We start from the raw sequence: 57,671 nt of genomic DNA on the forward strand, positions 1-57,671 counted from the left end.
ATCGAGAGGAAGTAGAACAGGCGATCGCATTTTATCAACAATCACTCGAACTTGAGGAAAAAATTGGCGATGTTCAAGGGAAAGCTGCTACTTTCGCAATGCTTGGACAGTTGTTAGCAGATGAGAAGGGAGATTTTGACCAAGCTTTGAATTATTTACAGCAATCTTTGGAGATTTTACAGCATTTGCGATCTCCTGACGCGCAGACAGTGAAACGCATTATTTCTAGGATTCAGCAGATGACTGGGGATTGATGGATGCACTCTGACTTAAGAAACCGGGTTTTTCGCAGTTTTTCGGTGGTGTATCGATGTTTTTGGAAAAAACCCGGTTTCTGGTCACACCCAAAATCGCTAAAATAAAAAAAAGACCAAACCTGAAAGGCGATTATTGTGAGCGATTCCACCATAGAACAGATATTGAAATTGGCATCTGGGCGCGCCGATGCTGCTGAAGTATACTACCTGTCGAGTCAAGACACGCCGATCGAATTTGAAAACAATCGCCTCAAATCCCTGCAAACCAAAGCCCTGCAAGGCGTAGCACTCCGACTGATTCACTCTGGCAAAATCGGTTTTGCCAGTTCCACAGATTTAACGCGGATAGACGATTTAGTAGATGCAGCGATTCAAACAGCCGAAATCGGCGACCCTGCAGAATTTGAACTCGCCTCCAACTTCCACCTCAAAGGCCCGGAAACCACCTACACTCCGCCCACAACTCAAGAATTAGTCGAAAACGGCAAAAACCTGATCGAGCAAGTTCACGCCTACAATCCCGATATTATGGTAGATGTGGGCTTTCACGTCCGCAGCGGCATCGTCAAAATTGCCACCACGCAAGACGTGTATGCCGAAAGAAGCAGCCAAATAGTCAGCGGCTCGATCGCGGGAAATTTGGTACAGGGAGAAGACTTTATGCAAGCATACAGTTACGACGTAGCGCGCGATCGGCCCCTGGACACCAACAGCATCCTCCAATCACTCCTCGAAAAATACCGCCTCGCCGAACATTCAGCCACCATCACCAGCGGTTCCTACCCAGTATTATTTACCCCCAGAGCCGCCGCTAGCACCCTCGGCAGCCTGTTTGATACCATCCTTTCAGGTCAAACAGTAGTTCAAAAAGCCTCTCCCCTAGCCGACAAAATCGGCGAGACCTTATTTGACGAACGCTTTACCTTTTTTGAAGACCCCACTTTAGGCCCTTCTGCTTGTCCCTTTGACGACGAAGGTACGCCCACCACCCGCAAAGTCTTGATAGACAAAGGTACTGTCACCGGATTTTATTGGGATCGCAGGTGGGCCGCTCGCGCCGGTGTACAATCAACCGGCAACGGTTTTCGTGGCGGATTGTCTCGCCCGGGCCCTGATTTGACTAACTTTTGCATTTCCCCAGGAAATACCGCCACTCAAGACTTGATTGCTAGCATGGACGAAGGTCTAATAGTAGAGCAAGTTTTAGGTGCGGGTCAGTCCAATCAGTTAGCTGGCGAATTTTCTGTCAATTTGGACTTAGGCTATAAAGTAGAAAAAGGCAAAATTGTCGGCCGCGTCAAGAATACAATGGTGGCAGGCAGCATTTTTGAAGCGTTTAAAAATTTGGCAGATTTGAGCAGCGAAGCCGAATGGGTAGGCGGTGCAGCCTATTTGCCGAGTATCCTGTTTCAACACTTGGGTGTAGCTTCGAGGCAATAAGTTCAGTGCGGTTTTACTCGTTACCAGGCTCTGCCTGGTAATACATATCGTGAGGCTCTGCCTCGAATTTGGATGAAAGCTTGCGAGGCAAAGCCTCTGGATATGGGTTCCCAGGCAGAGCCTAGGAACCAGTTAAACAAACATAGAAACAGTGTCGGCAATTCAACGCTTTGCTAATTCATGCAAATAGGAAAAAACAGGGAAAAAGGTACAATGAAAGAGCAAAATGTCAAGGATGGAACTCGGAAGAAGAAAAAGCACTTTTTCTTTCTTTTACCTTTTGTTTTTTGCCTTTTAACTCTAGTGACTGGATGCGTGCAGTACGATGTCGGGGTTAACTTTGAAAGTCAAACTCGCGGCGAAATCGTGCAGCACATTAAACTGGGGGAAAGGTTGACGAGCTTCAGCAGCCAAACAGTTGCAGAATGGTTGAAAAGCGTAGAACGCCGGGTGAGGTTGCTGGACGGAAAAACTAAACGGCTTTCCGATACAGAAGTTCTAGTGACGATTCCTTTCAATAATGGAGCCGAGTTGCAAGACAAGTTCAACCAATTTTACAATCCGATCGCACCAACCACAAAATCTCGGGTCGCAAGTCCGCTAGAAACCGATTTGCCGAAGTTTGAATCTCACCTGAGTGTCAAGCAGAATAATTTGTTATTGGTGCTGCGAAATCGGTTGAGTTTGGAATTGGATTTGCGCTCTCTTTCTCTGATTTCCTCTAACGGCAGTCTGCTGCTGAGTCCGGGGGGACTTTTGGAGCTAGATTTTAGCTTGAACACGCCTTGGGGTGCCAAAAGTATTGAAACTGTCGCCGGTGCGCTGGTTCCCGAAAGCTATCAGCAGGGAAAACAGTTAGTTTGGAAGCTCAAACCCGGGGAAGTTAACTATTTGGAGGCGATATTCTGGATTCCCAGTCCCGTAGGAATTGGGGCGCTGATTATTGCCTTATTTGTGGCGGCGGGCATTGCTTTGAAATATCAAATATTGCCAGCACTGGGAATCGGCAAGAAACCGCAAAAAATCGGTCAAACCTAAAGAGAATATGTCCTGCAGGGGCGGGTTAACCAATCTCTTCAATCAACTCTCCGAGCTACAATAAACCCGCCCCTCCCTGGATATTATGTTTAATTGAGAAGATTTGATATTATCAAAAAAACTGGGGACATCTGCCAAAAAACAGTTGACAAATGCCCAATAATTTGCTTAACCTGAATTGAGAATTAGGGACAGAGAAAATGCGATCGCTAAATTTCTTCTTTATCTTTCTGATTTGCTTGGCTCTAGTATTGTTCAGCATCGAAAATACACAGCCCGTCGCGATTCAAGTTATCAAAGGCGTCGAAGTTAAAGCTCCGCTGTGCGTAGAACTAATTGTAGCGACCGGATTAGGGGCAACATTAGCGTGGCTGTTCAGTCTGTGGTCGAGAATGCAGCGAACCCTCGCCTCGCGCCAAGAGATCCGCCAAGTTCGGGAAAAACAGCAGCGGATTCAGGAATTAGAACAAGATATAGAACGCTATAAAGCAGAAGTAGAATCCAAACAACCTTTGTTAGAAAGTGCAGAACCCATAAGTTTAGAAACAGCAGCTATTGAGGCCAAAGCTGCTGAAATGACCGCCAATTAACTTGATATGCTCTCTCGTTTTCGGAGAGGGAAAATCTAAAATCTAAAATCTAAAATCTAAAATCGAATGGCCGTTTCCCGAGACCAAGATGGCTTAGAAACGATTTCCGAGGGGATCGCAATTTTAATTGACTTAGCCGAACGGGGAGAAATCGATCCTTGGGACGTTAAGGTCATTGAAGTGTTCGATCGATGTTTGAGCAAGCTTACGAACGCCTGCGATGCCGATCAGACTACGGATTTCTCTGATTTGTCCCACTCCGGCCAAGCATTTTTGTACGCTTCAATGCTGGTGTTGCTCAAAGCAGAAAGTATCGTCCTTTCAGAATCCCCCGCGGATTCCGACTCGGCCGACGAGGCGACACTCGAAGACGCAGAGCACTCAGGAGGGCGAAACTTGCCCCAGCATTTGGAGCGGCAATTGCGCCGTCGCGGTGTAGCTCAACTACCGCAAAAACGCCCGGTGACACTCCCAGAACTGATCGAGCAGTTGCAGCTAATGAAAGCAGCAATGGAGCAGACAGTTACCCCCCGGCGGCGCCCTACCTCAAAAATGCGATCGCAAGCAGCCCAGGCTATCTTTGAGCTAGCTCACCAAGAAAATTTGGTGGAAACTGCTAGTGAACTCGATCGGTTTCTGGCAGAACGGGGCTCGGAAATTGACGAGGGTTGGCTCGACTTGGAACAACTGCTGGAACTTTGGCATCATAAGGATTTGCACTCCTCTGTTGACCCAGAAGTCCCGGTATCAAGTGGGGAATTTCACTTGCCAAATCATGACCGCGTGGGTATTTTTTGGGCGTTGTTGCTGCTGTCGGCTCAGTCTAAAGTAGAGTTGCTTCAAGAGGAGTTTTACCAAGACCTCAAAATCCGCGCGCTTTGAGCTTGGAGGAGCATCAGATCCGGTTTTGGGGCGGGTTTACCAGTCTCTAGAACTCTTGACAGCTATCCAGGCGAACCCGCTCCTAGGGCAATTGTACGTGCATTCACCCGGACTTGATATTATTTCTGATTTCTGGTTCGTTAAATCTAGGTAGATTAGCAATAAATGATTGATAGCCTGCTACGATGTCGCCTATAAACAGGTCAGGATTTTGCTGCGATCGATTCGAGCGCAATCGCTAGCATCTAATTGTTGAGTTTATATCAATTAACAGAGGGTTGAGGAAGTTAAGAATGAAAGCGATGATTCTGGCGGCCGGTAAAGGCACTCGCGTCCGTCCCATTACTCAGACAATACCCAAACCGATGATTCCCATCCTGCAAAAGCCAGTGATGGAGTTTTTGGTTGAATTACTCCGCCAGCACGGATTTGACCAGATTATGGTCAATGTTTCCCATTTGGCAGACGTGATTGAAAACTACTTCCGTGACGGTCAAAAGTTTGGGGTACAAATTGCTTATTCTTTTGAAGGGCGAATTGAGGAGGGAGAAATGATTGGAGAGGCTCTCGGTTCGGCTGGCGGCATGAAACGAATTCAGGACTTCTCGCCGTTTTTTGACGATACTTTTGTGGTGCTCTGCGGCGACGCTTTGATTGACTTGGACTTGACTGCTGCTGTGAAGTGGCACCGGGAAAAAGGGGCGATCGCTACTATTGTTATGAAATCGGTTCCCCGCGAGGAGGTTCCCAGTTACGGAGTGGTGGTAACAGACGATTCTGGCAAAATTAAAGCTTTCCAAGAAAAACCTTCTGTAGAGGAAGCTCTGAGTACCGACATTAACACTGGTATTTATATTTTTGAACCGGAAATATTCAATTATATCCCTTCGGGTAAGGAATACGATATCGGTTCGCAGTTATTCCCCGCGCTAGTAGCAGCAGGCGCGCCTTTTTACGGGATTAGCATGGACTTTGAGTGGGTGGATATCGGCAAAGTTCCTGACTATTGGCGGGCAATTCAGAGCGTCCTGCTCGGACAAGTTAAAAATGTTTCGATTCCGGGAATTGAAGTGCGCCCCGGCATTTACGCTGGTTTGAATGTAGCTGTCAACTGGGATAAGGTTGATATTACTGGGCCTGTGTACATTGGGGGGATGACGATCATTGAGGATGGAGCAAAAATTGTCGGCCCGACAATGATCGGCCCAAATTGTTGGCTTTGCAGTGGCGCCACTGTGGAAAACAGCGTGATTTTTGAGTATTCCCGTTTGGGCCCGGAGGTGCGGTTGGTTGATAAACTGGTGTTCGGGCGCTACTGCGTTGATAAAACTGGGGCTGCGATCGATTTGCAAGCGGCGGCTCTCGATTGGCTGATTACGGACGCTCGCCAAGTTTTACCGACTCAACACGGAGAAGAGCGGCGGGCGATCGCAGAAATTCTCGGTAGTCATCCTGAATAATTGGTAATTGGTAATTGCTAATTGGTAATTGCTCAAGGTAAGGTGCGCACTGCGCACCCTACTTTTACGGTTATTATCTCAGCTTTCAATTCTGGCAAGGTGCTTAGGTTGCACCCTACATTTTAAGACTGAAGATAAGTATATTGGCTGAGACTCCGCTCGTAATTTTGCAGCAAAAGTTGGGCCTCGGAAAGAGTAATTTTATTTTGCTGCAAAGCTGCTTCTGTCTGACGGCGGATGCTTTCAACCAAACTTTCTGAATCGTACTGTACGTAGCTGAGGACTTCTTTCATAGTGTCTCCTTTCACAACGTGTTCGATATGATAGCCAGAAGGTGTTAGCTGAATGTGAACTGCATTTGCATCGCCGAATAAGTTGTGAAGGTTGCCCATAATTTCTTGATAAGCACCTCCCAAAAATAGCGCCAAATAGTAAGGTTCTCCAGGTTTGAGAGTATGCAGTTCCAAAACCGATTTCACATCTCGCAAATCAATAAATTGGTCGATTTTGCCGTCGCTGTCGCAGGTAAGATCGGCTAAAATACCGCGCTGAGTAGGTTCTTCATCGAGTCGGTTAATTGGCATAATTGGGAACAATTGGTTAATTGCCCAACTGTCTGGTACGGACTGGAAAACAGATAAGTTGATGTAATAAATGGACGCCATCACCTTTTCTAAGTCTTCCAAATCGTCCGATACATATTCTTTTTGCCGCGCGATCGCCTGTATCTTATCGCAACAAGCCCAGTACAACTGTTCGGTTTTCGCCCGTTCCGCAATTCCCAAATAGCCTAAGTTAAATAAACTGACTGCTTCTTCCTTGAATTGGATAGCATCGTGATAAACTTCTTGGTAATTCTCGGGACTGATAGATTGGTAAATTTCGTAGAGATTGCGCGGAATTTGGTGCGCGTTTTCATCTACTGGTTCTGGTACTTCTCTGGGGACATCGCTAGTACCGAGTACGTCAAAAACTAACACTGATTGGTGAGAAGCGATCGCCCGCCCGCTTTCGCTAATGATAATTGGAACCGGGATTTTGCGCTCGTCGCAGGCATCTTTCACTCCCGCTACTACGTCGTTAGCGTAGTTTTGCATATTGTAGTTTTTGGAAGCGTGGAAGTTTGTTTTAGAACCGTCGTAGTCAACGCCGAGTCCACCGCCTACGTCCAAGTAGTTCATATTAGCTCCCAACTTAGCTAATTCTACATAAATGTGGCTGGCTTCTCTAATGGCGTCTTTGATGACACTAATTGAGGAAATTTGAGAGCCGATGTGGAAGTGCAGTAACTGCAAACAGTGGAGCATTCCAGCTTTTTCTAGTTCGGCGACTGCACGGATAATTTCAGGAATTGTCAAGCCAAATTTTGCCCGATCGCCCGTGGAACCTCCCCAGCGGCCAACGCCTTTGGTAGTGAGTTTTGCTCGCACTCCCAAAATCGGTTTAATTCCTAATGCTTTGCTCGCGGCGATTGCGAGTTCTACTTCCTCTATTTGCTCCAGCACAATTACGGAAGTTTGCCCTAGCCGCTGCGCCAAAATAGCAGTTTCGATGTATTCGCGGTCTTTGTAACCGTTACAAATTAATAAAGCGCCTGGGTTTTTTAAGGTCGCCAAAGCTATCATTAATTCCGGTTTCGAGCCGGCTTCCAGTCCGAAGTGATGGGGTTTACCAAAACGCACCAAATCTTCAATTAATTGTCGGTGCTGGTTGCATTTGACAGGAAAGACACCGCGATAGACATTTTTGTAATTGTAGCGAGCGATCGCTCTGGCAAAACACGAATTTAAGCGCTCGATCCGGTCTTCCAAAATATCAGAAAATCGAATCAACAGGGGTAAAGCCAAATTTCGTTGTTTGAGGGATTCTACCAGTTCGCACAAGTCAAGGGAACCGCCGCGATCGCCCTTGGGAGAAACTGTAACATGACCGGCTGCATTGATCGAAAAATACGGTTCGCCCCAACCTTGAATGCGGTAGAGTTTCTCACTATCTTCTATTGTCCAAGATTTTTGTGGCACTTGAGCAGCCGTTACCAAAGCACTGTCTGGTGCCGCCAAACTCGTGACTGTTGGCGAGTGAGTCGATAGCGGATCGAGATCGGAGAAAGCAGCGGTGGCTGGGGAACTCATCTTATCGGAAACCTCTTTGAGGAGTGGTCAAATAGATAGTTTATCGCACATATCGGGTTTCCTGATGCAGTTAAAAATTCACTTTGGGTACAAAGCCGGGCGATTTGAGATTTGAGATTTGAGATTTGAGATTTGACTCTACAAATTGATGAAGGTGGGGGATTGAACTAAAATCTCAACCGTAATTGCTCTCCTGGACTTATTTCTTCAAGCAAGTATCCCTATGGAGGTGAACTCGGAAACCGGGTTTCCGAGTTCACCTGCGCCAGGAGAGTTGTCGGACGATCGATCGCCCGACACACACTAACCAAAAATCACCTCCGGCGGCGCCATGTCAGCCCCCATAATCATTCCCCCGTGACTATCAGACTTCTTCAAGCCCGGTTGAGGTGCTTTTTCTGGGGTCTTCTGAGCCGGTGCAACAGAGGCTGGCGGTGTCACCTGCGTTGGAGGTACTGCCTGTGCTCCGGGGACCACGGGTTGCTGCGACAGCCAACCCAAACCCCCTACAGCCCCAGCCATCAAAGCGGTGTAGCCGATGTACAAATGAACCGGACGCATTTGAAAGCCTTCGGCTGACCCGGAATCGGAAACAGACACATACATACTGGGAATAGGACTCGGAGCGGGTTTGGGCAAAGCATTCGCCATAGCGCTGCCGTCTAGTCCCAAGGCGTCGCCCAGTCTGCGGATAAAACCTCTAACGTAAATATCTTGGGGCAGTTTCTCGATTTCCCCATTTTCGATCGATTCGATGTGGTGCAGCGGCACGAGAGTTTGACTGTGGAGTTGCTGCAGGGATAGGGAGCGAATTTGCCGTCCCTTACGCAATTCTCTACCCAATTCCCGCAGGCACTCTTCTCGCTCTTGAACTGCTTTTGCTGCTTCTTCTTCCTTGGTGAGTTTTTTTGGCTTCTTGGGAAAACCGAACCCTGGGAAGGATTTTCCGGGGACGGTGACAGTTGCAGGTGGAGCCGACTCGACTTTAATTTCGTCTTGGGGCGCTTGTTTGCTGTCTTCAGAAGCGTTAGGCTCTGGATCGGAATTTTCTGTGTCGGACTCGGTTTGGGACGGCGCTTCCACACTAGCGCTGCGCCAATAGAAGACAGGAACAGTTACTGGTGGCTCCAATTCTTTAATTTCTGTGACCGTCTCAATGGCGGGACTTAAAGCAGCAAAACTCTGTTGGGCTACTTGCGGTTCAATTTTGTTTTGTTTGGGAAATCGGTCAAATGCGAGCTTGACGGCTTCTCTGCTAACTGCTCTAATTAAAATTTCGGCTGCGGAGGCTGCTTCGCCCAACATTGTTTGCAAGCTAGCTAGAGCTTGGCTATAGGTGTCGCTACAGAGGAGTTCTGATTCTATTTGACTGAGGACAGAACGAAAACTTTCTTGAGAAATTTCAATAGTTACGTGATCTGTCACCCCAAAATAAGCCTCGGGTTTCAGTGCCATGATATTTATTTTGTCTTGCTAGAAGGTATCTGAGTACGTTCTTCGACAGCTTGGCAGTGATTCCGGATGTCGGTTGGGGGAGACTGGGAGAGCGAGGGAGTCAGAGAGTGGGAGAGTGGGAGAGGCGCAATTCCCACTTCTGGATTGTCTATTGCTTGTGGATGCGATCGAGCAACCAAAGAGACCCGAAAATCCCGACAAAGTGGGCAACAGTGGCGTGAGTATTGGCGAGTACCACAAATATGTCTAGGGGCTGAATAAATCGGCCCAAATCGACTGCGGCACCGAACAATGCTTGCGGCTGAGCTAGAGATTTGGCTAAAAGCGTGCCGCTGATGGCTTCTGCGCCGATCAGCGTCAGCAGCATTCCTGACAAATTGCTCCAAAGTGCCAGCCGCACCTCTTTGATGGTGTCTGCTTTTTTGGGGCGGACAGCGTTAGCGGGCGATCGCAGTTGTCTCGACAAGCGGGTGAAGCGGAAAGAGCGATATACGCTGTAAGCGAGTACGGCCAGCCCGCAAATAGCAAAAAATACGCCGCCGCCGGTGCCGGCACTGGTTGAACCCGCAGCGGCGCTAGCCCTGGGGATGGCGAAGGGGATGGCAAAGAGCAAAATGATCGCCGCTACCACCCCTAGCACTACCTGTACCCAGAAGCAAACCCAGCCTGTTGTGCGAAGGGCAAAGGCTACTCGCTGTACGGCGACAGGAAGCTTATCATTATCTAACTGATTAGTCATATTTTGAGCGGGTATAATTAATTGGCATTAGTTGGCAGCAGTTTTTTCTCTTCGGGGACGGTTGACGGCGGTTAACCCTCTTTATAATAGAAGTAGCAATGTTTAAGATTTGTAACTAACATTGGATTTCACATTTGAATAGCGTCGATCGCCAGGTATCCAAAGCAATGACACAACTACAACCCACCGTCACTCCCAAACTGGAACAGCCAAAGTTTGGCTTCAACAGCTACGCGGAACGCCTTAACGGTCGAGCCGCGATGATCGGTTTTTCTTTAACTTTAATTATCGAGTATGTCACAGGCCAGGGCTTGCTGTCCTGGTTAGGTCTCAACTAATTTTAGCAACGGCGCGGTCAGCCTTACACTTTGTCTTGACTCTTCTGGCAGCGGGGGTCACTTCTGCTGACCGCGACAAATTCGGGAATTGATTAAAATATTAATTAGAAACAAGCCCAGCGACTTCTCTGCCGAGAGAGATCTGTTCCCGAATGCAATAGCTGGCTTTTGGAGGTGTATATGGGGTGGAATTTTGATTTGACAAGCTTGGCAATTTTGCCTCGCTCCCGTACAATGCCCCACAGGCGAGAAGATTAATTTAGGTGAAGCTAGTCTCTGAACTAGAACTCCCGATCGTTCCGCCAACTCTAAGTTTTAGAGATTGTAAATAAATATAGAACAGAGTAAAACAAATGAATGCTTCGTGGACGCGACTTTTGAGGTCAGCTTACCGTAGAGAGCCAATTACCAGCTTTGTTGTCACAGTGGGCGTTGTCGATGTAGCGATCGGTAGCATCGGTGCGAGCGGTTCTTTATTGGCTTTTGGGCTGGGTACTGCTGGGGTGGCGATGGCTCTCCGCTGGTGGCAAATGTACCGATCTGGAGCAGAACAATCGGCACCTGCTCCCGAATACTATCTTCCTCCTCAGTCGTCTAGACCTCAGTTGCCCGTGCTTAACGTGTCTAAAAAAAATCCTCCTTATTAAGATTACCGGACAATGGCGACTGGGCAAGGTGCCAAGCGACTCCCTGGATCTGAGGCACTAAAAGATAGGGCAAAAAAGTCTTTCGATCTTGGATGCTTGGTTTATGAATATTTCTGTTACCGAGAAACTGTACAAAATTGGCTCCGTAGCTGCCTGTAGCGGTTTGTCGGTGAAAACTGTTCGCTACTATGAGGAGATGGGCTTGCTGTCTCCTGCGGTGGAGCGCTCGCCCGCTGGTTATCGCTTGTTTGGGGAAGCGGTATTCAACAGGTTAGCGTTTATTAAACGATCTCAGACTCTGGGTTTGAGCCTTCAGGAGATTAAGGATATTTTACAAGTTCGCGATCGGGGAGAGTTGCCTTGCTCTGAAGCGAAGCAGCATCTAACGGCGAAGGTAGAGGAAATTTCCGGGCAAATTGCAGCGTTAGAAACTTTGAAGGGGGAGTTGCAAGGCATTCTCAACTGCTGGCAAGAGCAACCCTCGCAGGCGAGCATTACTCGCACGATTTGTCCGAACATTCAGCGGGATTGAGCTGCGGCAGAAAGATACAAAATAAGGGAAGGAATTATCGGTTTCCTTCCCTTGGTGGTTTTTTTGGTTTTGTTGGTGGTTTGGTCGATCGTGTTGCACTTTTAACTGCTTTCGCAGAGTTTGCTGTTGCTTCTTGAGTTGCCGAGCCCTGGCTGAGCCGCCTTTGCCTTTGGAGTTTCTGCCCTCGCTGCGGGGAGACTCCCAACTTTTTAGTCTCATGTTTTTAATTGTTTGCACTACTTCTATAATAGACTGACGCAATTTCACTGTCAAGTATTTTTGAGAGAGATGTTTCCTAGAATCAAGTGTTGACTGATTGGGGTTTGCCACAGGCATAGCGATGGTGCGCCCATAAACACCCTACAGCCCGATGGTGCGCCTATAAACACCCTAAAATTACAGTTTTTTGTCTGGCGTCAACAGCCCTAATTGTGTATTTATCAGTCCCAATATCCTGCAGGTATTTCAGCATCTGTAAAAATTGGCAGGGTTTCCCAATTTTTCCCCCATTCCGGCAATTGGGCTACTTTTTTTAGCTGAAGCGACATTTCTATTAAGGAAAATCCTAAATTGTGGACATCTTGAATAAGTTCGGCTTTCAATAAAATTTCATTTTTAGCTAAATCGGGAGCATTAGTCGCAATGACAATGCTGTTGCCGGTTTCTAAATTGCATATATAAACTTGTGCGAACACAGTTTGAATTGTTTGCACCGCTGCCGCATTAAACTCTTGTGTGTGGAACAGGTGAACAACTAGAACACCTGCGATTGACAAGCGAGTTTTGCACAGTTGGTAAAATTCTTGTGTGACCAACCTATAGGGCATATAGCCGCTGCCAAAACCAGCATCCACGATAATTATATCGTTTTTTACTGTGGAATTTTGTTGGGCTAGATATTCGCGCCCGTCTTGAATAGCTACTTTGAGTCTGTCGTCGAATTGAATGCCAAAAAATTTGTGAGCAACTTCGACTACTGTGGGGTCAATATCTGTACATTCGACTATCGCGTTAGCGAAATAATGGTGAAAAACTCTGGGAATGCTGCCGCCGCCAAAGCCAATTATATAGATATTTTTTGGTTGATTTTTCCAGACTAATGCTAGCAGCATGGCTCTGGCATAGGGAAATATTAAATTTAGCGGATTTTTGAGGTCTAGGATTGATTGAGCTACATTTGTGCTTAAGGTTTCTCTGTCTGCTAAAAGCAGTAGTAGCACTGATTTTATTTTTTTTACTGCTATGCAGTTGTCGCCGGAGTTTTGTTGAAATAGGATGCCGTCTGGTTGTTGCTGAAGCCAATTTATTTGTTGGTTAATAAGTGCTAAATTGCGACTTTGCCGATCGCCTTTATAATCAGTCATACGATTTTAGATTTTAGATTTTAGATTTTAGATTGGGGGATCGCTGATGACTATTATGGTTGGGAGCAGACATACAGTTTCATTCTTTTTGGAAACTGGTATCAAATCTAAAATTTTAAATCTCTATTCTCACATTTTATCACTTCAAACCCAATAATAGGGCGATTCCGCCGATCGCACAAACTACCCCCAAAACAGCCCGAAGGCTCACTTTTTCGCCCGCCAGCACGGCTAAGGGGAGGATAAATAGGGGACTGGTAGAACTGAGTGCTTGAGCTATTCCTGCGGGTGCATATTTCAGCGAAATCTGTTGCAGGAAAATCCCGAGATAGGTTCCTAAAAAAGCTGCTAGAATGATTGCATTTAATAGTTTGGGCGCTTTTAATTGTTTGAAACTGTCCCGGTTTGTTGGGTTCAAAAAGCATAGCATGACTGCTAGGCCACCGCTCAAACGCAAGGCCGCAGTCCACAGGGGATCGATATCTATTTGAGTGAAGGCGGCGCGGGATAAAACTGCTCCGGCGGCGTGGGTTGTTTGTCCTAATAAACTAATGGCTAATCCCTGCCAAAGATGTTTTGATGGTAAGCTTGTTTCGGCTGTTCGTTCTGCAATTACCCAAGCTACGCCGCAGATTGTTAAAAGAATGCCTGTACAAGCAATGGGCGATAAGTTTTCTTGCAAAAATATTAAGCCAAATAAAGCTGTTAAAGGGGGAGATAGGGTTTCTAAAAGCAGCGTTCGCCTCGCGCCTAAATATTTTAATACGATAAAGAAAGCGGTGTCTCCGATGCCAATTCCTAGGCCGCCGCTGATGAGCAGCATTGCTAAAATATTAGGGTTGATTGCGGGTAAGGGTTTGCCTAAAATTAGTACAGTGGCAAGGAGCATGAAAAGGGCGATCGCGCCTTTGAGCAAGTTTAGCACCACTGCGGGCATTTGCTTTCCCACTCGCTGCCAGATTGTGGAAGATAAGGCCCAGACAAATGCAGCGCCTAAAGCGGCTATTTCACCCATAAAATCTGTTGAATGTTGACTGTTGTTACCAATTCCCCATGCCATATAAATTAGGGTTCCAGATTTATCATCTGGAACCCTAGATTTATTAAGCTTTTTTAGCAGTGGGCGGGGAGAGAATCGAACTCTCATACCTTTCGGTGTCAGATTTTGAGTCTGATGCGTCTACCAATTTCGCCACCCGCCCTTTTTCGTTTCACCATCATAACACACAGATCGATTTCCTGCAAGCAAAGATTCATAATCTTTTGAACTTGCCCAGCGATCGATCTCTCTGGCGCGCAATACAGGTACAGGATGGGACAACTGAGCCGTTTGAGCTTGTTTGAGCATTTCTCCCAGTTGAGTGCTGCTGAGGTCGTCGTAGGCCCGCGCCTGCGCCAAAAACGCATCGACATTGAGTTTCGGAGCTAAAGTCGGCGAACCTCCGGCCAGTTTCATCAACAGTGATGCTACCACTTTTGGGTCTTGGGTGGCGAGCAAGGCGGCGCGATCGCACGTAAATTCCGCACACCGCAACCATTCCAACATTTGCGCCTGCAAACCCTGCGCGAGCACGGTTCCCACAGGCGAAATTTGACCGGCAGCTAACACAATTAAATTAGCCAGAGTCAGGTAAACTCCGTGCTCGCACTTCAAATGCCCCAACTCGTGAGCGATTACTGCCTTAACTTCCTCGTCTGTGAGCAAATCAATCAGAGAAGTGTGCATCACCACAAAAGGCTGTTTTCCCCGCATCGCAAAGGTGTAAGCATTTGGCATCGGATGCTGGCGGACATAAAGCTGCGGCACTTCTAAATCCAGAGTTTTGCAGGCATCCACCAGCAATTGATGCAGGTGGGGCAATTGATTTTCGCCGACTTGGACGCTAGAAGCCAGATTTTCGAGCATGAAAAACTGTTCGCCAAGTTGTCCCAGCAACTGCCGCACCATCAAATCCAGCCCGGGCAGTTGTTTGAGACTGTTGGTAGCTTCCAAGTCTAGTGGGTGTCGAAACTGGTCTGCTTTTAAACCGATGAGCGGTATGTTCAACATTTTAGTCCTTAGTCAATAGTCAATAGTCAATAGTCATTGGTCATTGGTCATTGGGAAGTGGGAATTATGAATTGGCAATTGAAAAAAATTGAATTATTTTTCTTTCTTCTTCCTTCTTCCTTTTTCCTTCTTCCTAATGACTAATGACCGCTGACTAATGACTAATTAACAGTTTAAACCCGATCGCACGGGATTGACAGGAGCCTCAGCAATGGTCGGCTCTGTGCCCTCTTTGACCCGCCGCAACTTAGCTCCCAATTTTTGCAGCTTCACCTCTAACTGCTCGTAGCCGCGGTCTAAGTGCTGCAAGCTGCTGATAGTGGTGACACCATCGGCGGCAAGTCCCGCTAGCACCAAAGCCGCCGAAGCCCGCAAATCTGTTGCTACCACCGGCGCACCCGACAGCAGCGACACTCCGCGCACAATCGCGACATTGCCTTTAACGCGAATGTCGGCGCCCATGCGGTTGAGCTCTGCTACGTGGCGCAAGCGGTTCTCGAACACGGTTTCTTTGATCAAGCTGTCTCCGTCGCTCAGCGTCAGCAAAGCCATAAACTGAGCTTGCATATCTGTGGGAAAACCGGGGTAAGGCAGAGTTTCGATGTCTGTGGCCGAGTGAGTTTGACCGGGAACTATCCGCAAAATCTCGGGAGATTCTGCAATAATTTTCGCCCCAATTGTCTTCAATTTGGCAATGACTGCGGTCAGGTGGTCGGGAATTACCGGCGACAAACTGATTTCTGAGTGAGTGATGGCTCCGGCTACTAAAAATGTTCCGGCTTCGATGCGATCGGGAATAATTGAATAGTCTACCGCGTGCAGTCTGGGAACTCCCGAAATGACGATCGTATTAGTGCCGGCACCTTGAATTTTTGCTCCCATTGCGCGGCAGAAATTCGCCAAATCAGCGACTTCCGGCTCTTGAGCCGCATTTTCAATCACGGTTTCTCCTTCAGCCAGAGTCGCCGCCATCATCAAAGTTTCTGTTGCGCCGACGCTGGGGTAGTCCAAATAAATTTTGGCTCCTTTGAGGCGGCGGTTCGGCCCTTTGACGTAAGCGTGAACAGTACCGTGGTCGATGTGGACTTCGGCGCCGAGGGCTTGCAGCCCGCGAACGTGGAGTTCAACGGGCCGGGCGCCGATGGCACAACCTCCGGGTAAGGGCACTTTAGCAAATCCCAAACGCGCTAGGAGCGGCCCGATGATGAAGAAGCTCGCCCGCAGTTGGCTGACTAATTCGTAGGGGGCTTGAGCATCTATGAGTTGGCTGGCGTTGATATCTAAAACGTCGCCATTTGCCTCTATTTTGACTCCTACGGCCGATAGAATCTGCCCCATGCGGGCCACATCGACTAGACCCGGAACGTTGCGGAGGCGGCAATCGTCTGGACACAGCAGGGTTCCTGCCATGACGACTAAGGCCGAGTTTTTGGCGCCGCTGATTTTGACGTGTCCTTTAAGGGGCTCGCGACCCCAAATTTGCAATACTTGTTCGTCGCTTTCGGGTGAAGCTGAAAAATTGGACGAGTTCAGAGCTGGTGTAATGGGTGTGCCCTCCATAATGCGCTTCGTTACTTTATACATTATTAATTTTGGTTCGATTTTACCGGAAAGTTTTTATATGTCTAGGGGGCACATTAGGAATTCCAGGCACTATATTTGCTGGCATTGTCTCTGGGTGTGGCTTTCAGGTACGATCGCACAAATAATGCCGCTCGACTTTCATTGAGTTATCTGTATCAAAATTTACGTTGGTTTCTGGCTGTCGATCGGTCACAGATGTTGCACCTTTGTCAATAAGCTTTTTAAGTACAGCCCGACAGGGTTGTTGACAAAGGTGTAATATATCGGTTCGATCGCCAATGTCGGAAAGTTCACACATTGTCGATCGCCCCATTGCCTGTGCTACCCTGTGACAACAACCTAGAGCCAAAGCTACTCCTAGCATATGGTTCACATTAAACGGATCGAACTGACTAACTTTAAATCTTTTGGCGGCACGACGGCCATTCCCGTGCTGCCCGGTTTTACTGTGGTTTCCGGGCCCAACGGTTCTGGGAAGTCCAACATCCTCGACGCTTTGCTGTTTTGTCTCGGACTTTCGAGTTCTAAGGGAATGCGGGCTGAACGTTTGCCGGATTTGGTCAACAGCGCCCAAAACAAACGCGGTACGATCGAAGCTAGCGTGACTGCTACCTTTGCGCTGGAAGATGTGGGGGAGGAATGGTTCGCCCAGGATGAAGATGAGGAGGAAATTGCAGCAGATGAGTTATCTGTTGAAGCAGAGGAAGTCGAAGGGATAGAAACTGCCGAAACTCAAGACAATAACGGCCAATCATCTCCTGTCAATCAAGAATCGCCTCTATCGGTTGAAGAAGCCCAAGGGATAGAAACTGCCGAAACTCAAGACAACAACGGCCAATCATCTGCCAATCGAAAATCCAAAATCGAAAATCGAAAATCGGAAGAGTTATCTGTTGAAGACGTAGAAGAGATTGAAATCGCAGCAACTCAAGACAACAACGGACAACTACTCGCTACTAATAAAAAATCCAAAATCCAAAATCCAAAATCGGATGAGTGGAGTGTGACGCGCAAACTTCGGGTAACTCGCCAAGGTACTTACACTTCAACTTATTACATTAACGGCCAACCTTGCACCCTGACTCAACTTCACGAACAACTCAACCGCTTGCGAATTTATCCCGAAGGCTATAACGTCGTCCTGCAAGGAGACGTTACCAGCATTATTTCGATGAATTCTAAGGAACGGAGAGAAATCATTGACGAATTGGCTGGGGTCGCTCAGTTCGATCGCAAAATCTCTTTAGCTAGGCAGAAGTTGGATGAAGTTAAGGAGGTGGAAGAACGCAGCAGGATTGTAGAAAAAGAGCTGATTTCTCAGCGCGATAGACTGGCTTCCGATCGCACAAAAGCGGAAAAATATCAAAAATTGCGGGCGGAATTTCAAGAAAAGTCGCAATGGGAAATTGTGCTGAAATTCCGCCAATTGCAGCAGCAAGAATGGAAACTCCGAGAACAAATCGAAACGGGCGATCGCACTTCGGCATCTCTCACGGAACAACTGCAAGCAATTAGCACTCAAATTCAAGAAGCAACCGCCGAACTTGACGCGCTGAATGCCCGCGTTAAAGCTTTGGGAGAGTCGGAATTGTTGGCTTTGCAAGCGACGATTGCGACTCAGGAAGCGGAACGGCGGCAACTGCAAAACCGCAAACAGGATTTGGAAAAAACTGCTGGGCAAATGGCGGCTAATATAGCACAAACCGAGGAAGAAGTTCGGCAATTTAAGCAAAGTTTGGAGCAAATTGAGATTGAAATATCTTATGTTAAGTCTCAAATAGGAAGTTTGCAGGAACAGCGGGATGCAGCCCAGCAAAGTTTAAATGAAAGTCGGGAAGTTGCAAATGCGATCGCCTCGACGGCCGAAGTTTGGGTACAGCAGCAAACGGAACTGCACCGCCAAATCGAAACAATTCAACAAACTTTGGAACCGCAGCGTACAGAACAAGCTACCATTGGCGAAAGAGCCGATCGCCTGCAAAGTCAAATTCAAGAACAAAACCAATCGCTACAAGTATTGGAACAGGAAATTGCAGCGAAAAAAGAGCAGCAATCTCGCCTTGGGGAAACCAAAGGCATGGCATCTTTGCAAGTAGAATCGCTGAATCAGATTTTAGTCGAAGCCGAACAAGAATTGCAACTGCAACAGGAAACTCAAACTCGTTTGTTGGAAGAACAGCGGGAAAGACAGCGCAAATTAGACAAACTAGAAGTGCAGTTTCAAGCACTGCAAGAAGCGACGGGAACGTTTACGGCAAAAATTGTCGCGCAAAGCGGAATTGGCGGAGTTTGCGGCTTGGTGGCTCAACTGGGCAGGGTAGAACCGCGCTATCAATTGGCGCTGGAAATTGCGGCGGGCGGGCGCATGGGAAATATGGTGGTGGAAGATGACAGCGTGGCTGCTGCTGCGATCGAATTGTTGAAACAAAAACGGGCGGGAAGGATGACGTTTTTGCCTTTGAATAAAATTAGGGGCGGCAGATATTCGGTGAATGAAAATTTGCGGCGCGCGGCTGGGTTTGTGGATGCGGCTGTTAATTTGATTGATTGCGATTCGCGGTATCAGGAAATTTTTTCTTACGTTTTTGGCAGTACGGTTGTGTTTAGCAACCTCAGCGACGCCCGTCGCTATTTGGGACAGTACCGGATTGTCACTTTGGACGGGGAAATTTTGGAAACTAGCGGGGCGATGACTGGGGGAAGTTCTACTAACAGATCTACCTTGCATTTTGGCACGGTTGAGGCTAGTGAGGCTGCTAGTGAAGCGCGGACGATCGCATCTCTGCAAGAAAGGTTGGAGGAAATTGAGCGGATTTTGGAACGGTGCAAAATTGCGATCGACCGCGCGTCTGTTGCCGTCAAAACTCGCAGCCAAGAATTGATGGAAGCGAAACAGAATTTGCGCGAAAATCAGTTGCGCTTGGAACAGTTGGATTCAGAAATTAAGAATTTGCAAGCGCAACAGGAACAAGTGCGATCGCAAATTGCCAAAAATACACAGGAATTAACTAATTCGCGATCGAGATTGCAGTTGCTGGAACGAGAATTGCCCGCACAGGAAACTCAATTGCAGCAGTACCGGCAAACTTTGGCGCAGTTGGAAGAGTCGAACAGTCACAGCGAATGGCAGCAAATGCAATCGAGTTTGCGCGCTCTAGAAGCGCAACTGCAAGAGCGAGAATTGGCTCTGAGAAACGTCCAGCAGCGCCTTGTAGACTTGGAAAATCAATTCGGGCGTTTGGAAGACAAAATTAAGGAAGGTAGCGAGAAATTGCAGGATTGGCAAGTGCAGCAAAACGCGGGGGCGGAGGCGATAGATCGCATTGTTTCGCAGCAGTTAGAACTCGATCGGCAAATTGCGGAAGCTAAGGCGGCTTTGGGGGAAATTGAGGAAAAATTGGGCGTGCAGAAGGGAGATCGCGATCGGGCGGAATCTCAACTGCGAGAGAAGCATTTAGCCAAACAACAGTTACAGTGGCAGTTGCAAAAACTCCACGAAACTCAGCAAGAACGCCGGGAACAATTAGCCGCAATCCGCACTCTATTGGAAACGCAGCGGGCGGAAATGCCCGACCCCGTGCCGTCGATTCCTGAAAATGTTGAGAAAGCCAATTTAACGGAATTGCAGCAGGAAGTAAAGGCGATCGCCAAACGCATTCAAGCTTTAGAACCAGTCAATATGCTAGCCTTGGAAGAGTACAACCGCACTCAAGAACGCCTTCAAGAATTGAGTCAAAAATTGACGACATTGGAAGGAGAACGCACTGAACTGCTGTTGAGAATCGAAAACTTTACCACACTCAGGCGGCGCGCTTTTAAAGAAGCTTTCGACGCGGTTAACGAGAACTTTCAGACTATCTTTGCGGAACTTTCCGAAGGCGATGGCTATCTCCAACTAGATGACCAGGAAGACCCATTCAGCAGCGGCTTGAATTTGGTCGCTCACCCGAAGGGCAAACCCGTACAGCGGCTGGCTTCCATGTCTGGAGGCGAAAAGTCGCTGACGGCGCTGAGTTTTATTTTTGCGCTGCAACGCTACCGCCCGTCTACGTTTTACGCTTTTGATGAAGTGGATATGTTTCTAGATGGGGCAAATGTGGAGCGATTAGCTAGAATGATAAAACGACAGTCTGAACAAGCCCAGTTTATTGTTGTGAGTTTGCGGCGACCTATGATTCAATCGGCTGAGCGTACAATTGGCGTTACTCAAGCGCGGGGAGCTTATACTCAAGTCATAGGACTGAAGTTGTAGTCCCGGAGTTTATGTTAACGCTCGTGTTGAGTGATATATGTACTTAATAAATCAGGATTAAAGTTAGAATGACATCCGAACAAATCTGCCAACGCTCCGACATTCTCGGCACTCAAGTCATCACCCGCGACAGAGGCAAACGCTTGGGGGTGGTCAGTCAATTGTGGGTGGACATAGACCGGCGGGAAGTTGTGGCGATCGGTCTGCGCGATAATATATTCGCGGTCGCTGGAATGCCGAGGTTTATGTTCCTCAACAATGTCAGCGAAATCGGTGACGTGCTGTTGGTGGAAGATGAGAGCGCGATCGAAGATGATGTTGATGTTGAAGTCTACAGCATTTTGATTAACAGCGAAGTTATTACCGAAACAGGCGAACTTTTAGGTAGGGTGCGGGGCTTTAGGTTCGACCCCGAAGACGGTAAGTTAGTTTCTATAATTATCGCTTCCCTGGGAATCCCCCAAATCCCCGACCAAGTTCTCAGCACTTACGAGTTGGGGATTGAAGAAATTGTCAGCAGCGGCCCGAATCGCTTGATTGTGTTTGAAGGTTCCGAGGAAAGGCTCAGACAGCTTAGTGTGGGTTTGCTGGAGCGCGTCGGTTTGGGTCAAGCACCTTGGGAACGGGAAGAGGACGAGGCAGGTTATTATCCGAAACCCGTGGCTACGGGAAATCAATTGGGCCCGGGCGTGCGGATACCTGCACCGGAAATGCGCAGCAGGGTAGCCGCGCCTGCGGTGGAGGAAGTTCCTTGGGATGAGGATTCGCAGTGGAATCGGCCTGCGGTGCGACAACCGCAGCAGCAGATGCGCGCGGTGCAGCCTGAGCCGATCGACGATTACGAGGATTACGAAGAGGATAATTGGGGCGGCGAGGAGGACGATTACGAGGAGGAGTACGAGGAGAAGCCGCAGTACACTCGCTCTGAGAATTCTCGCCCCAAGGAGCCGATCGTACAGTACGAGTACGAGGATGATGTGGAAGCTGATGCTTGGGCTGACGATGAGGCGCCGAAGCCTTACCAGGCTCCTCGGGTGAATATCCCTGAGAAAAATAAGACTCCCGAGTACGAGGAGGAAGCGAATTATTAGGAATTAATCAATTAGCTGAAACCAATATTTTGCACTCTTCTTAAGAACGGGCAAGATGCGCGTTCCACAATCAAGTTTATTTTTTGTGGAACGGCCTTCTAGCCCGTTGCTGATATTTGTGCAAGATGTGAGTTTAAACCAATATTTTGTAGGCACGGGTTTTACGAATAAAGTTTAATTCTCGCAAATAATCTAGTGGAGTAGGTTGGGGGATGCAGTGAAGGCGCTCAATCTAATTAAATTAGATCCATGAACTAGATAATACTCGCATGGCAGTTTACTATACTTTTGCTGACATTTCATATTATGTTAATGATCGAAAAAGATTTTGCTAAAAATGTTGCTTTCAGATTAATAACATATCTAATTTTTCCTATTTTTTTATCCACCACCACCGCTGAAATTGTCTTGCGAGTTGCGGGATACAAACCCTGGCAAATAGAAAATGTTGAGGTTGCGGTCGAACCAAAAGGTAACTTTTTTACCAAAGACTCGGAACTAGGCTACAAGCATTTGCCGGGTAAATTCAAGGTGACACTTAACGGCAATTACTCATTTAATACAACTCATCTCAATAATAGTTTAAGAATAACACATCCCCTCAATACTTACAATTCATCGTCAAAAAAGCCTATAATTTGGATATTTGGCTGTTCTTTTACCTACGGTTGGTCATTGAATGACAGCGAAACTTATGCTTGGTTGCTGCAAGAGAAATTACCCAAGTATGAAATAGTAAATTTTGGGGTTAACGGCTACGGCACGCTGCACTCGTTGATTCAATTCAAAGAAGCACTCAAACAAGGAAATAAACCCAAGATTGCGGTGATTGCTTATGCGGGATTTCACGACCGCCGCAATACTTTGTTAAGGGCGAGAAGAAAGCAAATGGCTGCTTGGAATAAACTGGGTATTTTATTCCAGCCCGATGCGAGGCTGAATGGAGAAAATAATTTTACCTACAAAATGGCAAAACTTGAATATCACGAGTTCCCCCTGATGCGGGTTTCTGCATTAAGCCATTTTTTGGAGGTTAATTACAATCAATTTGAAGAGGGATTGTACAAAAGTCACGATGTTTCTAAGACAATTATTCAAGAGTTTAACCGTGTGGCGGAGGCTAGTGGTGTTAAGTTAGTTGTGGCCGGAATTAATGCCGGTTCTGCTAAGATGTTGGAGGAGTTAAGTGAGGAGGGAATTCCTACAGCGGATATTTCTGTTGATTTGAAAATACCTGCCAATAATAATTTACCTCATGACCTTCATCCAAGTGCGATCGCCAATCGGCAATATGCAGAAAAGTTGGATGTTTTTTTGCAAGATACTGTTTTAAAGTAAGTTAACGAACCGCGAAGGCGCAAAGAACGCGAAGGAAGAGAGAAAGAGGTAGTTTAGGAGTTATTTAGGGTTGCGAGAGTGATGGGAGTATTTGATGTTGTGTCTTTTAAATTGCCTCGAAAATTTATAATTGATGGTTTTTTCCTGTTTTTACTTGTTCTCGTAACAGTTACAGTAACATCAATCTATGTATCCAGCGAACATACTTTTTATTGGTGGGATTACGCGGGATACAATACCGCTACAGTCAACACGGCAAATTTATTTCGAGACTCGCCAGATAAAGCATGGGGCGGAGTTATAGAATCCCTATCTAAGGAAAAAAACCTGTTAATTTCTTTGCCGTTAGTGCCGTTTATTCTTTTATTTGGCGAGTCTCGGCTGAGTTACATTCTCAGCGTATCCCTGATTTATGTGCTGCCGTTTCGCCTGTTGCTGGGGGCAATTTCTGCAAAGCTAATTCCAGTTTATCCCCGCCGGGTGTTTTGGTCTACTGTGCTGCTGAGTTTATTGATTCCGATGAGTTGGATACCGACTCTGCGGGGATATCTGGATACTGGCGGCTGTGTGTTTGTAGCCTTGGCAATTTGGGTTTATTTGCAGGATGTTAAGCTGAAATCGTGGTGGAAAATCCCGTTAATTGGGTTTTTGCTGGCGGCGGCAATTCTGTTGCGGCGTCATTTTGCTTATAGTGCGATCGCATTTTTTGGTGCAGCGACTTTACAGGTTTTCATCGAGTTTATTGTACTAATATACCGTAGAGACACGGCACTAAAATACCCTAGGGAAACGGAACTGCCGTGTCCAAAAGACCAGGATACGGCAGTGCCGTTTCCCTACAGATGCTTGTTTCTATCCGGCATCAAATTGGGCTTGATAGCTGCAACTAGCTTAACTATTTTAATGTTGGTAGCGGGAGATTTTACTCGCAGTGCTTTGACGGTTGACTACCGCAATTTGTATGTTGCTTGGAGTTTGCCTGTAAATGATATTTTAACTCGTTATGCGGATTTTTACGGTTTGGGAACTTGGCTGCTGGTACTGATTGGTTTTTCGGCGGGAATTCTCACGCGAATCCTGGTTTCGGCGGGGGCTATTTTTGTTTCGTTGTTTGGGGTTTTGTCGCTGATTGAATGGCTGTTAGTGTTGCGTTACGGCTACTTGCACTATACAATTCATCTTACACCGATCGCAGTTTTGGGATTGTCAACATTTTTCTGGACAACTTGGCTGACACTCAAGGGAAAAGTTCGGTATTTGATGCTGGGTGTCGCGGGTTTGTACCTGGTTGTGAATGTCGCAGTTGGGTTAATTCCTCTCAAAATTGATGTGTCAAGAATGTTTGTAGGTAATTTTCCACCGTTAGTGCGATCGGACTACGGCGAAGTTGTAAAATTAGTAGAGTTTCTGCGAAAATTAGCACCGAATGAAGAACCGATTTATATTGCCGGTGCTTCTAACAGTTTTAATGCTAATATCCTCAGACAAGCCAACCGCAAATTAAATCCGCCGGAGGGTTGGTGGAAATTAAATACAATCGGGAGGCCGCAAATTGACTCGCGCGATACTTACCCGCTACCGGAGTTGTTGCAGTCACAATATGCGGTGGTTGCTACACCCTTTCAGCAGGTGTTACCGAGTGACGAACAAGTTTTGCGATCGCACGAACAAGATGTTGTTAAAGTTGTGTACGATGCCTTTACTCAAAACTGGGAAATTGCCCGCGATTTCCAATTGCTACCGGAACAGTTTAAGCTAGAAAACGGCGTGACTGTAAGAGTTTACCGGAGGGTGAAGACGACGGATACAGCAACGGCAGTTAGGACTCTGGATGCGATGCAGCGGCAAATAGTCGATCGACCAGGCACGCAGTTAGATTGGATTAGTTTGCATCAGTCGATCTACACAAGTGCCAATTATTCGGTCTATCAAGGATCGGATAACCTATATAAGATTGTAACTCATCCAATTAAAAACAGCCAGAAACTCGATACATCTTTCCTGTATTTAGGTTCGATTTCAGACCAAGTAAAAGTTACCGGCAAACTCAATTTACCTAACCAACAATGTCCGGGAGTTGTCCTGCGCTTGACTTTGTGGGACAAGCAAGGTAAATTAATAGACTCAGCAGAGATGGCTTATGGTCAAAAAAGTGCGATCGGCTTCAATCTATTAGTTGAGGGCAAAAATCCCATTTATCTGCTGCTTGAGGTATTGAGTAGCAGCAAACAGGATTTAACAAACCAATGCCGACTGGAGATTAACAATTTGGCTGTCAGTAGGTAAGTTGAACCGTCAATGCAAAAACATCAAAAATCCCACTGGTATTTTAATCTATCTCTCTATACTTTTGTCATCATCGGCTCCCTGATGGCAACTGGCTATCTTTTCCCCATTGGAGGCAATTTCCCAGAAGTGCCGCCAATTCAATTTATGCTCAATCCTGAACTGTACAAAAATGATTATTACGTTCAGGAAATGGTTAAATTTAATCCGAGATATTACTATTATTATATTATCTATTTGCTCGCAAACTTAGGAACAAGCATTCCCCTAGCGCACTTTATCTATCAATTTTTAGCCTTCGGTTCATTTATCCTAGCTTGCTACGCAATTATCAATATTTATACTAATTCAAAACTGCCCGCAGCAGCGATGACTTTTTTATGTATAGCCGCTTCATTTACAGATGTTGGTAACACGCTGATATTTTCCACGAAATCCTTACCCAGTACCTTCGCTATGGCCTTTGCCATCTGGGGAATTTATTTTAGTTTGCGCCAGAAATGGCTGATAGGATATTTATTTTTTGGACTGGCTTGTCTGCTGCAATTTTTAGTTGGTTTGTTGCCAGGATTGATGATGGTTCCCGTTTTGGTAATTCAATCTGTAAAACAGCGGAAGTTCAAAACATTGATTTTGGCGATCGCACTTTTAGCAGCAATGGCAAGTATCGTTTACGTACCGATGTTATTAACAGGTACTACCAGCACTCAAACTATCGACAACGCCGATTTTGTTTACATTCACGCGAAAGTCCGCAACCCCCACCACATCCTCCCGTCAAATTGGGATGTCGGGAATTGGTTCAACTTTATATGTTTCATAATGGGTGGCTTGCTTTGCATCAAAAATTCCGATTTATTGCCAAAAGAAGACAAAGTTAATTTTTATATAATTGTTGGTACATCAATTATTGCATTATTTCTCAATTACGTATTTGTCGAAGTTTACCCTTTGGCTTTTATCGCCAAACTACAGTTAGCTAGAACTGTACCTTTTGCTCAATTAATTATATTTATTGCTGTTGCTTTGACGGTAGATAGACTTTACAGAGAAAAACAAATAGCTGTTAGCTTATTGATCTTAGCTGTACTAACTTTGCCTTTTAGGGGTATCATTTTCCTAGCATTATCAGTTTGGCAAACAAAAACTTACGTATTTCCGAAACGATATAATATATGGTTGTGGATTTTAGCAGCAGGAACGGTAATTTTCAGTTTGATATATCCGCTGACTGATTCATGGGAAATAATGGGCGATCGAATAATTAGCATCCCAGTTTTTTTCTCAATCCTCGCCTTTCCATTCATTTTAGAAGAAACATCCCTAGCTACATCTATCAAACAAACTCTAACTCACACATTAGCCTTAATAACTACCGCCACCTTAGTTTTTGGAATATCAGGAATTCTACCCAAACCTATATTAAATGTATTTCAAACAAGAGTTAATATCAATGCCGTTCCCAGAGACGACTTAAGCAAATTAGCTGTGCGATTTTCGCAAATTAGCAGCCAAGATTCACTCGTATTAATTCCACCCTCAGTTACCAGCTTCCAGTTTTTCTCCGAAAGAGCGATTGTCGTCAACTTCAAGAACTTCCCCTTTACCGAAAAAGGCATCAAAGAATGGCAAAATCGCATGGAAACCGTTTTAGGAGTCCCCTTAAACCCGCAAATGATTTGGGGAGGAAATGACTTTTTCATCCGCCGCAGTAGTGCGGATTTAGTCAAAGTAGCCAGAAACTATCAGGCCGATTATATCCTGACTCGTACTGACTGGCACCCAAATATTCAAGGGGAAATCGCAGACAAACAAGGCAAATGGATACTCTATAAAATTAGGTAATATGTAATTGGTAAAACTTGTTAAATCCCAATCTAACTTTTAGATTAGTCAGCAGAGGTAGACTTTGCTTGTCTAGAAGAAATTTCAACATCCGATTTATCTGCGTTAATCAGCGTTAATCCGCCTTAATCTGCGGTTAAATATCAAAACCAGAATCATCAATAATTTCACTAATTTGCTTGTCCACATAATCAGCATCCACATTCCGCGCCATCAACTCAGCTAAAATCCCCAAAGAAATCAACTGCACCGACAGAATTGTACACAAAATCCCAAAAAATAACAAAGGTCGATTCCCGATCGGCCCAAAATTCATCCCCGCCAAATTCAGAAACCAAATAACTATCAAATAACTCAGCGAAACAGTTCCAACCAAGCCAAAACACAATCCCAAACCCCCAAACAAATGACCCGGTTTGTGCAAATACTGTGTCGTGGCTAACACCGTCAACAAATCAATAAATCCCCGCGCATAACGTTCCCAGCCGTAATTTGATTTTCCGTGCTTTCGCGGATGATGTTCGACAACTACTTCCCCAATTTTAAACCCTAAATTGTTTGCTAACGCTGGAATGTAGCGGTGCAATTCCCCGTACAATTTAATCGACTGCAAAACTTCCCTGCGATAAGCTTTAAAACCGCAATTCATATCGTGCATTTGCACCCCAGTCAGCAAACACGCAACCGCATTAAACAGCTTGGAAGGTAAAGTTTTAGAAAGCGGGTCGTTGCGCTGTTTTCGCCAACCGGAAACTAAATCAAATCCCGATTCTAAATGATGTAAAAATTTGGGAATTTCAGCGGGGTCATCCTGAAGGTCAGCATCGAGAGTAAAGATAATTATCCCTGCTGCATTGCGAAATCCTGCTGAAAGTGCGGCGGATTTGCCAAAGTTGCGGCGCATTTTAATCGCTTTAATTAGTTTGGGATGTTGGCTGGCTAAATCTGTAATTTCTTGCCAGGAATAATCGCGGCTGCCGTCATCTATAAAAATGACTTCGTAACTGTCAATTTCTGTTTGGAACATGACAAGTTGGATTTTCTCAAACAGCAATTTTAGGGTGGCTTCTTCGTTGTGAACTGGGATTACGAAGCTGAGATGTTTTGGCATAGGGTTATTCTATTTCATTTGTGTTGTCAATGAGAAATTTTTTATTAACCGCAGAGGGCGCAGAGGAGGAGAAAGAGAGGTTTTTTAGTTTTTATTGATAACTTGGGAGTTTCGCAACGCTACCCAACCTTCGCGGTTTTTAAATGAGGCATAAGCGGTCAATAATCTATCGGTTGGTGATGTTTGAATGTATCCTCTCCAAGCTGCGAATTCGTAAGAAGGGCTAAACAATTTAACTAAATCTGGGCGCGGAAATCCTGACATGGCAAAACCTCGAACGACATTTTCTTGGTTGAGAATAGCAATACATTTTACATTGTTTTCGGGGTCTCCTACCCAGCCAATTACTCTGGAGGCGGCGGGTGCAAGTTTGGTGGCTGTATCAAAATATCCGGGTACTCCGTCTTTGGGCGCTGACAGTAAATTTGCGTCGATTTTTGTGTCTAATGCTGCACAGAAATTGTGTTTTTTGATGTCTCGGTTAAATGGCACTAGGTTGTTACTTTTTAAGGCATCAATTAATCCGATAAAAGCGGCGGGTTTGTTGCCTACGCGGTCTTTAATTAGCGTTACGTCGGTGATGCCTAATTGCAGTGATAATCCTACTAACGGTTGATAGGTTGCTCTGCGGGCGATCGCCATTGCAGTTTCGCCTCCCACCCCGTACATTAAAATAATCGCGACTGTGGCGACTGCAAACAGCGGTGTCAGCCAACGCCCTTGAATTCTTGGTGTTGGCTGCAACTCGCGCACCCACAATACTGTGAGGACAATTGTGCTCATCCAAAACAAAGCTGGGAGTGTGGCGTAGCGGGAAGCGGTGGCCTGTTCGACGCCAAATCCCGATCGACTAACCGCGGCCATTAACGCCGTTTGCAGCGTGTAAAGTTGGATTGATAGCCAAGGCAGCCAATCCGCGCGATTCCCTACGGGATAGCTACGCTTCACGACCTTTTTTACAAATAGCCAATAACCCACAAAACCCGTCGCTGCCATCAAACCAATTATACCAATAATTGAAGCAAAAATAATATTTTCGCTAAAAATTCCGCCGAGATAAGTGGGAATATATTCGAGAGTTTTGAGCGGGTTAATTTTAGTTAAAGAAGGGTGATGAGAAGGAGTTTTATAAGTTAAAAAATAAATGCCAATCACTCCAATCGAAGCAATGAAATACAAATAAGTTATTCGCCGAGGAAACCGCAGCACAACAGCAGCAGCACACAATATCGGCCACAAAGCTAAAGGAGTGCTGTAACTAATACAGCCTAAAACACCAAAAACAATGCTGCCAATTACCCACTTATTTTGTTCCCATCCTCCGTTACCAGGCTCTGCCTGGGAATGAATATCCAGAGGCTCCGCCTCCCTCTTTCTTGACAAAAGCTTCACATAATATTGCAAACAAAATATCGAACAAATCACAAATAAATTAGCAATTATCCAGTGAACGCCGCTGAATCCCCGCATCCAATTGTGAGCCGCCGCCGGAGTAAAATTAAAAATAGAAATGCAAAGGAGTAGGGAGATAAATTGCAGGGGAAAACGCCTCAAATTTAACGGCAGCAGAGCGATTAAGACGTAACACTGAATCCAAGCCAAGCACCAGGCTACTAAACATAAACCAATATTTGAACCTTGGGTGACAGCTATATTCAAGCCATAAATAATTGCCGGAATTAAGACAAAATGCTCATTCGCCCGAAATATCCAATTAAAAGGATTTGTAGAGAAACCGTCTACTGAATAAAAATTCCACGTCATCCACCAATAATCAAAATTAGACAAGTCTCCCGCTTGGGATATCAAGTACAAAATATATGACGCTGGTATTAAAATGCCGAGAACTGATGCGGCAATTAAAATATATTGTTGCTTGACTTTCATGGATTCAGACATTGGGATATTTTTAATTGGTAAGGGCGGGTTTAGGCGAGCAACTTAGAATATAACAGGTAACTCATGAACAAAACCCCCCCTCGCGTTTTGATTTTTCCTCTTGAACCAGAAACCCGGTTTCTTCCTGTCTGTCTAGTCGTCAAACCAAAGATGGCGGGCTGAAACCGGGTTTCTTTCTGTGGGTAAATCTTATTTCATTTCACTTCTCTTGCCAGCATTTTTCTGAGTCCTTGCCGCCAGTGGGGAGGATGCGTATCCAGAAGTGCTGATATTTTTACCGTAGATAGAACAGAAAAAGCGGGGCGTTTTGCGGGGGTCGGATATTCGGCGGTGGTGATAGGAATTACGCGCTGAACTTTTAGGGGAAAGCCGAGTGTTTCGGCTTCCTCAAAAATGGCTATCGCAAAATCGTACCAACTACAAACACCGCTGTTAGTGTACTGGTAAGTGCCAAAATTTTTTGGTTGTATTTGAGGAATTATCTGCGAAATTGCCTCCGCTAAATCCCCAGTCCAAGTAGGACTTCCGATCTGATCGGCTACTACCCGAATTTCTTCTCTTTCCTTTCCCAACCTCAACATGGTTTTGACAAAGTTGCCTTTGCCACCGTTGCCGTAAACCCACGCGGTTCTAATAATAATATGTCGGTTTCCCGCTTTCCGAATTGCTTCCTCGCCTGCTAATTTCGATTTGCCGTAAGTTCCCAGCGGGTTCGTAGAATCTGTTTCCAAATAAGCAGAACCGTGGCTGCCGTCAAATACATAATCAGTAGAAAAGTGAATCAAACTTGCTCCCAGTTTTTCGCATTCTTCTGCAAAAAATCCCGGGGCAATACCGTTGACTGCGTGTGCTAAATCTGGTTCACTTTCCGCTTTGTCTACCGCAGTGTAAGCACCAGAATTGACGACTAAATCAGGTTGAATTTCAGCCATTGCTTGACGGATGCTTTCGGGTTGGGATAAGTCGAGGCGAGTGCGATCGAGCGCAATAACATCTCCCGAAGATAATAAAATCGGCTGCAATTCTTGAGCTAGCTGTCCGCTGCCGCCTGCGAGTAAAATTTTCATGATCAAAACACTTGAGCTGTTTTCAACGTTTGTCCAGCTTGGTCTTTAGCTGATAAGATTGGTTGGGCACCATCTAGCGGCCAGTCGATCGCCAAATCGGGGTCATTCCACAGGATACACCGCTCGTGTGCCGGTGCATAGTAGTCTGTAGTTTTATACAAAACTTCAGCCGTCTGGGAAACCACTAAAAAACCGTGAGCAAATCCCGCCGGAACCCAAAATTGCCGTTTATTTTCTGCACTCACCAAACAGCCAACCCACTGCCCAAAAGTCGGCGAACTTTTTCTAATATCCACCGCTACATCAAAGATTTCGCCAGCCACTACCCGCAGCAATTTGCCTTGAGGCTGCTGCATTTGGTAGTGCAAACCGCGCAGCACATTTTTAGAGGATTTGGAATGATTGTCTTGAACAAATTCTGCCGTCACGCCTGTTTTTTCGACAAAAGCTTTGTGATTGAAACTCTCAAAAAAGAAACCGCGATCGTCTCCGAAAATTTTCGGCTCAATTATCAAAACTTCCGGGATTTCGGTAGATATAACATTCATAGTTAGCTGTGAAAGTGATAAACTCATACTCTGTCTATGCTATTTTACTATGAAAGCCGACGCATATCTCAAAAAATTGTACGCCAATCGATTTGATTCCCGACAAATACAAACTAAAGTGGCACTCTGGAAAGTTTTAATTGATGAGTTTTTACAAAATTATGTTCCTCCAGAATCAACGGTTTTAGATATTGGCGGCGGTTACTGCGAGTTTATAAATCAAATTAGGGCTGGAAAAAAATATTTGATTGACCTCAACCCAGATTCAAAGTTATTTGCCAATCCTGATGTAAAAGTGCTGAACATTGATGTTTTAACTTTTGACGATAAACCAGCTTTTAGCGAAGACTTCGATCGGATATTTATCTCTAACTTTTTTGAACATCTCCGCAATAAAGAAGAACTAATCCAAATTATCTCATTTTGCTTTGAGGCCCTTAAGCCAGGGGGTTCTCTCTTAGTTGTCCAACCAAATTTCAAATATTCTTTCAAAGAGTATTACGATTTTATCGATCATCAATTACCCATTACCCACTTATCGCTGCAAGAACTGTTACAAACCATCGGCTTTGAAATTGACCTAATTATACCGAGATTTTTACCATTTTCGACCAAAGGCAGACCGGCATCGCCCTGGCTTTTAAAAGTTTACTTAAAATTGCCTTTTTTGTGGCAATTTTTGGGAGGTCAAATGTTTGTTAAAGCATCGAAACAAAACCAGAGAGGTAGAGACTCATGACACGTATTTCCCTTCAGATGCAGGCAGAGCGATACATCTGCGTTTATCCGCGTTTATCCGCCTGCATCTGCGGTTAAAAAATCCCTACAAAATCGAACTTAAAACCACCTCATTAGCAGCAATCCAATCATAAATATCCTGCAAAGCCGCTTCCGGCCCAATAACAGGCTGCCACCCTGTTTTCTCCATCACCCTAGAAGAATCAGTAATAAAAATCGGAATATCCCCCGCGCGTTCCTCCAAAACAGGAGGAATCGGAATCGATTTCCCCGTAATCTTTTGGCACAAATCAGTTGTCTCAACCAAAGAAAGACTGTTGCTCAAACCGCCGCCAACATTAAAAACTTCACCATCTAATTTGGAAAAATTTTCTAACTGATAATTAACTAACCTCAACAAATCTTCAACGTGCAGTAAATCCCTAACCTGCTTGCCGCTGCCACCAAAACCGATATAACTCAGCGACTTTTGAAAATAGTGAGCCGCCACCCACAAACCGCAAACTCCCTGATCGACTTTACCCATTTGCCAAGCCCCGGTAATCAACCCGCAGCGGTTAATAATTGCGGGTACATTGTATGCTTCCCTGTACTCCTCAATCAGCAATTCCGAAGCTAATTTAGTTGCTCCGTAAAGCGAACGGTGTCCTTTTAAAGGGAAGTCTTCTGATATGCCCAACTCGGATATACCGGGTAAAGTTTGCTCGGGGGCGATCGCAAATCTATTCGGCAACTCTAACAGCTTAACAGATTTGACACTGGCGATCGGATACACCCGGCTCGTAGACAAAAACAGCAAACTCGCACCCGTTTGTCTCGCCAACTCCAAAACATTTACAGTGCCCAGTAAATTCGTTTGCAAAACGTACTGTGGCGAACTAAAACCAGCCAGCACAGAAGGCTCCGCAGCACAATCTATAATGCAGTCAGCATTCAGTGCAACTGGATCTAAATCTGCCGCTGTGCGAATATCCCCGTAAACAAACTGAATCCCGCAACTTTTAAGCCGAGGTAGATTCAATTCAGAACCCCGGCGGCGCAGGTTATCTAAACAAATTATTTGCCATTCTGGGTGCAGTTTCTTCAGGCCAATTGCCAAACAACTGCCGATGAAACCAGCCCCGCCCACAATTAAAATTCTATCAGGCATTCACTTTTAATTTTGCTATCTTTCTAGTCCGGTGGTAGTCGCCGCGAGAGAGATGTTTTTCGAGCCAGACATACAAGACAATAAACAAATACCGACTCCCCATCTCTTTTATTTTCAGCTTAGAAATGCCGGCAGTCCGATTGTACCATCTCAAAGGAATCACCGTATAGGAAAAACCCCGGACAATTGCTTTTAAAGGCAGTTCCACTGTCAAATTAAAATGATGGCTCAAAATGGGTTGCACGCCTTCAATCACTTCTCTGCGGTAAATTTTAAAAGCATTGGTGACATCGCTGTACCGCAAGCCGAAAATACTTTTGACAAACCAGTTTGCTAAGCGGTTAATTGCTAACTTGTGAATTGGATAATCAACTATAAAGCCGCCTTTAATAAAGCGGGAACCGAAAACGCAATCATATCCTTCTTGCAACTTGCGGTATCCTGCTACCAAATCGATCGGATCGTCGGAAGCATCCGCCATCACAATTGCCACAGCATCTCCGTCAAATTCCGCCAATCCCCGCCGCACCGCAAATCCGAAACCGTTGGGAGGTTGATTGTTGATGTATCTAACTGTGGCAAAAGTCTCTGACAACTCCTGGCAAATATCAATAGTTCGATCGACACTGTTGTCATTCACAATCAAAATTTCGTGCGGAATGCCTTCTAAATCAAGCGTCTGGGCGATCGCCCGCACAGTACCGTACAAACAGCCCTCCTCATTGTGGGCTGGTATAATCACAGAAATTTTCACTCCTCATCCTCCGCGCAACTGGACAAACTGGTTGTCAACAGGATTATACACCCAAGCTTTAATTTCGGTTTGGGCGATCGGCAAATTATTATCCGACAAATCAACCGCCCACCTTGCATTGTTGTACAACTCAGATGTTAAACTCTTAGCGATGTCGGGACTGTCCAAATTTACATAAGCGTTAGCAAAAAAAGATTGTCGATCGCCGACAGATAGCAGTACAATATTTGGTTGTTTCAAATTTCCTGGCAAAACCGCCCAACCGGAAGCCTTGACAGCAGCATTTTTCTTGACAGTCACTGATTTCTCGCTGGTTTGAGGTTTCTCTAAATAGCCGTAAACTTTCTCGGTATTAGAAATAAACTCTACATTTTTCGCGAACTTTCTCCAACCTATTTTGTCGATAATTGCCGCGCCTTCTCTCACCAGCCAAGTTTTTTTGCTCAGCACCCTCAAACAGCTTTCCTGCGAATTATCAAAAAAATCCGACGGTTCCAGATAGTTAATTAACTGCAAACAATCTTGAGCGCCTTGTTTGTAAAGAAGTGCCGATCGAGATTGGGCGATCGCCTGCTGAGAGTTAACAATAATTGTAGCAATTAACAGCCCTGCCAACATCCGATAAAAAAAATTGTAGTTGTGGTTTAACGTTGCTTTTGTTTCTTGATATTTACCTCGGACAAACAATTGCCCTAGCTGAACCACAGCAATTAACAGCAAAATCGAATTCGTCGTATATCTCGACGATTCGAGCGCCTGAATCGCCCCAAATTCCGCCCTGCCAGCAGTAATAAACAGAGCCGATAAAACAGAAAAAAAACCTATTGACAGCCAAGGTAAAGCATCGTGATTTTTACTAATATCATTCCTATTTGTCATTGCGAGGTACGAAGCAATCGCTGGGGCTGGAGATTCCTTCGCATGGCTCGCAATGACGAAGAAATAGAATCCCAAAAATAAGAAAATTGCAAATATTAGCAAGCCAACCAGTGCAGAAATACCCGGAAAACGTACAAGTGGTGAACCCAACAAACTCAAAAAATAATCAATCACCACAAGTGGCTTGCTCAACAATGAAATAATACTTGCTTTCCGACTGGGATGATAATCAATTGAGTAAACAGCACAAGTTGCCACAAACAGCAGCAGCCATACAATAATTCTTTTTCGTTTCTGCGCGGCATTTCCTTCTAAAGCCGCTACAGCCGGAATTGCTGCTAACCAAGAAAGCAAACCTTGGGCTAGGGAAAAACTAGCAATAAAGCAGAAGACAGCAGCAATAGAGATTCTAATATAGTGAAGTACAGATATAGGGTAGGGACACGGCACTGCCGTGTCCCTACTGTATTTCATCCGATTAAAAACCGCTATATTAGGCAATAATTTGTGATGTGAAACCAGCGCATAAACCGCAGCTACAAAACACAAATTTACAAAAAACCACGCTAATTGAAATCCCCAAAGCCAGTTTTCGTACTGAACTAGAGAGCAAAGCAAAATACAAGTTAAAATATTAGCTAAATGCCACAAATCATCCCCAACATTCTTAACTTGCATCGAGGATAACTTGTACATAGCGAGAAAAGTTATTGCAGCCAAACCTATGCTGAGACACAACTGATAATTAATATTCCATCGGGAAGCAAAAGCCAGCACCGCAATAATTATTTTCGGGAACACTATGCGGTGATTGCTGTGCAAAGCCCAAAAATCGTTAAAAGTTACATTTCCCTGAGCTATTTTCTCAAAAAGGCTAGCTAACCTCCACTCGTCATCAACGGGAACGTTAACGCTAAAATTCGCTACAAATCCGATTAATAAGAGGACAGGAATTAGATATAGAGTAAATAAAATAAATTTTTTCATTAATGTGCGATTGCAGCCACAATTTTATACCAAGCTGCGCTCCAATTTTCTTTTAAGTAGGTCGCTCTAATTCTACTCGTTACCAGGCAGAGCCTGGTAACCCCGGGAGGATCTGCCTCCCATTTTCATGAAAGCTTGCGAGGCAGATCCTCTGGACATGGGTTCCCTGGAAGAGCCAGGGAACCCGTTACAATTAGTCCCCCTCTCCAGGGACTTTGGTTGTGTAGTAGCGAATTCTGTTCGCCTCGAATCAACCTACTTAACAGTCTTGAACGTATCCAGTTTCCCAGTAAATCGGTTGATAAACATCTGCAAAACAGTCCGCTTGCCGATATTAATATTAGAACTCACGGACATTCCAGACTGCAAACCAACCTCCACTTCATTTGCCTTGCCCTTGTTCAAAACAAACTTCTGATTTTTGAGCTTAATTTTGGTTTTGAAAGCGTAGTATTTCCGCAGTTCAGTAGGAGGCTCAGCATCGCTGCTAATCTCTTTCACTTCACCCTCAGCAGTACCAAACTCCATAGCCGGGAAAGCTTCCACATTCACTTCCACAGGCACGCATTGGTATTTCGTCAAACCCAGTTTCTCTCTGTTAACTTCCTTCTCGGGACAAACGCAACTTTTACCTTTTTCGCAGTCAATCTTTTCTCCATCTAATTGTTTGCCGTGATACGGCTCCAATTTTTCCCGCTTCTGTCTCAAAGCATCCAATACCAGAGCCACATTGCTGTTTTCCAGGTAAACAACTGCTTCCAGACCGTTTTCGTCATCCAAAACCTTGAGCAGCTTTTCAGTTTGCTGCGCTTCGTAATAAGCTTCTTCGCATCGTTGTGGGCGCGGTTCGCCCGGTTTCAGCACCGAATTAATAATGGATTGGCATATCGGATCTTTCGCCATATCCAACTTAGCATTCTCCTTCTTAGAAGGTTTCAAATCGAAGATAACGCCCGATACCGGAGCCTTCATAACTTGAGTGTCGCGGGTTTGCTGCGCTTTTTCAAGTTGAGCATTGATTTCTGATAGCTTTTTCAGGTTTTCTACCTTGAAGCGACTTAGCTGAGAATCGCTGCTGGCAATTTGTTTCTGGTTTTCAGCAATTTTGGTGTAGAGTTCTTTTGCCCAGGAATCCTTGGTGTTTTTCAACTGTTCTTCGGCGCGGCTGATGGACTCCTGAAGGCGCGCTTGCTCTCCTTGCTGGCGCTGTATTTCAGCACTAATTTTTTGGATGTCACCTTGACGCGCGTTAATTTCACCTCGACGCGTATTTATCTCACCTCGGCGCGTGTTAATTTCGCCTTTGCGGGCGTTGATTTCACCTTCGCGCTGCTTGATTTGATCTTGCTGTTTGAGAACGTCGCTTTGGCCTCTGAAAACATCTTGTTCCTGTTTTTCTTTTTGCAGTTCAGCGATCGCTCCTTGCTCTACCAGAGGGCCGAGTCTACCTAGAATGTTTTGATTCGACTTCAATACTTGTTGGGATTTCGCTAACTGTTCGTCCGCCAAATCTCTCTGAGCCAGGGCAGATTTTACTTGCTCTTGCGAAGAACTTAACTGCTGCTGGGCATAATTTAATTGGTTCTGGGCAAAACCCAGTTGTTGCTGTGCTACAGTCATTTGATCGCCTGCGGCTTTCTCAGCATCCTGAGCTTGCTTCAGTTGTTTGTCCAACTCCTGAACTTGGCCTTGGGCTGCGGCGACGCGAGACAAAAATTCCGATCGATAATTAACATAAAGCCCTTGCTGAGCAGCATCAAAATTTCCGCTCGCTCCCCGATTGAGGTACAGCTCGTCAATCAAAGCTTGCAGCACTTGATTTTGTGCCGTGAGGCTCTGTCTGTCTTTGATAGTTGATTCTAGGCTTGAAGGAATAGGGCCTTGAATTTTGCCGTTAACCACATCTTCGTAAAATTTGTTTTCCTTTTCCAGAGCCTCTTTACTTTTCTTAACAGAAGTTAAATCAGCACTGGATGCAAGGGGGTTAAAAGTGAGCAAAGGCTGGTTTTTTTCTACCCGATCGCCATTTTCAACGTGAACTCTCACCACAGCTCCTGTAGCAGGTGCTTGGATGTCTCTAGCACCATCTTTGAGTTCTAATTGGCCGATAGCGGGGACAGCTTGCTCTACGCTAGCAAAATAAGCCCAAACTACAGCCGAAGTGGTCATCAGCATGATCATCCACAAAAACAAGTGCGACCAAATCGCTGGTTTTTCGAGAATGACTGGTTGCTCAGAAAGTATTAACGATTTCATAGCCATTTGTTAGTTCTCAGTTGTTAATTGTTAGCGATCGGTTGTGAGTTGTTAGAGATCAGGTATTCGATGACTCTTGTTGTTGGAAGAGGCAGTAGTAACGCCCTTTAAGAGCCATTAATTCTTTATGAGTTCCCCGCTCGACTACAGAACCTTGATCCATCATAATAATTACATCAGCGTTTTGGATGGTAGTCAGGCGGTGAGTAATGAAAAACACCGTGCGGCCGGCGAAAGCTTCTGCTAAGTTATTGCAAACTTGGCGTTCGGAATGGTAGTCGAGGGCGCTTGTAGCTTCGTCGAGAATCAGCAGTTTCGGGTTTTGCAAAATCGTGCGGGCGATCGCCAAACGCTGCCTTTGACCCCCAGAAAGCGACGAACCCCGCTCTCCGACGATCGTATTGTACCCAGCAGGCAAGCCCATAATAAAATCGTGAGCCACCGCTAGTTTCGCAGCTCGCACAATCTCATCCGTACTCGCATCGGGATTGCTCAGAGCAATATTTTCCTGTACCGAGCAGTTAAACAGCAAAGTATCTTGCAGCACCACCCCAAGTTGGCTGCGCAGCGAGTACAGTTCCACCTTGGCAATGTCGTACCCGTCAATAAAAATCCGGCCCGACAGCGGCGGATAAAGACGCTGTAACAGCTTCATCGCCGTACTTTTCCCGGAACCGCTTCCTCCCACAATTCCCACAAAACTGCCAGCGGGAAATTCCAAATTCACATTCGCCAGTTGCAGCGGCCCGCTTTCGAGGAATCGGAAGGAAACCTCCTCATAGGTAACCTGCCCTTGAATTGCTGGCAGCGGGATATTGCTGCGGTCTTCATCGCTGGTTTCCGTCGGCGTATCGACCACATCCTTAAGCATATCGATCGACATCGATACTTCTTGGAAACTCTGCCAAACGCTCACAAAACGCAGCAGCGAACCAGTCACGTTCCCGGAAATAATTCGGAAAGCAATCAACTGACCCAAAGTAATCTCATTTCCCAGTACCAAATAAGCTCCCACCCACAACTGAGCTAAGTTACCCACCTGGTTTAAAAAGCTGCTAATCGTACCCGCCGCAGTCCCAGTGATAATTGTTTTAAAACTGGCTGTAATGTATTTTGCGTAGCGGCTAGACCATTCCCAGCGGGATTTCAATTCAATATTTTGAGCCTTAACAGTTTGAATCCCGCTGACTACTTCCACCAGATAAGATTGAGAGTCAGCAAAACGCATATTTCTCTGTTTGATCAGGCGCAGCACCAGCGGATTGATAAGAACAATCATCAGCCCCAGTATCGGTACCACTGCCAAAGATACAAACGTTAGCTGCACGCTGTAGGAGAGCATCACGGCGACGTAAACCACCGAAAATACCGCATCGAGAACCACTGTCAGAGCTGTACTCGTCATGAATTCCCGAATCTGGCCCATCATGCTGAATTTGTAAACCAGATCTCCCACGCGCCGGTTGTCAAAGTAATTTTGGGGCAGCCGGAGCAAGTGGTCGATTACCTCCGCACTCAATTTGACATCGATGCGGTTTGAGGTATCTATAAACAAAAAGGTACGCAAACCGTTGAGCAGTCCTTCAAACAGGGCAACACCTAACAGAAATGCGCCCAAAATATCCAAGGTATCTATGCTGCGCTGACCTAAGACTTTATCAATAATTACTTGGCTGATTAATGGGTTGGCAAGACCAAATAACTGTACAAAAAACGAAGCGAGCAACACCTCAAAAAACACTGTCTTGTGTTCCATGAGAGCAGGCACAAACCACCAGAAGCTGAACTGCTCTTTTTGTTCGACTTGCGGAGCTTGCAGCAGCAAGACTTCTCCTGATTCTCCCCAGATTTCTTTAAACTGAGGTATCCGCTTCCGCATCAGCCCCTGTTCGGGCGTGGCGAGCACCAATTCTTGCTCGGTGATGCTGTAAATAATGGCAAAGCTATCTTGCCATTTAATCATTACCGGGGCTTTGATGCGATTGATGGCTTCTGCTGGCACTTGCGCCAATTGAGGCGTGAGGCCGATGCTTTGGGCGATCGCCCCGCAGGCTTGCATACTGATAGAACCAGCAGTTTTTAACTGATTTTCTAGAACTTTGCGGATGATATCTCGACGAAATTTGAGGCCGAAATACTTGCTCAACATCTGGAAGCAAGCTAGCGGGCTGTCAATCTGCCCTTTGGCGCGGAAAACTGGGTATCTCGCGGCATCCTTGGGTTGGTCGGTTTTGGGTTCTGGGGGACGGTCTGGGCCGGGTAGAACCTCGATGAATTTTCCGCCGGGCGGCTTCTGCCCCAAGCCTGCTGTCTCTGTCGTGCCATTTAATGGGTCTGTTTCGGGTTGGGGTTCTGGAGGTTCCCGGAAGCCGACTAAGCGGGCGCCGAGGCGGCCTTCTATTTTTAAGGATTTGGCTGCGTTTTCCACAGAGAAGCGGCTGCCGGTGGGAAAGTCGCCCAAGACGCCGCTGCTGACGAGCCAAATTCGATCGGCATCTAGCTCTTTGGCGATGTCTTGAGTTTTTTTGTTGCCGTTTGGCACGTTGACAACTGTCGCATCTTGCCAAGCTTGCAGGGTGAGTTCCTTGAGATTGGAAGTGCCGTCGGCTTGGCGCTGCAACTCCAGGCTCAACAGTTCAAATACTTCGCTCAAGGAACAGTGTTCGCGAAAAGCTTCTCCAAATGTCGGCTGTTTTTCCAGTACGCTCAGGAAATCTTCGGCAGGTAGGACGATCGCAATCACATCTGTAGAAGCGATGGCGGTTTCGCAGGGAACTCCCCTGAGCAAGCCAGCCCAGCCGAGAATTTCCTGCGACTGCACCAACCGCAAACTTACGTGACGCTGCGAGCGCTGGTCAAAGCCCAGCAGCCGGGCCTGGCCTTGATAGATAATTGCCACCTGAGTCGGCATTTTTTCCCGTTCAAACAGCGGTTGCCCCGTCCGGTAGCCGAGGAGTTGGCATTTAGCCACTAAGGCTGACAGAGCCGTCTCAGAGAGTCGGTCAAAGGGAGGTGTTTTAGCTAGGAAATCCTGAATCTGGGAGAGGGAAACAGCGGAAGAAGTCATCCGATTTTAGATTTTAGATTTTAGATTTTAGATTTGAATCCACAGATGAATCCGGAGGCTTTTTGTCAAGATGCTACGCTTTTTAAAGTCTCCACGGGTAAATCCGGGGGCCCCAGAGCAAAATTGCTTTCGGTCATGATATTGAAGACACGGAAGAGAGGGGCTGTAGCGGGCCTATTTGCGATATCTGTTCGGCGAGCCAGCTTTCAAAGAGTTCATTAATCAAGTGCAGCCGCATCGATTCATCGAGCTGGGCCGGCATGAACTTTTCTAGTCGAATAATTACCATCCATTCTGCCAGAGGACGCGGCGTCCAGAGTTGATTTGGCTGGCTGACGGACAAAAGTTTGCTGATTGCCGGGTGGGGCTGGCTGAGGGGTACAGGGCCCAACAAGCCGCCGGATTTGGACTCGGGCCCTTCGGAAAAGTCGCGGGCCACTTCGGCAAAGGTTTGTTCCCCTTCGAGGATGCGAAAGTAAAGTTCGTTTGCCAGTGCTGGATTTTTGGTGCGCACCAGGGAATAGACTACGTGGTCTAGGCTGGCTTTGCGGGTTAAAAAATAATTATCTACTTTAGGTCTCCAAGTGGCTTGCTTAAATTTTTCGATCAGCAAGGGCCTAACGGCCATCTCTTGAAGTTCTTCTTCCGTCATGTTTTGGCTGCGCAGCCAAGCTTCTTTGGCTTCGGGGGCGGTCAATTGGTGTTGTGCCAGAAAGTTCTCGACGGCGGATTGGCGTTCTTCGTCGCTGCAACTAAAGGATGCGATCGCTTGGTCTACTATTACACCCCGCAAGAATTGCGGCATTAACTGGTACCGCTTCAGGAGCGATGGCATATCCTGAGCTTGCAGTAATTTATCGCCTATTTGAAAAAGTCCTGTCATTTTTTTATCTCCAACTGACTTGCGCTTCCCCTTTTAATTTAGCTGTGGCAGGAAAAGAGCGACAACCACTAACCCCTCGATTCCCCGATGATAGCAGACCGTCAGCGGGCTAGCGCTATTGCTGTCTATTTCTTGACGCTCTGCCTAGCGAGGGGTTCCCCGCGTGTCTCACAATGGTAGTGGAATAAGGCGAGAGTGGGATCGGGCGAGAGTGGAAAAATCTTTCTTCTGCCATCTTCCTTCTTATCTCAACATCCATCCGTTAAATCCGTTAAAACCCGTATACTGCTTCGTCGCCGAACTTCCTTCTTCCCTCACTCTCGGAATAGTCTTTCAAACAGTGTTCCGAGTTGGGTCGAGCAAGCGCGACTGTCGAGATATTTGGGGTTTGCCGCCATTTTTTGCTGGATTCGATCGCGGTAGTGCCGGCGCAGTTCTGGGTTGTTTCCCAATGCTGTACTCAGCTCTAAATAAGAGTTCTCGCTGTTTGCTACCAGTTCCGGAAGTAGCAGTTCTTCGAGCACTGCGGCTGATTGTCGCGATCGAGTTGTTTGCCCTTTTCTTACCACTACAGGCAACCCTGCCAACAGCGGTTCTGCTAAGGAGCAGGCACTGCTGTATGGATAGGAGTCTAAATATATATCAGCTAATTCCAGACATTTTATGCAATCTGCGCGAGATGGCAGCGCTTTAATCACAACTAAGCGCTTTTTGTCAATCCCAAATTCCGCAAAGAGCGATCGAATTTGTTTGTAAAAAAGTAGCGTCGGATAGTTTTCATTGCGGGAACGAAAGGGATACAAAACTAAAAGAGAATTCGGTACGGCAGCAATAATTTTTGCCCAAGTTTTTCTCAATTCTGGGATAATTGTAAAAGCTTGAGCGCCGGACATGAACACTACAGATTCGTCGGTGGCTCCCCAACTCCTGCGAGTCGGTTCAACGGTCGCAGGTGCTGATGCTACAGTATAGCTTAAACAAACTCCCGAGCCTTTTAAAGTAATTAATTTTTCGCGATACTCTGCAGCAGCACCTGCGGGCAGTGTCAAATCTCCGGCAATGAAATAATCAATATTTTGGGCGCCGGTAGTGGCGGGGGTTGATGCACCGGTAGCTATTTGCACTCGCGCTAGCCGGTGCAGGCACAGCAGGGCGCTTGGTTGGGCAGTGTCGGTAGTATTGGTGCAGATTAGCAGAATATCTAAATCGTGCGATCGAATTTCTCGGACTTGATTTGGCAAATCTTCTGACAGTTGCACCAGTTTGTCGGCGCAATTTTCACAATATTTCCCCAGTTGCTCGTCTTGTACCTGGGAATGGTACACGATAATTTCAAATTTGCTTCTGTCTAAATATTCAAAACTCGCAATTGCAGCACGATTCTCGGATTTATCATTAATTTTATCTAGTAAAAAACCTACTCTAATTTTAGTTGTTTCAAATTTTATATTAGCAGGATTCCAGTCTATTTGACAGCCGATATTTTTCAAATGATATTCCAAAATATCAGCTCGCTGGGTCAATATATCGAACAAATTTGCCTCGCTCAAGTACAAAGCTTTGAAGCTAACATTTTGCGTCATAAATGCCGCTAAATAACGCCAAACTTCCGCATCGGGAAAACTGGCGATATTAGCAGCGACGTACTTGATTAGCTGCTGGAAATATTCAGAGTACCTTTCAACTTCCCACTTTTCTTGCAAATAACTGGGAGACTGAAATAAAAATGTCAGAAAATCGTCAAAAAACCACTGAGGAATCGCTGCATTTTTATACTCTAGCGGCAACTGATAAGCGTCGCAGTACAGCATCGCTGCAAGGGGATATTGAATCTTCTCGGCAATTTCCCCTCCTTCAGCAAGTTTCGAGGATAACTGCTGGACAAAGCTTTGTTCTGACTCAGTTAAAGTTTCATTTTTGAGACCGCTATCTAGTAGCAACTTATGAGCTTGCCCCGCTTCTTGCGAGTAAGCACTTTCCAATTTTTCCGCTGGCAAATTCAGCCAATTTCTAGCTATCTGTTGGCGGTATTGCCGCAGTTGCACGAGAATAGACTGGTTTGATGGCGATTTTTTGTACTGCTCAACCAGTGCTGACAAGTCAGATATACGAGGCTGGGTTCTTAATGCCAATTTGTGGCGAATTGTCTGTTTGATGTGTTTATTCAGGAAACTGTAATCAGGACTATTTAGTAGTTTATTGTAAAATCTGACTACATCCTTATGATTTTCCCCAGCAGCAAAGTTTTTCCAAGTTTGTTGTTCGGGATGAATCCGCAGTGACGACAGTTTTTCGTCTACAAATCCGATGTGATAATTCCCCATAATCCGCCACCACATATCTAAGTCTACATACTGAGATAATCCCGAATCAAATAATCCTATTTCGGTAAAGACTCTGGCGGCAATTAAGACGGTACTCGGTTCGCCAATTTTGTTGATGGGGTTGCTCAAGCAGTTAGTATCTGCCAGTAATTCTTTTCCTGGCTGAATAGATTTTAAATTCGACCAACTTTTGTGCAAATCTTTAATTGATTGGGAAGCTCTCCGCAAAATCTGGTTAGATTCATCTTCAGCTATGGTGATGCCGCGTGGGGAGAAAACCATACCTATTTCTGGGTTCAGTTGGGCGACTGCGACCATTTTTTCAATACATTCTGGTGCTAGCAAGTCGTCTTGAAAGAGAAATTTAATGTATTGACCTTTTGCTTGGGATATGCAAAAGTTCCAGTTTTGTGATAAGCCGTAGTTGCGGTGCAGTACGATGCGGAAATCGACTGAGGTTTGTAATTGGAATGATTGGGCGATCGCAATTGTTTCGTCTGTGGAGCCGTCGTCGGATATAATCAGTTCTATGTTAGGGTAGGTTTGGGCCAAAGCACTTTTGATTGCTTCCCCAATAAATGCTTCTCCGTTGTATGTCGGAATGCAAATGCTAACCTTCGGCTGCTCGTTTGGCAGTTCTCCTTTTGATTGACTTTGTTGCTGAGATGGCGACAAGTTAGCCCTAATTTTTGTCGAGTTCGCTTTCGCTGTTCCTGACAGAGGTATGCTTTGAAAATTATCGGTAATCTCGGCAATATATTCGAGACGTTTTCTAATTTTATTACCTGTAACTTGCGGGTTGAGTAAAGTCTTAATTTCCTCAGCAGCTATCGCTCCAATTTGTTTAGCTTCCCGGTAATTGTTGAAGACGTACCGCATTAAATCAGCAGCGTGTTCTACATCCGCTTCAGCCCAAACATTGCCTTTTTTGTAAGGCCCGCAATCTTTCTCAATTGGGATTAACTTATACTTGACTAAATAGCTGTTGCCGACATTCATAAATTCTGTATTTGATGAATAGCCGGTGGCAATTACGGGTTTGCCGTAAAACATGGCTTCAGCCATTGTTAAGCCAAATCCTTCGCAGCGGTGCAGGGATAGATAACAGTCGCAATTGTACAGCAAACCGTTTATTTCATCTTTGGACAAATACCCGTCTAGATGTTTGATATTTGAAGAATTTTCTAGGGCAGAGTTTAACAATTTTTGCTGCTCAAGATTTTTGTCAGAGTTGGAAGATTTGAGAATTAACAATAAGCGGTCATCTTCGCCAAAAGCTTGTTTAAATGCTTGAATAGCAGCTAAAGGATTTTTGCGCTCGATGCGGCTGGAAAAGTCGAACACAAACAAGAAAATAAATTTATCTTTAGGTAAATTCAGTGCTTCTCTGCTAAGGGAAGGTGCGGGGAGAGCAATACTGGGCATGATTTTGATAACGGGAATTGGCGAGATTGCGGAAATTGCCTCGGCGCAATAGTTGCTATAAGTCCATATTTCGTGAAAGTGATTAAAGGCTGGCTGCCATTCAGGGGGAAATGCGGGAAGTTCCCAGGCCCAAAAGCCGATATTGTATTTGTTTTCAAAATAGCTGGAATCTGTATGTTTGATAAATGTTGCAACTTCATCTGCGTTGACTTGAATTAAGTTTACGTGATGGGGATTGTCTTGGCTAAAGTTTTGATAGGTGGTGTCTTGTTTGCGGTGGGGACTGCGGGTAAAATTGTTAATATTGAAAGGAATGTTGGCGGCTTCTGTGGCTCTGATGTTGGCTCGGACACCTTCTCCTATGCCAAATTCGCCGCTGATGTAGCCGGCGATGTTAATTCCTAGATTGTGGTTCATAGTTTATAATGTATTTAGCAAATTGTTGTGTAGATTTTAGAAGAAAAAGCAGAATTAATGGAGTTCATAAATTGCCCTAAAGGAGGGTAAAAGTTGAGAATAACTTATAATTTTGCTCAATATTTGCTAAGATATAACAATCCTTGCAGGATGGGCGAACAAGATTAAATGAACTGCAAAGGGCGCCGAGAACGCAGAGGAAGAGAAGAGAGGGAAGAGAAAGAGTTGGCAACAGAAAATTTGGTGCTTGACAAATGTGCCGATCGCTATTGTATACTGGCATCGCAATGCTAACCTTCGGCTGGTCGTCTGTTGGCATGGGTTGCTCGGTTTTATTTTACGATAAACTAATCAGGAATTTTAGAGAAAGTGATCGATCGCGCCAACCACGACCTGTTGAAGCTGCTACCGCCGGATGCTAAAGTCATTGTTGAAATTGGCTGCGGTACGGGCTCGACAGGCGAACAGTACAAGCTGATCAATCCCCATTGTCAGTATATTGGCATTGAATGCGATCGAGAAAAAGCTAAAATTGCGGTCGATCGGCTAAACTGGGTGACGGTAGCCAATATTGAAGAAATTTCCATCGAAAGTCTCGACATCGCTCCAGGAACCGTCGATTGTTTGCTTTTTGGCGACTTGCTACCCTACCTCAAAAATCCCTGGGATATCCTCAAGCAGTACAGTGCTTTGCTGAATCCAGAGGGGCAAATTCTCGCTAGAATCCCCAATGTTCAATACTGGCGGCGAATTGTCAATCTGCTGCGGGGACATTGGGAAAATGCCGACAGCAAGATGCAGCACTGGTTTACTCTAGAAAGTATTAAATCACTATTTGCTCAAGCAGGATTGCAGGTTTATGAATTTCAAGGAAAGGGACACAAAACCGAAAATTTTGTCCGCTTTCAGGAATTGCTGCATCCAATGGTAAAGGCTTTAGAGCTCACATCGAGCAGTTTTGCTACTGAAACCGGTGCTGAATATTATATCGTGCGATCGACAAAATCGACCGTACCTGCGCGCAGACTGCTGATTCAGACTATCATTATGGCTCCTACAGGGTGCGATCGCGTGCGAGTTTTGGAACCGGACAAATTTAGCGCCACAATTCCCGGCGTCCGCACCGTATCCGGCGTGAAAGCAGCAGAATTAATTCCGCCACTGTCGGGAGAAGAAAAAGTCTTCATCTGGCAGCGGACAATCATGCAATATCCCGGCTATATTCCCCAACTCAAAGAACTGCTGCAACAAGACTATTTAATAGTAGCTGAAATTGACGATAATCCCGTCCGCCGCCGCGAATACGCCGACAATAATTACCTCAGCTATCGTGGCTGTCACTGCGTTCAAACTTCTACAGAACCCCTAGCAAAAATTTTGCGGCACTACAATCCCAATGTGGCCGTATTTCCCAATCAATTAGCTTATCTACCTGCGCCGCGAATTTATCCGGCAGAAGATACAGTCACAATTTTTTTTGGTGCGCTCAACCGCGAAAAAGATTGGCAGCCGGTTATGCCAGCGCTAAATCGAGTTTTAGTCGCACACAAACACCAGATTCGAGTTAAAGTAATCCACGATCGCAGATTTTTTGAAGCCTTAAAAATACAACAAAAAGAATTTGAACCATTTTGCAGTTACGAACGGTATCAAGAAATTATGTACAGTTGCGATATCGCTTTGTTGCCGCTCGTTTCCAACCCGGTTAACGAAATGAAATCCGACTTAAAATTTATTGAATGTGCAGCGCGGGGAGTAGCGGTGCTGGCAAGTCCCACCGTGTACGAACATTCGATTGTCGAAGGTGAAACTGGATTGATTTATAAATATGAAAAAGAGTTTGAAACCAAACTAAACTCGCTGATTTCTGACACTTCTATGCGTCGTAAAATAGCCGCGAATGCTTACGAATGGGTGCGCGACAACCGCTTGCTTTGCGGGCACTACCGGCAGCGGCGAGATTGGTACTTGCAAATGCGGGACGAGTTGCCGCGTTTAAATGCTGAGTTGCGCGATCGCCTGCCGGAGTTATTTGGTGGCTAAATGCGGTAAGATTTATAGGGTTATTGTGCGATCGTTCTGTTTAATTGTTTAATTGTTTAATTTTTAATTGTTACTCCACACCAATGCGAATTCTATTCACTATTGCTCACTTTTACAATCCCAGCGGCGACGGGAAACACGCTTCCCAGCGAAATGATCCGCAACCGCGACTAAATGCTTTAACCGCTTCCGTGACATCGCTGCAAGCTTTGTACGGCAAATCTCAGTCGATGATTGACATTCGCGAATGTGCAACTATTCCAGCCAATCAATCTCAACAGCACGAAATAGACATTGTTATTTGCACTACTCAAGGCTATCATCTGTTGCCTCAACTGCCAGTGCAACCCAGATGTTTTATGCACCACCCTACAAAATGCGAACCGCTGCTGTTGGGGTTTGAATGTCAAGCAGTTTTGCGAGCGTGTCTCGACAAATACGATTATTTTTGTTATTTAGAAGATGATTTAGTTCTGCACGATCCGTGGTTTTTTAGTAAATTAAATTGGTTTACACATCACGGGGGAAATGGGAATTTGCTGCAACCTAATCGCTATGAAATATCGCCTCAAGGGGCGGTTTTTAAAGCATATGTTGATGGTGATTTAGCGGAAACAGCTACTGCTAAGTTTCAAAATGTGGAGGAGCAGCGGCAGTTAATGGGAAAAATTATGGAACAAGCAATCGCTTTTGAGCGGGCTTTGAATCCTCATTCCGGCTGCTATTTTTTGAATGCGGAACAGATGGCATACTGGGCTAAGCAGTCTCATTTTTTGGACAGGGATACTAGCTTTATCGGCCCGCTGGAAAGTGCGGCGACTTTAGGAATTATGCGGACTTTTAGAGTTTATAAGTCCACTCCTGCTTATGCTAATTTTTTGGAAATTCAACATTTTGGAGCGAGTTTTCTGAAGTTAATTGGTAATAAGGTAAGGGTGCCGGAAGCAGGATGAGTTAAGATATTCAGGTAAGCTGCAATACTTGAGAGGTAGCATGAACCAGGCATGGGATTGAATACAGAGCAAGTGGCAGAAGCGCTGGTTTTATCCGTAGAGGAAGTTAGTCAGCATTCACAAGCTTGATGTCGCTTTTGATTAAGAGACTATTGACTTGTAGGGTACATCTCACATCTTGCACCATTCTCATGAACAGGCAAGATATTCTCATGAACAGACAAGATGCCTGTGAAGCGAAGAATGAGTTTTCTTGTGGGGTGGGCAGCAGATCCCACCCGTAAGTCCTACTATTTTACAGAAGTCAAAACATCGCCGATTTTAACTGTGCCGCTGTTGATAATTTTGGCTAAAACTCCAGTTTGTGCGTGACCGAATTCCTTTTGCAGTAAACTGAGTAGGGAAATATCCCGATCGCCCGTTTCTGGATTCACTTCTATATTGACACAGCGACCGATTCGTGCTTTAACTTCTATGCGCGCCGTGCCTAATTGAAACTGTTTTCCGATCAACTCAAATTCTGACCAAGCTGCCATACCTTCTAGCACAATGTTCGGGCGAAATCGGCCCACGTCAATGTTTTGAAGAGCAATTTCTGTTAATTGGTCTAATGTGGCTTGACTGAGTAAAGAAATGTGTACGGGTTCTCGATCGGGATAACGAGTTTCGCCGCTGCTGTCGCCGACTAATTGCAAAGGTGCAAACTGCGGGTGTCTCGCTTCTTTTGTGGGTTCAATTGCGGCCAAATATTCTGTGAAAAAACTGCCGATGCGATCGCGCCCCGCTGCTGTGTTTGTTTCTGCGGATAACACTGCAACTCCTTCACGCTGGACTGTTAAAACGGCCGTTTCCGGTTGATAATGACATTCTAAAGCTGCTAACAGAGGCCAATCATTTTGGACGGCAAAATGTTTTTTGCTCATCCAAGGGACATTTTGGGCGGGCATCTTTGCAGCTTCAATATTATCTGCAAACATGAGGGCAAAAGCTCGATCGCCCTTAATTCCGTGTCCGGCTGTTAAAGCAAACTCCGACATTTCTTGCGGTGTCAGCCCTTTAATTGGATAAGTGAATAACTGTTTTATGGTCGCTAATGTCATAAAATTTTCCGAAGTTACTACAATTTTAACTCTCACTCTTTTCCCCCCTTATTAAGAAGAGCTAGGGCGGTCGAAGCTAATTCAAAAACCTTAATAAAATTGCTATAAAAACCTGATTAAGCTAGCAATTCATAGCGGCGGATATCTGGAGGCCCAACGGCCAAACCGTCTAATTTCTGCACGGCGTCTTGAATGTGAGTTGAACCGAGATGTAGTTCGAGCAAATCTGCACTTTCCCACTCTTCAACAAACGTAAAATCTGTGGGATCGGCTTGATTTTGCAAGAGTTCGTATGTGATGCAGCCTTTTTCTTTGCGAGTTGGCTCCATAATGCTCAGCAGCAGAGATTTAAGTTCTGCTACTTTGTCGGGAAAGGCAGCGAGGCGGGCGACTACTCGCAAGGTTGTTTTGGACATATAGGAGAAAAAAGAAACAGATATGACAATCGAATTTACCGCTTGCTATGAGGCAAACTTAACAAAACACAATTTTACTTAAAATAACCTAAAGAGGTCGATCGGTCAATCGATTTTAGATTTTAGATTTGAGATTTTAGATTAAAGAATTGAAGCATTGACCCCACGGATAAATTCGGGGGTTGCTTTATCGGATACAGGCTTTTTATTTCTGGACGGATGAATCCGGGGGCTTGTATCCTGGATGCTTTCGGTCAACGGTACTAAAATCAGTCAAGCAGGCGCTCAAGTCTCAGAAACTCGGTTTCTTGCCAAATTTTTCGTTACTAACCGCAGAGCGTGGTATAAACCGGGTTTCTCGATCTATTTTGGCAAATACCGGAGGAACTCAATCTTTGGGATAAAATCGCTTGTTTTCTGTAGAATATTCCCAGGCGAGATCCTCCGGGTCTTTTTCGCGGCTCCACTGAGCAAACTCCGGCTTAACTTTCCACTTGCCGATCGTAGTTGCGTGAACTTTGAACCGGCGGGAGAGTTCCGTCTGGGTAAAAGAGATTTTGGGCTTTTCAGGAGTCTTGGTTTGAGCAATCGGGAATAAATTTGGTTTTTTCTCTTGTGCTTTTTCCCGATTTGTGGGAGGCTCTTGAACAGCTATTGCTGCATTAGGTGTTTCGCTTTGATTGACAGGTGGAGCTATTTGAAAATAATACAAAATGCCCCCTTGTTCCGTCACTTCAAACTCCGCTGCAAACTCAGAGGCCCGTTCGTCGAGATACTCTTGAACCTTTTCTCCGGGGAGTTTCGCATTCATCGCCAAATCCAAAGCCGTAACTCGCCCTTGATTTTCCTTGATCAACTTGTAGAAAACCGAGTCTAAATGAGCGAGTTTGTGTTTTTGCTGCTGCTGGTAGAGCTTGTAAGCCCAAGCAATGCCCGCTGTGGTGGCGATCGCCCAAAACATCCCTCCCGACTCGAAACTGGCAACCGCCGTCAAGGAAATAGGCAAAAGCAGGGTAAGATATCCCCAAATGCTGCCCTTCTTTAGGTTATTGCTGTTTTTGACCATAATTCCTAAACAGGTACGTAGTTTAGCTTAGTAGAGCGTGTCTGAATGCCGCGAAAGTTTTTCGACAGTCGATATATCGATCGGCCCGCTGACACACCCAAAAACGGATACTGTGCCGCGTACACTCGCCTTGTGGACAATCCCTAATTTTAGACCAAAGTTCCAGCTCCTTTGATTCAATGTCGCAAGTAAATCGAAAATCGAAAATCGAAAATCGAAAATCGAGTGACGCACTCTACGACAAAATCCCAGAATCTACTTTTTTTTGCAACCGAGGGTTCATGTACTTTTTTCGCAAACAGATTGCCATCCTGCTGATAGTTGTTGCTTGCTGTACGCTGACGATTAGTTGCAGCGATAGCCGAGCTGTCCAGTGTACTAAATTTACTGAAATTGTCAACAAAGGCAACGCTCTCATTGATGTTGATAAAGACAGCAACGATCCTGCAACGACCGACCACTTAGCTAAAAATTTGAACCTGATCGCGAAAGAACTTGAGAATCTGCGAATAACAAATCCAACCCTCAAAGAAATTCAGGAGCCATCGGTTAAATCCTTCCAGGAAATTAGTCAAGCACTCGGCGACATCAGCAAAAGTCTTCAGGCTGGAAATCTGGCTTCTACAAGTATAGAAGGTCGAGAGCAAATCCAAACAGCTCGAGCAGATATTATTAGAGCCGGACAGCAGGCGAATCAAGCAGCCGCAAATCAAGACGCTTTGACTAGCAAACTGATTAATTATTGTAAGAGCAGTTCCTAAAGACTAATAGTTTTGAGTTTCGAGATTGCCGCGCGAGCCGCGAACAAGGCTATGCCGTGCATGAGTTTTGGAAGGCGTCGCCTTCACCGGGCATCTACTAATTCCCAATTACCTATCCCCAATTACCCATCCCCAATTATCCATCCCCAATTTTAGTGATGAATTTCTAGATTCAAAATATAGCGACCGAGTTGCACTTTCTCCGACCACAACTCATATTCTAACCGCAGGTGTTCCGGTTCTGGCGTTCCTGTCAGCGTCAAGTTGCGAGTGAAGTTGCGGAGTCGCAACTGTTCGGGAGTCGCCAGCGATTCGCCCTGAAGCCAATAACGGCTCAGGCCGTACATTCCTCGTTCCCAGCAGTGGCGGTAACTGTATTTGCCGTTTCCTTGCATGGTCATAATGACTCGATAGGGTGAAACTTCTAGCCAGAGCAACCGGGGTTTTGTAGTTGGGGGTAAGATTGTAACTTGCTCGGCAGATGCGTCGGAGTCGTCGGAAAATTGGCGATCGATTATGGCTGGTTCGTGCAACAACAAGTGAAAGCGATCGCGGTCTTTTTGATAAAGCGTACCAGCGGTTTCAACGACTGACCACAAAGGTAAATCTGTGGATACGAGCGATAAACTTACAGGCTTGCGGTGATGCGTCAGCATAAACAAAAGTGTAGGGGTTGTTGTGGATCGGGCGGTTTGAGATTTGAGATTTGAGACTTTAGATTTTAGATTGGCTGGGTTCCAAATTCCGGAGCTTTTGCTTAAAAGAATGAAAAATCTACAACTCGGAATCGAAAATCTAAAATTGTTTAGTCAAATTTCAATCATCTGGTCGATAACTCAGAGCAGAACATGAAATCTGGGCAGATACACGGATAGTATTTGTCAGGATCGCCTATAGAGGCTAGAAACCCGGTTTCTACGAAATTTGGCATTTAGTAATGATAAATATACGAAGAAACCGGGTTTGTGAGGTCGCAAGTGCGATCGCGAACTATTTGTGAAATTAAGGTGAAATTAAGGTAAAATCCGTGCAGTTGCGCCCGCTTTCTCTTGTCGCTGACAACTGACAGCGCACTGTCCCGGCGAGTTTAATCAGCCTTGGAGTTAACCGGACGCATTGGGAAAAAACCCGCAGGCATACCAGAAGACGACTGACTTAGGACTGGGAAAAAGGTAGGATAGCTAACGCCATCCCATCCTAGTTTATCTCAATGCAAGCTGACATTATAACTACTTCGCTTCTTGACAAAAGCCAAACTTTAAGCATTCAAAAACCGGCCTCGGGCTTGTCGCTGGTCGGGAGGATTCGAGTTCCCGGCGATAAGTCGATTTCTCATCGAGCTTTGATGTTAGGTGCGATCGCCCGAGGTGAAACTACAATTGAGGGACTGCTGCTAGGAGAAGACCCCCGCAGCACGGCTAAATGTTTCTCGCTCTTGGGAGCCAAAGTTTCTGAACTCAACGCGGAACGGGTGACAGTCACGGGTGTCGGAATTGGCGAGTTAGAGGAGCCTGTGGAAGTCTTGGATGCGGGCAATTCCGGCACGACGATGCGGCTGATGTTGGGAATTTTAGCCTCTCATCCGGGGCGTTTTTATGCGGTAACGGGTGACAGTTCTCTGCGATCGCGCCCGATGTCGCGCGTCATTAAACCGCTGCAACAAATGGGAGCGCAAATTTGGGGTAGAAAGAGCAATTCTCTAGCTCCTTTAGGGATACTCGGACAGCAGTTAAAACCGATTCACTACCATTCTCCGATCGCCTCGGCTCAAGTTAAATCTTGCATTTTGCTGGCCGGTTTGATGGCAAGCGGAGAAACTACAGTCACAGAACCAGCTCTGTCGCGGGATCACAGCGAGCGGATGCTGCGGGCGTTTGGAGCCCGATTGAGCGTCGATCCAGAAACTTGTAGCGTGACAGTCACTGGGCCGACACAACTGCAAGGGCAGAATGTGATTGTACCGGGAGATATTAGTTCGGCGGCATTTTGGCTAGTTGCTGGGGCGATCGTCCCTGGTTCGGAACTCGTAGTCGAAAATGTCGGCGTCAACCCAACCCGTACAGGGATTTTGGAAGCTTTGGAAATGATGGGCGCCGATATTGAACTGCAAAATCAGCGAGAGGCCGCCGGAGAACCTGTAGCGGATATTTTGGTTCGCAGTTCCGGCCAATTGCGGGGATGCACCATTGCTGGCGACTTAATTCCCCGACTGATTGACGAAATCCCGATTTTGGCCGTAGCGGCGATCTTTGCGTCGGGTACTACAATAATTCGAGATGCGGCCGAGTTGCGAGTCAAAGAGAGCGATCGGCTGGCCGTGACTGCTGCGGAACTCAACCGCATGGGAGCCCAAATTTCCGAGTTACCCGACGGTTTAGAAATTACCGGGGGAACTCCTTTAACTGGTGCGGATGTTGACAGCTACACCGACCACAGAATAGCGATGAGTTTGGCGATCGCAGCCCTCAACGCCACAGGTATTACTAACATTCACCGGGCAGAAGCCGCTGCCATTTCCTACCCGGACTTTACCGCCACTTTGCAACAAGTTTGCCATCCAAATTGAGAGCGGGAGAGCGGGATAGTGGGAGAGCGGGAGAGGGAGGAGTCCGAGATTTGGAGAGGGGAGAGCGGGAAAAATCATCATCCTTCCTTCTTCCTTCTTCCCTCTTCCTTCTTCCTTCTTCCCTCTTCCTTCTTCCTTCGCTTAAGAATCTTTACCTACAACTTGTTCTTTTAAAGAATCGATTTCCGTTAACAACTCTTGGCGATTAGAAGCCTTGAGCAGATAGCGGTAAACAAACCAGCCCGTATATCCCATACCAATCAACTCAAAGATTGGAGCCACCAAAGGGACATCATTAAGAGCATCTAAAACTCCCAGCATTACCTTAATGCTAATACCGCCTGCCAGGATTAAACCAACAGTTATGAGAGGCTTTTGGTAGTCAGCAAAAAAATTGGATAGATAGGCTGGAAGTTCCGACAAAATTGTAATAACTTGGTCTTTAATATCTTGGAGCTGGTTTGTCGGTGTTTCTGTGGTTGTCACTGTAGTCATGACCCCCGGTTTGTCCTCCACCAGGTCTACTGTGACGACTTCAGTGACTGTTTGTGTCTCGTCAGAAAAGTTAGCTTGTGTCATTTGATACTTTCTCCGGTGTCTAGTAAAATTGCAGGCTGTGAGTTGCTGGCAGTATAATTCTCAGGCAATTAGCACAGGACTCATGCAGCCGCGACTAATTGATGAGACTAAGGCAGAGCTTCCAAAATTGCAAGCAAAAATAAGGATATAACTTCATTTTAAACAATTCCCCTAGCTGGCAAATCGGTCTTTTGACTCATTTTTTCACTCGATCGAGGTCGATTTGATTCGCGCAAGGGCGTCCTTGTTCAAAGTCGGCGATATTGGCGATCGTGGTTTCGGCGATATTTGTCAAAGCTTCCTCGGTGAAAAAAGCTTGATGTCCGGTAATCAGGACGTTAGGGAAAGTCAGCAAGCGCTGAAATACGTCGTCTTGAATGACGTAATTTGACAAATCCTCAAAAAACAGATCCGTCTCTTGTTCGTACACATCTAAGCCGAGGTAGCCAATTTTACCAGACTTCAGTGCTTTGGTCACAGCTTTAGTGTCAATCAACTGACCGCGGCTGGTATTGATCAGCATCATCCCCGGTTTCATTTGCCCGATCGCCTCTGCACCGATCAAATGGTAAGTTTCCGGCATCAGCGGACAGTGGAGGCTGACAATATCAGAGGCTGCGAACAGTTCCGGGAGTGCGACGTATTCCATCCCTAGGGCGAGGCAATCTACGTTTTGGAAAAAATCGTATCCCAGTAGGCGGCACCCGAATCCGTGCAGAATTTTGGCAGTAATTGCACCAATTCTGCCAGTTCCGACGATTCCCACCGTTTTGCCGTGGAGGTCAAAACCCAACAGGCCGTCTAGGGCGAAATTGCCTTCGCGGACGCGGTTGTAGGCCCGGTGGATTTTGCGGTTGAGGGACAAAATCAGAGCGACTGCGTGTTCCGCGACGGCGTAGGGAGAATAAGCGGGAACTCGGAGGATAGTTAGGTCTAAATCCCTCGCGGCTGCTAAATCGACGTGGTTGAATCCAGCCGATCTCAAAACCAGTAAGCGGACGCCTTTTGCGGCGATCGCCCGCAGCGTTTTCGCGTCCAAGCAGTCGTTAACGAACGCGCAGACGGCCGGAAATCCAGCGGCCAAAACGCTGGTTTCTAGGGTCAGATGCGCTTCAAAAAAAACCAAGTCGTGTTGACCGCCGACATTGGCTGCTGTCAGAAAAGTGCGATCGTAGGATTTGGTATTAAATACGGCTACCTTCATGCTTTTTGCCTCCAAACCCAGTAATAGTTGAAATTCTTTCCAGATTAACTCTAAATTTTACTAGAATGCCGTTACCCCAAACAACCCAGTTTCCACCGCGTTCAATATTGAGTTTCGCAACGAGGCATCTCTGAAGAAACCAGATTTTTAGCCGTAAG

At 45.8% G+C, this 57,671-nt stretch carries 45 protein-coding genes and 1 tRNA gene; 20 read left to right on the forward strand and 26 right to left on the reverse strand.

Annotated features, from left to right (window positions below):
- The 6 genes from QUA54_RS00740 to QUA54_RS00765 all read left to right on the forward strand — a co-directional run.
- The coding region (locus QUA54_RS00740) for a tetratricopeptide repeat protein (RefSeq protein WP_333412491.1) at positions 1-254 on the forward strand (254 nt) is incomplete at its 5' end.
- A gap of 138 nt (positions 255-392) precedes the next feature.
- Entirely contained in the window at positions 393-1,697 is a 1,305-nt protein-coding gene (locus QUA54_RS00745; RefSeq protein ID WP_333412493.1) for a TldD/PmbA family protein, read from the forward strand.
- 213 nt (positions 1,698-1,910) lie between these two features.
- A complete protein-coding gene (locus tag QUA54_RS00750; protein ID WP_333412495.1) occupies positions 1,911-2,735 on the forward strand; it encodes a DUF3153 domain-containing protein in 825 nt (274 codons plus the stop codon).
- 200 nt (positions 2,736-2,935) lie between these two features.
- Positions 2,936-3,325 (forward strand): LapA family protein, encoded by a 390-nt coding sequence (locus QUA54_RS00755; protein WP_333412497.1) that lies wholly within the window; start codon positions 2,936-2,938, stop codon positions 3,323-3,325.
- Positions 3,326-3,391: 66 nt separating this feature from the next.
- Positions 3,392-4,207, forward strand: a complete 816-nt coding sequence (locus tag QUA54_RS00760; RefSeq protein WP_333412499.1) for a segregation/condensation protein A — start codon at positions 3,392-3,394, stop codon at positions 4,205-4,207.
- Positions 4,208-4,500: 293 nt separating this feature from the next.
- Positions 4,501-5,667: an NDP-sugar synthase gene (locus tag QUA54_RS00765; protein ID WP_333197015.1), complete on the forward strand. Its 1,167-nt coding sequence runs from the start codon at positions 4,501-4,503 to the stop codon at positions 5,665-5,667.
- A gap of 122 nt (positions 5,668-5,789) precedes the next feature.
- Here the strand turns inward: QUA54_RS00765 and speA are convergent, their stop codons facing one another.
- The 3 genes from speA to QUA54_RS00780 all read right to left on the reverse strand — a co-directional run bounded on the left by speA (position 5,790) and on the right by QUA54_RS00780 (position 9,993).
- Entirely contained in the window at positions 5,790-7,799 is a 2,010-nt protein-coding gene (speA, locus tag QUA54_RS00770) for a biosynthetic arginine decarboxylase (protein WP_333412502.1), read from the reverse strand.
- Positions 7,800-8,102: 303 nt separating this feature from the next.
- Complete coding sequence (locus QUA54_RS00775) at positions 8,103-9,254, reverse strand: helix-turn-helix domain-containing protein (protein ID WP_333412503.1); 1,152 nt, start codon at positions 9,252-9,254, stop codon at positions 8,103-8,105.
- 148 nt (positions 9,255-9,402) lie between these two features.
- On the reverse strand, positions 9,403-9,993 hold the full coding sequence (locus tag QUA54_RS00780) for a DUF3611 family protein (protein WP_333186146.1): 591 nt from the start codon (positions 9,991-9,993) through the stop codon (positions 9,403-9,405).
- Between the two features lie 167 nt (positions 9,994-10,160).
- On the opposite strand from QUA54_RS00780, the gene QUA54_RS00785 reads away from it, so the two are divergent.
- From QUA54_RS00785 to QUA54_RS00795, 3 genes are all read left to right on the forward strand, one after another.
- Positions 10,161-10,331, forward strand: coding sequence for a hypothetical protein (locus QUA54_RS00785; protein ID WP_172186391.1), 171 nt, complete (start codon positions 10,161-10,163; stop codon positions 10,329-10,331).
- Between the two features lie 353 nt (positions 10,332-10,684).
- Positions 10,685-10,978: a hypothetical protein gene (locus tag QUA54_RS00790; protein WP_172186392.1), complete on the forward strand. Its 294-nt coding sequence runs from the start codon at positions 10,685-10,687 to the stop codon at positions 10,976-10,978.
- Between the two features lie 103 nt (positions 10,979-11,081).
- The gene (locus tag QUA54_RS00795) at positions 11,082-11,510 is read left to right on the forward strand and encodes a heavy metal-responsive transcriptional regulator (RefSeq protein ID WP_333412506.1); all 429 of its coding nucleotides are present in this window, start codon (positions 11,082-11,084) and stop codon (positions 11,508-11,510) included.
- A 440-nt stretch (positions 11,511-11,950) separates the two neighbouring features.
- Here the strand turns inward: QUA54_RS00795 and QUA54_RS00800 are convergent, their stop codons facing one another.
- The 6 genes from QUA54_RS00800 to QUA54_RS00825 form a co-directional block, all read right to left on the reverse strand.
- Positions 11,951-12,874 carry a fused MFS/spermidine synthase gene (locus QUA54_RS00800; RefSeq protein WP_333412508.1) on the reverse strand — a complete coding sequence of 308 codons (924 nt, stop codon included), beginning with the start codon at positions 12,872-12,874 and terminating at the stop codon, positions 11,951-11,953.
- Between the two features lie 139 nt (positions 12,875-13,013).
- Positions 13,014-13,934: a DMT family transporter gene (locus QUA54_RS00805; RefSeq protein ID WP_333412510.1), complete on the reverse strand. Its 921-nt coding sequence runs from the start codon at positions 13,932-13,934 to the stop codon at positions 13,014-13,016.
- A gap of 60 nt (positions 13,935-13,994) precedes the next feature.
- Positions 13,995-14,076: transfer RNA gene (locus tag QUA54_RS00810), tRNA-Leu, on the reverse strand.
- Positions 14,055-14,924, reverse strand: a complete 870-nt coding sequence (locus QUA54_RS00815; protein ID WP_333412512.1) for a M48 family metallopeptidase — start codon at positions 14,922-14,924, stop codon at positions 14,055-14,057. Before QUA54_RS00815 ends, QUA54_RS00810 begins: the two co-directional genes overlap by 22 nt.
- Before the next feature lie 165 nt (positions 14,925-15,089).
- Positions 15,090-16,508, reverse strand: coding sequence for a UDP-N-acetylglucosamine 1-carboxyvinyltransferase (gene murA, locus QUA54_RS00820; protein ID WP_333412514.1), 1,419 nt, complete (start codon positions 16,506-16,508; stop codon positions 15,090-15,092).
- 103 nt (positions 16,509-16,611) lie between these two features.
- Positions 16,612-16,881: a hypothetical protein gene (locus QUA54_RS00825; protein WP_333412516.1), complete on the reverse strand. Its 270-nt coding sequence runs from the start codon at positions 16,879-16,881 to the stop codon at positions 16,612-16,614.
- Between QUA54_RS00825 and smc the strand changes: the two genes are divergently transcribed.
- From smc to QUA54_RS00850, 5 genes are all read left to right on the forward strand, one after another.
- Positions 16,873-20,760: a chromosome segregation protein SMC gene (gene smc / locus QUA54_RS00830; RefSeq protein WP_333412518.1), complete on the forward strand. Its 3,888-nt coding sequence runs from the start codon at positions 16,873-16,875 to the stop codon at positions 20,758-20,760. The two genes, QUA54_RS00825 and smc, sit on opposite strands and share 9 nt — an antisense overlap.
- Before the next feature lie 68 nt (positions 20,761-20,828).
- Positions 20,829-21,851 carry a PRC-barrel domain-containing protein gene (locus QUA54_RS00835; protein WP_333412520.1) on the forward strand — a complete coding sequence of 341 codons (1,023 nt, stop codon included), beginning with the start codon at positions 20,829-20,831 and terminating at the stop codon, positions 21,849-21,851.
- A 306-nt stretch (positions 21,852-22,157) separates the two neighbouring features.
- Positions 22,158-23,189, forward strand: coding sequence for an SGNH/GDSL hydrolase family protein (locus QUA54_RS00840; RefSeq protein WP_333412522.1), 1,032 nt, complete (start codon positions 22,158-22,160; stop codon positions 23,187-23,189).
- A gap of 99 nt (positions 23,190-23,288) precedes the next feature.
- Positions 23,289-25,475 (forward strand): hypothetical protein, encoded by a 2,187-nt coding sequence (locus QUA54_RS00845; RefSeq protein WP_333412524.1) that lies wholly within the window; start codon positions 23,289-23,291, stop codon positions 25,473-25,475.
- A gap of 12 nt (positions 25,476-25,487) precedes the next feature.
- On the forward strand, positions 25,488-27,320 hold the full coding sequence (locus QUA54_RS00850) for a DUF6798 domain-containing protein (protein ID WP_333412526.1): 1,833 nt from the start codon (positions 25,488-25,490) through the stop codon (positions 27,318-27,320).
- A 136-nt stretch (positions 27,321-27,456) separates the two neighbouring features.
- Here QUA54_RS00850 and QUA54_RS00855 read toward each other — a convergent pair whose 3' ends face one another.
- The 4 genes from QUA54_RS00855 to rfbC all read right to left on the reverse strand — a co-directional run bounded on the left by QUA54_RS00855 (position 27,457) and on the right by rfbC (position 31,945).
- Positions 27,457-28,431 carry a glycosyltransferase family 2 protein gene (locus QUA54_RS00855; protein ID WP_333302137.1) on the reverse strand — a complete coding sequence of 325 codons (975 nt, stop codon included), beginning with the start codon at positions 28,429-28,431 and terminating at the stop codon, positions 27,457-27,459.
- 84 nt (positions 28,432-28,515) lie between these two features.
- Complete coding sequence (locus tag QUA54_RS00860; protein ID WP_333412527.1) at positions 28,516-30,330, reverse strand: hypothetical protein; 1,815 nt, start codon at positions 30,328-30,330, stop codon at positions 28,516-28,518.
- Between the two features lie 194 nt (positions 30,331-30,524).
- The gene (gene rfbD / locus QUA54_RS00865; RefSeq protein ID WP_333412528.1) at positions 30,525-31,397 is read right to left on the reverse strand and encodes a dTDP-4-dehydrorhamnose reductase; all 873 of its coding nucleotides are present in this window, start codon (positions 31,395-31,397) and stop codon (positions 30,525-30,527) included.
- A gap of 2 nt (positions 31,398-31,399) precedes the next feature.
- Positions 31,400-31,945, reverse strand: coding sequence for a dTDP-4-dehydrorhamnose 3,5-epimerase (gene rfbC, locus QUA54_RS00870; protein WP_190742236.1), 546 nt, complete (start codon positions 31,943-31,945; stop codon positions 31,400-31,402).
- A gap of 49 nt (positions 31,946-31,994) precedes the next feature.
- On the opposite strand from rfbC, the gene QUA54_RS00875 reads away from it, so the two are divergent.
- The gene (locus QUA54_RS00875; protein WP_333412531.1) at positions 31,995-32,684 is read left to right on the forward strand and encodes a methyltransferase domain-containing protein; all 690 of its coding nucleotides are present in this window, start codon (positions 31,995-31,997) and stop codon (positions 32,682-32,684) included.
- Between the two features lie 84 nt (positions 32,685-32,768).
- On the opposite strand, the gene QUA54_RS00880 is transcribed toward QUA54_RS00875, so the two are convergent.
- From QUA54_RS00880 to QUA54_RS00910, 7 genes are all read right to left on the reverse strand, one after another.
- Positions 32,769-33,833 (reverse strand): NAD-dependent epimerase/dehydratase family protein, encoded by a 1,065-nt coding sequence (locus QUA54_RS00880; protein ID WP_333412533.1) that lies wholly within the window; start codon positions 33,831-33,833, stop codon positions 32,769-32,771.
- Entirely contained in the window at positions 33,826-34,587 is a 762-nt protein-coding gene (locus tag QUA54_RS00885) for a glycosyltransferase family 2 protein (protein ID WP_333412535.1), read from the reverse strand. The genes QUA54_RS00880 and QUA54_RS00885 overlap by 8 nt, the downstream gene beginning before the upstream one ends.
- Positions 34,588-34,590: 3 nt before the next feature.
- Positions 34,591-36,453 (reverse strand): hypothetical protein, encoded by a 1,863-nt coding sequence (locus tag QUA54_RS00890; protein ID WP_333412536.1) that lies wholly within the window; start codon positions 36,451-36,453, stop codon positions 34,591-34,593.
- A gap of 255 nt (positions 36,454-36,708) precedes the next feature.
- Positions 36,709-38,709, reverse strand: a complete 2,001-nt coding sequence (locus QUA54_RS00895; RefSeq protein WP_333412538.1) for a chromosome partitioning protein ParA — start codon at positions 38,707-38,709, stop codon at positions 36,709-36,711.
- 58 nt (positions 38,710-38,767) lie between these two features.
- Positions 38,768-41,776, reverse strand: coding sequence for a peptidase domain-containing ABC transporter (locus tag QUA54_RS00900; RefSeq protein ID WP_333412539.1), 3,009 nt, complete (start codon positions 41,774-41,776; stop codon positions 38,768-38,770).
- Between the two features lie 133 nt (positions 41,777-41,909).
- Positions 41,910-42,659, reverse strand: coding sequence for a peptidylprolyl isomerase (locus tag QUA54_RS00905; protein ID WP_333186091.1), 750 nt, complete (start codon positions 42,657-42,659; stop codon positions 41,910-41,912).
- 314 nt (positions 42,660-42,973) lie between these two features.
- On the reverse strand, positions 42,974-46,825 hold the full coding sequence (locus tag QUA54_RS00910) for a glycosyltransferase (protein WP_333412541.1): 3,852 nt from the start codon (positions 46,823-46,825) through the stop codon (positions 42,974-42,976).
- A 168-nt stretch (positions 46,826-46,993) separates the two neighbouring features.
- Between QUA54_RS00910 and QUA54_RS00915 the strand changes: the two genes are divergently transcribed.
- From QUA54_RS00915 to QUA54_RS00925, 3 genes are all read left to right on the forward strand, one after another.
- The gene (locus tag QUA54_RS00915; RefSeq protein ID WP_333412544.1) at positions 46,994-47,119 is read left to right on the forward strand and encodes a hypothetical protein; all 126 of its coding nucleotides are present in this window, start codon (positions 46,994-46,996) and stop codon (positions 47,117-47,119) included.
- 75 nt (positions 47,120-47,194) lie between these two features.
- Entirely contained in the window at positions 47,195-48,868 is a 1,674-nt protein-coding gene (locus QUA54_RS00920) for a methyltransferase domain-containing protein (RefSeq protein WP_333412546.1), read from the forward strand.
- Positions 48,869-48,951: 83 nt separating this feature from the next.
- Positions 48,952-49,821 carry a calcium-binding protein gene (locus tag QUA54_RS00925; RefSeq protein ID WP_333412548.1) on the forward strand — a complete coding sequence of 290 codons (870 nt, stop codon included), beginning with the start codon at positions 48,952-48,954 and terminating at the stop codon, positions 49,819-49,821.
- A 290-nt stretch (positions 49,822-50,111) separates the two neighbouring features.
- On the opposite strand, the gene QUA54_RS00930 is transcribed toward QUA54_RS00925, so the two are convergent.
- The 3 genes from QUA54_RS00930 to QUA54_RS00940 all read right to left on the reverse strand — a co-directional run bounded on the left by QUA54_RS00930 (position 50,112) and on the right by QUA54_RS00940 (position 52,403).
- On the reverse strand, positions 50,112-50,921 hold the full coding sequence (locus QUA54_RS00930) for an MOSC domain-containing protein (protein WP_333412550.1): 810 nt from the start codon (positions 50,919-50,921) through the stop codon (positions 50,112-50,114).
- A 116-nt stretch (positions 50,922-51,037) separates the two neighbouring features.
- Positions 51,038-51,337 carry a putative quinol monooxygenase gene (locus tag QUA54_RS00935; RefSeq protein WP_333412552.1) on the reverse strand — a complete coding sequence of 100 codons (300 nt, stop codon included), beginning with the start codon at positions 51,335-51,337 and terminating at the stop codon, positions 51,038-51,040.
- Positions 51,338-51,725: 388 nt separating this feature from the next.
- Positions 51,726-52,403, reverse strand: coding sequence for a hypothetical protein (locus QUA54_RS00940; protein ID WP_333412554.1), 678 nt, complete (start codon positions 52,401-52,403; stop codon positions 51,726-51,728).
- 281 nt (positions 52,404-52,684) lie between these two features.
- On the opposite strand from QUA54_RS00940, the gene QUA54_RS00945 reads away from it, so the two are divergent.
- Positions 52,685-53,164 (forward strand): hypothetical protein, encoded by a 480-nt coding sequence (locus tag QUA54_RS00945; RefSeq protein WP_333412556.1) that lies wholly within the window; start codon positions 52,685-52,687, stop codon positions 53,162-53,164.
- A 152-nt stretch (positions 53,165-53,316) separates the two neighbouring features.
- On the opposite strand, the gene QUA54_RS00950 is transcribed toward QUA54_RS00945, so the two are convergent.
- Positions 53,317-53,820 carry a hypothetical protein gene (locus QUA54_RS00950; RefSeq protein ID WP_172186420.1) on the reverse strand — a complete coding sequence of 168 codons (504 nt, stop codon included), beginning with the start codon at positions 53,818-53,820 and terminating at the stop codon, positions 53,317-53,319.
- A 554-nt stretch (positions 53,821-54,374) separates the two neighbouring features.
- Between QUA54_RS00950 and aroA the strand changes: the two genes are divergently transcribed.
- Entirely contained in the window at positions 54,375-55,730 is a 1,356-nt protein-coding gene (gene aroA, locus QUA54_RS00955) for a 3-phosphoshikimate 1-carboxyvinyltransferase (protein WP_333412558.1), read from the forward strand.
- A gap of 141 nt (positions 55,731-55,871) precedes the next feature.
- On the opposite strand, the gene QUA54_RS00960 is transcribed toward aroA, so the two are convergent.
- Positions 55,872-56,309: a CAAD domain-containing protein gene (locus QUA54_RS00960; RefSeq protein WP_333186064.1), complete on the reverse strand. Its 438-nt coding sequence runs from the start codon at positions 56,307-56,309 to the stop codon at positions 55,872-55,874.
- Between the two features lie 196 nt (positions 56,310-56,505).
- Positions 56,506-57,513 carry a 2-hydroxyacid dehydrogenase gene (locus tag QUA54_RS00965; RefSeq protein ID WP_333412560.1) on the reverse strand — a complete coding sequence of 336 codons (1,008 nt, stop codon included), beginning with the start codon at positions 57,511-57,513 and terminating at the stop codon, positions 56,506-56,508.
- Between the last annotated feature and the right edge of the window lie 158 nt (positions 57,514-57,671).

This window comes from Microcoleus sp. MOSTC5, assembly GCF_036701825.1.
Classification (GTDB): domain Bacteria; phylum Cyanobacteriota; class Cyanobacteriia; order Cyanobacteriales; family Microcoleaceae; genus Microcoleus; species Microcoleus asticus.

What these genes read in the sequence shown, in the direction of transcription:
- QUA54_RS00915 (WP_333412544.1), top strand. Translation starts at nt 46,994, where the DNA reads ATGAACTGCAAAGGGCGCCGAGAACGCAGAGGAAGAGAAGAGAGGGAA.
- QUA54_RS00875 (WP_333412531.1), top strand. Translation starts at nt 31,995, where the DNA reads ATGAAAGCCGACGCATATCTCAAAAAATTGTACGCCAATCGATTTGAT.
- QUA54_RS00890 (WP_333412536.1), bottom strand. Translation starts at nt 36,453, where the DNA reads ATGAAAAAATTTATTTTATTTACTCTATATCTAATTCCTGTCCTCTTA.
- QUA54_RS00965 (WP_333412560.1), bottom strand. Translation starts at nt 57,513, where the DNA reads ATGAAGGTAGCCGTATTTAATACCAAATCCTACGATCGCACTTTTCTG.
- QUA54_RS00805 (WP_333412510.1), bottom strand. Translation starts at nt 13,934, where the DNA reads ATGGCATGGGGAATTGGTAACAACAGTCAACATTCAACAGATTTTATG.
- QUA54_RS00960 (WP_333186064.1), bottom strand. Translation starts at nt 56,309, where the DNA reads ATGACACAAGCTAACTTTTCTGACGAGACACAAACAGTCACTGAAGTC.
- QUA54_RS00750 (WP_333412495.1), top strand. Translation starts at nt 1,911, where the DNA reads ATGAAAGAGCAAAATGTCAAGGATGGAACTCGGAAGAAGAAAAAGCAC.
- rfbD (WP_333412528.1), bottom strand. Translation starts at nt 31,397, where the DNA reads ATGAAAATTTTACTCGCAGGCGGCAGCGGACAGCTAGCTCAAGAATTG.
- murA (WP_333412514.1), bottom strand. Translation starts at nt 16,508, where the DNA reads ATGTATAAAGTAACGAAGCGCATTATGGAGGGCACACCCATTACACCA.
- QUA54_RS00925 (WP_333412548.1), top strand. Translation starts at nt 48,952, where the DNA reads ATGCGAATTCTATTCACTATTGCTCACTTTTACAATCCCAGCGGCGAC.
- QUA54_RS00910 (WP_333412541.1), bottom strand. Translation starts at nt 46,825, where the DNA reads ATGAACCACAATCTAGGAATTAACATCGCCGGCTACATCAGCGGCGAA.
- smc (WP_333412518.1), top strand. Translation starts at nt 16,873, where the DNA reads ATGGTTCACATTAAACGGATCGAACTGACTAACTTTAAATCTTTTGGC.
- QUA54_RS00945 (WP_333412556.1), top strand. Translation starts at nt 52,685, where the DNA reads ATGTACTTTTTTCGCAAACAGATTGCCATCCTGCTGATAGTTGTTGCT.
- QUA54_RS00950 (WP_172186420.1), bottom strand. Translation starts at nt 53,820, where the DNA reads ATGCTGACGCATCACCGCAAGCCTGTAAGTTTATCGCTCGTATCCACA.
- QUA54_RS00940 (WP_333412554.1), bottom strand. Translation starts at nt 52,403, where the DNA reads ATGGTCAAAAACAGCAATAACCTAAAGAAGGGCAGCATTTGGGGATAT.
- QUA54_RS00880 (WP_333412533.1), bottom strand. Translation starts at nt 33,833, where the DNA reads ATGCCTGATAGAATTTTAATTGTGGGCGGGGCTGGTTTCATCGGCAGT.
- aroA (WP_333412558.1), top strand. Translation starts at nt 54,375, where the DNA reads ATGCAAGCTGACATTATAACTACTTCGCTTCTTGACAAAAGCCAAACT.
- QUA54_RS00860 (WP_333412527.1), bottom strand. Translation starts at nt 30,330, where the DNA reads ATGTCTGAATCCATGAAAGTCAAGCAACAATATATTTTAATTGCCGCA.
- QUA54_RS00755 (WP_333412497.1), top strand. Translation starts at nt 2,936, where the DNA reads ATGCGATCGCTAAATTTCTTCTTTATCTTTCTGATTTGCTTGGCTCTA.
- QUA54_RS00900 (WP_333412539.1), bottom strand. Translation starts at nt 41,776, where the DNA reads ATGACTTCTTCCGCTGTTTCCCTCTCCCAGATTCAGGATTTCCTAGCT.
- QUA54_RS00760 (WP_333412499.1), top strand. Translation starts at nt 3,392, where the DNA reads ATGGCCGTTTCCCGAGACCAAGATGGCTTAGAAACGATTTCCGAGGGG.
- QUA54_RS00765 (WP_333197015.1), top strand. Translation starts at nt 4,501, where the DNA reads ATGAAAGCGATGATTCTGGCGGCCGGTAAAGGCACTCGCGTCCGTCCC.
- QUA54_RS00775 (WP_333412503.1), bottom strand. Translation starts at nt 9,254, where the DNA reads ATGGCACTGAAACCCGAGGCTTATTTTGGGGTGACAGATCACGTAACT.
- QUA54_RS00840 (WP_333412522.1), top strand. Translation starts at nt 22,158, where the DNA reads ATGTTAATGATCGAAAAAGATTTTGCTAAAAATGTTGCTTTCAGATTA.
- QUA54_RS00850 (WP_333412526.1), top strand. Translation starts at nt 25,488, where the DNA reads ATGCAAAAACATCAAAAATCCCACTGGTATTTTAATCTATCTCTCTAT.
- QUA54_RS00895 (WP_333412538.1), bottom strand. Translation starts at nt 38,709, where the DNA reads ATGAAATCGTTAATACTTTCTGAGCAACCAGTCATTCTCGAAAAACCA.
- QUA54_RS00780 (WP_333186146.1), bottom strand. Translation starts at nt 9,993, where the DNA reads ATGACTAATCAGTTAGATAATGATAAGCTTCCTGTCGCCGTACAGCGA.
- QUA54_RS00785 (WP_172186391.1), top strand. Translation starts at nt 10,161, where the DNA reads ATGACACAACTACAACCCACCGTCACTCCCAAACTGGAACAGCCAAAG.
- QUA54_RS00935 (WP_333412552.1), bottom strand. Translation starts at nt 51,337, where the DNA reads ATGTCCAAAACAACCTTGCGAGTAGTCGCCCGCCTCGCTGCCTTTCCC.
- QUA54_RS00835 (WP_333412520.1), top strand. Translation starts at nt 20,829, where the DNA reads ATGACATCCGAACAAATCTGCCAACGCTCCGACATTCTCGGCACTCAA.
- QUA54_RS00905 (WP_333186091.1), bottom strand. Translation starts at nt 42,659, where the DNA reads ATGACAGGACTTTTTCAAATAGGCGATAAATTACTGCAAGCTCAGGAT.
- QUA54_RS00930 (WP_333412550.1), bottom strand. Translation starts at nt 50,921, where the DNA reads ATGACATTAGCGACCATAAAACAGTTATTCACTTATCCAATTAAAGGG.
- QUA54_RS00815 (WP_333412512.1), bottom strand. Translation starts at nt 14,924, where the DNA reads ATGTTGAACATACCGCTCATCGGTTTAAAAGCAGACCAGTTTCGACAC.
- speA (WP_333412502.1), bottom strand. Translation starts at nt 7,799, where the DNA reads ATGAGTTCCCCAGCCACCGCTGCTTTCTCCGATCTCGATCCGCTATCG.
- QUA54_RS00855 (WP_333302137.1), bottom strand. Translation starts at nt 28,431, where the DNA reads ATGCCAAAACATCTCAGCTTCGTAATCCCAGTTCACAACGAAGAAGCC.
- rfbC (WP_190742236.1), bottom strand. Translation starts at nt 31,945, where the DNA reads ATGAATGTTATATCTACCGAAATCCCGGAAGTTTTGATAATTGAGCCG.
- QUA54_RS00800 (WP_333412508.1), bottom strand. Translation starts at nt 12,874, where the DNA reads ATGACTGATTATAAAGGCGATCGGCAAAGTCGCAATTTAGCACTTATT.
- QUA54_RS00795 (WP_333412506.1), top strand. Translation starts at nt 11,082, where the DNA reads ATGAATATTTCTGTTACCGAGAAACTGTACAAAATTGGCTCCGTAGCT.
- QUA54_RS00790 (WP_172186392.1), top strand. Translation starts at nt 10,685, where the DNA reads ATGAATGCTTCGTGGACGCGACTTTTGAGGTCAGCTTACCGTAGAGAG.